The 53,225-nt window shown below is 66.0% G+C and carries 41 protein-coding genes and 1 tRNA gene; 16 read left to right on the top strand and 26 right to left on the bottom strand.

Annotated elements, in window-relative coordinates; translation table 11 throughout:
* A partial coding sequence (locus tag JHC36_RS03045) for a DUF808 domain-containing protein (protein ID WP_287915679.1) occupies positions 1-712 on the bottom strand: 712 nt, incomplete at its 3' end.
* Positions 713-727: 15 nt separating this feature from the next.
* Positions 728-4,735: a phosphoribosylformylglycinamidine synthase gene (gene purL, locus JHC36_RS03050; protein WP_287915681.1), complete on the bottom strand. Its 4,008-nt coding sequence runs from the start codon at positions 4,733-4,735 to the stop codon at positions 728-730.
* A 158-nt stretch (positions 4,736-4,893) separates the two neighbouring features.
* On the opposite strand from purL, the gene map reads away from it, so the two are divergent.
* Entirely contained in the window at positions 4,894-5,715 is an 822-nt protein-coding gene (gene map / locus JHC36_RS03055; protein WP_287915684.1) for a type I methionyl aminopeptidase, read from the top strand.
* Between the two features lie 26 nt (positions 5,716-5,741).
* The gene (locus tag JHC36_RS03060) at positions 5,742-8,408 is read left to right on the top strand and encodes a [protein-PII] uridylyltransferase (RefSeq protein WP_287915686.1); all 2,667 of its coding nucleotides are present in this window, start codon (positions 5,742-5,744) and stop codon (positions 8,406-8,408) included.
* A 35-nt stretch (positions 8,409-8,443) separates the two neighbouring features.
* Here JHC36_RS03060 and JHC36_RS03065 read toward each other — a convergent pair whose 3' ends face one another.
* The 5 genes from JHC36_RS03065 to smc all read right to left on the bottom strand — a co-directional run bounded on the left by JHC36_RS03065 (position 8,444) and on the right by smc (position 17,115).
* A complete protein-coding gene (locus JHC36_RS03065; protein WP_287915689.1) occupies positions 8,444-9,769 on the bottom strand; it encodes an MFS transporter in 1,326 nt (441 codons plus the stop codon).
* Complete coding sequence (gene def, locus JHC36_RS03070) at positions 9,769-10,308, bottom strand: peptide deformylase (protein WP_287915692.1); 540 nt, start codon at positions 10,306-10,308, stop codon at positions 9,769-9,771. The genes JHC36_RS03065 and def overlap by 1 nt, the downstream gene beginning before the upstream one ends.
* A complete protein-coding gene (ligA, locus tag JHC36_RS03075; protein WP_287915694.1) occupies positions 10,295-12,370 on the bottom strand; it encodes an NAD-dependent DNA ligase LigA in 2,076 nt (691 codons plus the stop codon). The genes def and ligA overlap by 14 nt, the downstream gene beginning before the upstream one ends.
* Positions 12,367-13,410, bottom strand: a complete 1,044-nt coding sequence (locus JHC36_RS03080) for a cell division protein ZipA C-terminal FtsZ-binding domain-containing protein (protein WP_287915696.1) — start codon at positions 13,408-13,410, stop codon at positions 12,367-12,369. The genes ligA and JHC36_RS03080 overlap by 4 nt, the downstream gene beginning before the upstream one ends.
* Positions 13,411-13,599: 189 nt before the next feature.
* A complete protein-coding gene (gene smc / locus JHC36_RS03085; protein ID WP_287915699.1) occupies positions 13,600-17,115 on the bottom strand; it encodes a chromosome segregation protein SMC in 3,516 nt (1,171 codons plus the stop codon).
* A 217-nt stretch (positions 17,116-17,332) separates the two neighbouring features.
* Here smc and dapC point away from each other — a divergent pair, with 217 nt between their 5' ends.
* The 8 genes from dapC (at position 17,333) to JHC36_RS03125 (ending at position 26,144) form a co-directional block, all read left to right on the top strand.
* Positions 17,333-18,568 (top strand): succinyldiaminopimelate transaminase, encoded by a 1,236-nt coding sequence (dapC, locus tag JHC36_RS03090; protein ID WP_287915702.1) that lies wholly within the window; start codon positions 17,333-17,335, stop codon positions 18,566-18,568.
* A 47-nt stretch (positions 18,569-18,615) separates the two neighbouring features.
* Positions 18,616-19,440 (top strand): 2,3,4,5-tetrahydropyridine-2,6-dicarboxylate N-succinyltransferase, encoded by an 825-nt coding sequence (gene dapD / locus JHC36_RS03095; RefSeq protein WP_287915705.1) that lies wholly within the window; start codon positions 18,616-18,618, stop codon positions 19,438-19,440.
* A 77-nt stretch (positions 19,441-19,517) separates the two neighbouring features.
* Positions 19,518-20,681, top strand: coding sequence for a PilT/PilU family type 4a pilus ATPase (locus tag JHC36_RS03100; protein WP_287915792.1), 1,164 nt, complete (start codon positions 19,518-19,520; stop codon positions 20,679-20,681).
* 12 nt (positions 20,682-20,693) lie between these two features.
* A complete protein-coding gene (gene dapE, locus JHC36_RS03105) occupies positions 20,694-21,899 on the top strand; it encodes a succinyl-diaminopimelate desuccinylase (RefSeq protein WP_287915707.1) in 1,206 nt (401 codons plus the stop codon).
* Positions 21,896-22,834, top strand: coding sequence for a 50S ribosomal protein L3 N(5)-glutamine methyltransferase (gene prmB / locus JHC36_RS03110; protein WP_287915710.1), 939 nt, complete (start codon positions 21,896-21,898; stop codon positions 22,832-22,834). Before dapE ends, prmB begins: the two co-directional genes overlap by 4 nt.
* The gene (locus JHC36_RS03115; protein WP_287915713.1) at positions 22,831-24,906 is read left to right on the top strand and encodes an ABC-F family ATP-binding cassette domain-containing protein; all 2,076 of its coding nucleotides are present in this window, start codon (positions 22,831-22,833) and stop codon (positions 24,904-24,906) included. The genes prmB and JHC36_RS03115 overlap by 4 nt, the downstream gene beginning before the upstream one ends.
* A gap of 6 nt (positions 24,907-24,912) precedes the next feature.
* Positions 24,913-25,455, top strand: a complete 543-nt coding sequence (locus JHC36_RS03120; RefSeq protein WP_287915716.1) for a hypothetical protein — start codon at positions 24,913-24,915, stop codon at positions 25,453-25,455.
* Positions 25,456-25,478: 23 nt separating this feature from the next.
* Positions 25,479-26,144 carry an SOS response-associated peptidase gene (locus tag JHC36_RS03125; protein ID WP_287915718.1) on the top strand — a complete coding sequence of 222 codons (666 nt, stop codon included), beginning with the start codon at positions 25,479-25,481 and terminating at the stop codon, positions 26,142-26,144.
* A 45-nt stretch (positions 26,145-26,189) separates the two neighbouring features.
* On the opposite strand, the gene JHC36_RS03130 is transcribed toward JHC36_RS03125, so the two are convergent.
* From JHC36_RS03130 to tolB, 6 genes are all read right to left on the bottom strand, one after another.
* Positions 26,190-26,265 (bottom strand) — tRNA-Lys (locus JHC36_RS03130).
* Positions 26,266-26,330: 65 nt separating this feature from the next.
* Positions 26,331-27,116 (bottom strand): tRNA threonylcarbamoyladenosine dehydratase, encoded by a 786-nt coding sequence (locus JHC36_RS03135; RefSeq protein WP_287915722.1) that lies wholly within the window; start codon positions 27,114-27,116, stop codon positions 26,331-26,333.
* A gap of 16 nt (positions 27,117-27,132) precedes the next feature.
* Positions 27,133-28,251 (bottom strand): YeeE/YedE family protein, encoded by a 1,119-nt coding sequence (locus tag JHC36_RS03140; RefSeq protein ID WP_287915725.1) that lies wholly within the window; start codon positions 28,249-28,251, stop codon positions 27,133-27,135.
* Between the two features lie 66 nt (positions 28,252-28,317).
* Positions 28,318-29,094, bottom strand: a complete 777-nt coding sequence (ybgF, locus tag JHC36_RS03145; protein WP_287915794.1) for a tol-pal system protein YbgF — start codon at positions 29,092-29,094, stop codon at positions 28,318-28,320.
* Positions 29,095-29,096: 2 nt separating this feature from the next.
* Complete coding sequence (pal, locus tag JHC36_RS03150; protein ID WP_287915728.1) at positions 29,097-29,636, bottom strand: peptidoglycan-associated lipoprotein Pal; 540 nt, start codon at positions 29,634-29,636, stop codon at positions 29,097-29,099.
* Between the two features lie 136 nt (positions 29,637-29,772).
* Positions 29,773-31,083 carry a Tol-Pal system beta propeller repeat protein TolB gene (tolB, locus tag JHC36_RS03155; protein WP_503006803.1) on the bottom strand — a complete coding sequence of 437 codons (1,311 nt, stop codon included), beginning with the start codon at positions 31,081-31,083 and terminating at the stop codon, positions 29,773-29,775.
* Between the two features lie 266 nt (positions 31,084-31,349).
* On the opposite strand from tolB, the gene msbA reads away from it, so the two are divergent.
* Positions 31,350-33,140 (top strand): lipid A export permease/ATP-binding protein MsbA, encoded by a 1,791-nt coding sequence (gene msbA / locus JHC36_RS03160; protein WP_287915731.1) that lies wholly within the window; start codon positions 31,350-31,352, stop codon positions 33,138-33,140.
* A 40-nt stretch (positions 33,141-33,180) separates the two neighbouring features.
* On the opposite strand, the gene rng is transcribed toward msbA, so the two are convergent.
* The 8 genes from rng to JHC36_RS03200 are packed head-to-tail and all read right to left on the bottom strand — an operon-like array spanning position 33,181 to position 40,064.
* Entirely contained in the window at positions 33,181-34,668 is a 1,488-nt protein-coding gene (gene rng, locus JHC36_RS03165; protein ID WP_287915734.1) for a ribonuclease G, read from the bottom strand.
* 28 nt (positions 34,669-34,696) lie between these two features.
* On the bottom strand, positions 34,697-35,299 hold the full coding sequence (locus tag JHC36_RS03170) for a Maf family protein (RefSeq protein WP_287915735.1): 603 nt from the start codon (positions 35,297-35,299) through the stop codon (positions 34,697-34,699).
* Between the two features lie 29 nt (positions 35,300-35,328).
* Positions 35,329-35,799 carry a 23S rRNA (pseudouridine(1915)-N(3))-methyltransferase RlmH gene (gene rlmH / locus JHC36_RS03175; protein ID WP_287915738.1) on the bottom strand — a complete coding sequence of 157 codons (471 nt, stop codon included), beginning with the start codon at positions 35,797-35,799 and terminating at the stop codon, positions 35,329-35,331.
* 12 nt (positions 35,800-35,811) lie between these two features.
* Positions 35,812-36,504: a ribosome silencing factor gene (rsfS, locus tag JHC36_RS03180; protein ID WP_287915740.1), complete on the bottom strand. Its 693-nt coding sequence runs from the start codon at positions 36,502-36,504 to the stop codon at positions 35,812-35,814.
* Positions 36,501-37,136 (bottom strand): nicotinate (nicotinamide) nucleotide adenylyltransferase, encoded by a 636-nt coding sequence (gene nadD, locus JHC36_RS03185; RefSeq protein ID WP_287915766.1) that lies wholly within the window; start codon positions 37,134-37,136, stop codon positions 36,501-36,503. Before nadD ends, rsfS begins: the two co-directional genes overlap by 4 nt.
* Complete coding sequence (gene hemF, locus JHC36_RS03190; protein ID WP_287915769.1) at positions 37,136-38,065, bottom strand: oxygen-dependent coproporphyrinogen oxidase; 930 nt, start codon at positions 38,063-38,065, stop codon at positions 37,136-37,138. Before hemF ends, nadD begins: the two co-directional genes overlap by 1 nt.
* A complete protein-coding gene (gene purD / locus JHC36_RS03195) occupies positions 38,062-39,342 on the bottom strand; it encodes a phosphoribosylamine--glycine ligase (protein ID WP_287915772.1) in 1,281 nt (426 codons plus the stop codon). The genes hemF and purD overlap by 4 nt, the downstream gene beginning before the upstream one ends.
* Entirely contained in the window at positions 39,339-40,064 is a 726-nt protein-coding gene (locus JHC36_RS03200; protein WP_124221518.1) for a YebC/PmpR family DNA-binding transcriptional regulator, read from the bottom strand. Before JHC36_RS03200 ends, purD begins: the two co-directional genes overlap by 4 nt.
* A gap of 109 nt (positions 40,065-40,173) precedes the next feature.
* Here JHC36_RS03200 and JHC36_RS03205 point away from each other — a divergent pair, with 109 nt between their 5' ends.
* Together JHC36_RS03205 and upp are read left to right on the top strand one after the other, a co-directional pair.
* A complete protein-coding gene (locus tag JHC36_RS03205; protein WP_287915774.1) occupies positions 40,174-41,718 on the top strand; it encodes a helicase HerA-like domain-containing protein in 1,545 nt (514 codons plus the stop codon).
* A gap of 53 nt (positions 41,719-41,771) precedes the next feature.
* Positions 41,772-42,401: a uracil phosphoribosyltransferase gene (gene upp / locus JHC36_RS03210; protein WP_124221514.1), complete on the top strand. Its 630-nt coding sequence runs from the start codon at positions 41,772-41,774 to the stop codon at positions 42,399-42,401.
* 162 nt (positions 42,402-42,563) lie between these two features.
* Here upp and sbcB read toward each other — a convergent pair whose 3' ends face one another.
* Positions 42,564-44,060 carry an exodeoxyribonuclease I gene (gene sbcB / locus JHC36_RS03215; RefSeq protein WP_287915777.1) on the bottom strand — a complete coding sequence of 499 codons (1,497 nt, stop codon included), beginning with the start codon at positions 44,058-44,060 and terminating at the stop codon, positions 42,564-42,566.
* 423 nt (positions 44,061-44,483) lie between these two features.
* Here sbcB and JHC36_RS03220 point away from each other — a divergent pair, with 423 nt between their 5' ends.
* A complete protein-coding gene (locus JHC36_RS03220) occupies positions 44,484-47,108 on the top strand; it encodes a sensor domain-containing protein (protein ID WP_287915779.1) in 2,625 nt (874 codons plus the stop codon).
* A gap of 42 nt (positions 47,109-47,150) precedes the next feature.
* Here JHC36_RS03220 and clpA read toward each other — a convergent pair whose 3' ends face one another.
* The 3 genes from clpA to icd all read right to left on the bottom strand — a co-directional run bounded on the left by clpA (position 47,151) and on the right by icd (position 51,480).
* Positions 47,151-49,493 (bottom strand): ATP-dependent Clp protease ATP-binding subunit ClpA, encoded by a 2,343-nt coding sequence (gene clpA, locus JHC36_RS03225; protein WP_287915781.1) that lies wholly within the window; start codon positions 49,491-49,493, stop codon positions 47,151-47,153.
* Between the two features lie 97 nt (positions 49,494-49,590).
* Positions 49,591-49,950 carry an ATP-dependent Clp protease adapter ClpS gene (gene clpS, locus JHC36_RS03230; RefSeq protein WP_124221506.1) on the bottom strand — a complete coding sequence of 120 codons (360 nt, stop codon included), beginning with the start codon at positions 49,948-49,950 and terminating at the stop codon, positions 49,591-49,593.
* Between the two features lie 276 nt (positions 49,951-50,226).
* Entirely contained in the window at positions 50,227-51,480 is a 1,254-nt protein-coding gene (icd, locus tag JHC36_RS03235) for an NADP-dependent isocitrate dehydrogenase (protein WP_124221504.1), read from the bottom strand.
* A 281-nt stretch (positions 51,481-51,761) separates the two neighbouring features.
* Here icd and JHC36_RS03240 point away from each other — a divergent pair, with 281 nt between their 5' ends.
* Together JHC36_RS03240 and JHC36_RS03245 are read left to right on the top strand one after the other, a co-directional pair.
* Complete coding sequence (locus JHC36_RS03240; protein ID WP_287915784.1) at positions 51,762-52,043, top strand: hypothetical protein; 282 nt, start codon at positions 51,762-51,764, stop codon at positions 52,041-52,043.
* Positions 52,044-52,071: 28 nt separating this feature from the next.
* Positions 52,072-52,536, top strand: a complete 465-nt coding sequence (locus tag JHC36_RS03245; RefSeq protein WP_287915787.1) for a DUF192 domain-containing protein — start codon at positions 52,072-52,074, stop codon at positions 52,534-52,536.
* Positions 52,537-52,732: 196 nt separating this feature from the next.
* Here the strand turns inward: JHC36_RS03245 and JHC36_RS03250 are convergent.
* On the bottom strand, positions 52,733-53,225 hold a 493-nt coding region (locus JHC36_RS03250), incomplete at its 5' end, for a Fe-Mn family superoxide dismutase (RefSeq protein ID WP_287915790.1).

The raw sequence follows: 53,225 nt of genomic DNA on the forward strand, positions 1-53,225 counted from the left end.
CCGTGAACATCGCCGCCGTGCCCAGCACCGAAAGCGTGCGCATGAATCGAGGCGCGGCCCGCAAGATGCCCCGGCCGATCGCACGGGACAGCGCCCGGGGCCGCGCGCTGAGCCAAAGACCAAAGTCGTCGGCCTTGACGATCGCTGCCACCAGGCCGTAGACCCCAACGGTCATCAGCACGGCGATGCCCACGAGCACCGCGACGCGTTGCCCGAGCGGCGCCTCGGCCACCGTGCTGAGCGCAATGACGATGATTTCGGCCGACAACACGAAGTCGGTGCGCACGGCACCGGCGATTTTGTCCGCCTCGAGTGGCGTGGGGTCTGTGGAGGCGGGCGCCGGGCGAGCGGCAGGCACCTCGCTGGATGCCTCATGCGGCAACCAGCGAGAGAGCAGTTTCTCCGCGCCCTCGAAGCACAAATACGTGCCGCCCAGCATGAGCAGCGGTGTCACCGCCCAAGGCGCGAAGGCGCTGATGCCAAGCGCAGCCGGGACCAGGATGGCCTTGTTCTTCAAGGAGCCCTTGGCGACGGCCCAGACGACGGGAAGCTCGCGATCCGGGTCGACGCCGTGCACCTGCTGCGCATTGAGCGCCAGGTCATCACCGAGGACGCCCGAGGTCTTGGCCGCCGCCGTCTTGGTCATGACCGAGACATCGTCGAGCAGCGTCGCGATGTCGTCGAGAAGCGCGAGCAGGCTGGCAGCGGCCACGGTTGACTCGATCGCTTACCCGACCCAGCGCCGGGCGTTGCGCCAGATGCGCATCCAGGGACTGGCCGCGGCGGGGTCGAGCGGGGTCCAGCTCATCTGGATGTTGCGGAACACCCGCTCCGGGTGCGGCATCATGGCCGTGAAGCGACCATCGGCCGTGGTGACGGCGGTGAGACCGCCGGGGCTGCCGTTGGGGTTGTACGGATACACCTCGGTGGGCTGGCCGTGGGGGTCGACGAAGCGCATCGCGCCGATCACGCGGCCCGCGTCACCGCGGTGGCGGAAGTTGGCGTAGCCCTCGCCGTGCGCGACCGCGATCGGCAGGCGGCTGCCGGCCATGCCGGCGAAGAACAGGCTGGGCGAGTCGAGCACTTCGACGAGGGAAAAGCGGGCTTCGAAGCGTTCGCTTTGGTTGGTCGTGAAGCGCGGCCAGTGTTCGGCGCCGGGGATGATGTCGGCGAGTTCGGCGAACATCTGGCAGCCGTTGCACACGCCGAGCCCAAAGGTATCCGGTCGGGCGAAAAACTGCTGAAATTGCTCCGACAGCCCGCGGTTGAAGGTGATCGAGCGCGCCCAGCCGATGCCCGCGCCCAGCGTGTCGCCGTAGGAAAACCCACCGCAGGCGACGATGCCCTGGTAGTCGGCAAGCCGCGCGCGCCCAGCCAGCAGGTCGGTCATGTGCACGTCGTCGGCATCGAAACCGGCCTCGGTGAAGGCATAGGCCATCTCCACATGCGAGTTCACCCCCTGCTCGCGCAGGATGGCCACGCGCGGCCGCGCGAGGTTCAGGTAGGGTGCGGCCACGTCCTCCGCGGGGTCAAAGCTCAGAGCGACGTGCAGGCCGGGATCGTCCGCACGGCCGGCCGCCGCGTGTTCGGCATCGGCACACTCGGGGTTGTCGCGCTCGCGGCAGATCTTCCAACTCACCTCGTCCCAGCGTTGCTGCAGCTCGGCCAGCGGCGCGCTGAAAATTTCGCGCGCGTCGCGCCACACCGACAGCGAACCCTTGCCGAACGCGATCGGCGAGGCTTCGGGCCGGGTCTTGCCGATGGGGTGGCTGCAGGCACCCAGGCCGTGCGCGCGCAGCGTCTGCAACACGGCGTCCCGCTGCGCGGTGCGCACCTGCAACACCACCCCGAGTTCCTCGTTGAAGAGGGCCTTGAGGGTTTGCTCTTCCCGCCGCGCGCTGACCTGGGCCGCCCAATTCTTGGCGTCACCCACATCGGCGCGGCTGTCGCTGATCCCGTCGCCCTCGGTGACGAGCAGGTCCACGTTGAGCGCCACGCCCACATGGCCGGCGAAGGCCATTTCGGCAACGGCCGCGAACAGCCCCCCGTCGCTGCGGTCGTGGTAGGCGAGGATGGCGCCACGGGCGCGCAATTCGTTGACCGCGTCGACCAGCCGCCGCAGATCGGCCGCTTCGTCGAGGTCGGGCACGGGGCCGCCGGCCTGGTCCAGCACCTGGGCGAGAATGCTGCCACCCATGCGCATGCGGCCACGGCCCAGGTCGACCAGGATGAGCGTGCTGTCCTCGCACGCTGCGTCGAGCTGCGGGGTGAGCGTGCCGCGTACGTCGTCGAGCGTGGCAAACGCGCTCACGATCAGGCTCACCGGCGAGACGACCTTGCGGGCCTCGCCCTCGTGCGTCCATTGCGTGCGCATCGACAAACTGTCTTTGCCGACCGGGATCGACACCCCGAGCGCCGGGCACAGCTCGAGGCCGACCGCCTTGACCGTGTCGTAGAGCGCCGCGTCCTCGCCGGGCTCACCGCACGCGGCCATCCAGTTGGCCGAGAGCTTGACGCGATTGAGCTCGATCGGCGCAGCCAGCAGGTTGGTGATGGCCTCGGCCACCGCCATGCGGCCAGAAGCCGGCGCATCGGTCGCGGCCAGCGGCGTGCGCTCGCCCATGCTCATCGCCTCGCCCGCAAAGCCCGCGTAATCGGCCAGCGTCACCGCGCAGTCGGCCACCGGCACTTGCCAAGGGCCGACCATCTGGTCGCGGTGCGTGAGTCCACCCACGGTGCGGTCGCCGATGGTGATGAGAAAGCGTTTGGACGCCACCGTCGGGTGCCCGAGCACCTCGTGCACGGCCTGCGACAGCGTGACGCCGGTGAGGTCGAGCACGCCGGCCTCGCGCGACACGCGCTGCACGTCGCGCGTCATGCGCGGGGGTTTGCCGAGCAACACATCCATCGGCATGTCGACCACCGCCGTCGCGCCGTCTTCGACGACGAGCGTGCGCGCCTCGGTGGCACGGCCGACGACGGCAAACGGGCAACGCTCCCGCGCACAGATGGCCGCAAAAGCGTCGAGCGACTCGGGGGCGATGGCCAGCACATAGCGCTCCTGGCTTTCGTTGCACCAGATCTCGCGCGGCGACAGCCCCGACTCTTCGAGCGGTATGGCGCGTAGGTCGAAGCGCGCACCGCGACCGGCATCGTTCGTCAGTTCGGGGAAAGCGTTGGAGAGCCCACCCGCACCCACGTCGTGAATGGCCAGAATCGGGTTGGCCTCACCCTGGGCCCAACAGGCGTTGATGACTTCCTGCGCGCGGCGCTCGATCTCGGGGTTGCCGCGCTGCACCGAGTCGAAGTCCAGTTCGGCGGCGTTCGCGCCGGTGGCCATCGAGCTCGCCGCCCCGCCGCCCATGCCGATGCGCATGCCCGGCCCACCCAGTTGCACCAGCAGCGTGCCGGCCGGGAACGCCACCTTGTGGGTGAGCCGCGCGTCGATCTGGCCCAGGCCGCCCGCAATCATGATGGGTTTGTGGTAGCCGCGCTGCACACCGGCCACCTGCTGCTCGTATTCGCGGAAGTAGCCCGCGAGATTGGGCCGACCAAACTCGTTGTTGAATGCCGCCCCGCCGAGCGGCCCTTCGATCATGATCTGCAAGGGGCTGGCGATGTGCGCGGGCTTGCCCCCCGGCGCATCGGCAAGCCCACCCCAGAGCTTGCCCACGGTGAAGCCCGTCAAACCCGCTTTTGGCTCGGAACCGCGACCCGTGGCGCCCTCGTCGCGGATTTCCCCACCCGCGCCGGTGGCCGCACCAGGAAAAGGCGAGATCGCCGTGGGGTGGTTGTGTGTCTCCACCTTCATCAGCACATGCTGCAGCAGAGTCTCTTTTTGATAGCAAGGAACGACCGAATCACGCTGGGATTCTTGGGTTTTTGCCACAAAAACCTCGGTCGGACGGCCTTCGATGACCGAAGCGTTGTCGGAATACGCCACGACCGTGTGCTGCGGCGCCATGCGGTGCGTGTGGCGGATCATCGCGAATAGGCTCTGTTCCTGCGGCGTGCCGTCGATGATGAACTGGGCGTTGAAAATCTTGTGCCGGCAATGTTCGCTGTTGGCCTGCGCGAACATCATCAGTTCGACATCCGTCGGGTTGCGACCCAGCCGCGTGAACGCGTCGACCAGGTAGTCGATCTCGTCCTCGGCCAGCGCCAGGCCCCAGGCTTGGTTGGCCCGCACCAAGGCATCGCGGCCACCGCCGAGCACATCGACATGCTCGAGCGGTGCTGGCGGCAGCTCGGCAAAGAGGGCGCGGACGGCCTCCCGGTCGGGCAAGACCGATTCGGTCATGCGGTCATGCAGCACGGCCGCCAGCCGCTCGCGCGTGCCCGCATCGACGCTCGCCCGGCCCAGCAGCGGCGACTTGAGCGTCAGATGGAACTCCGTCACGCGCTCGATGCGGTGCACGGCCAGCCCACAGTTGCGGGCAATGTCGGTCGCTTTCGAGGCCCAGGGGGAAATCGTTCCGACGCGCGGCGCCACGATGAGCCGCAGCGCATCGCCGGCGGTCTGGCCCTCGAACGGTTCCCCGTACCGCAGCAAGGCGGCCAGCCGATCCTGCAGCGCCGCATCGGGCGGGGCATCGGTCGCGACCACATGCACGAAGCGGGCCGCCAAGCCCTGCACCCGCGGGTCGATGGCCTGCAGCCGCGGCAACAGTTGGCGGATACGGAAAGGACTGAGCGCATTCGCGCCATCGAATAGGGTCAGATTGGGAGCTGTCACGCGCGGGGCCCGGGTTGGAGCGGGGAAAAGGGGGTGGCGGAGTGGACTTCGGGCGCTTGCGCCTGGCGACGCGGTTACAGGCCCGAAAAGCGCCTGATTTTAAAGGGGGCTGAACGATGCCCAAGCCGCCCCAAGGGGGTGAATGGGATAATTGGGCCATGAGCATTCACCTACACACCGAGGAAGAAATCCAAGGCATGCGCGTGGTCGGGCAACTCACCGGCCGCCTGCTCGACTACCTCACCCCCTTCGTCCAGCCGGGCATCACCACCAACGAGCTCGACCGCCTGGCCGAAACCTACACCACTGAGGTGCTCGGAGCGATCTCCGCGCCGCTGAACTATCAGCCGCCGGGCCACGCGCCCTACCCCAAGTCGATCTGCACCTCGATCAACCACCAGGTCTGCCACGGCATTCCCAATGACAAGCCGCTCAAAAAAGGCGACATCCTCAACATCGACGTCACCCTCATCAAGGACGGCTGGCACGGCGATTCGAGCCGCATGTTCATCGTCGGCGACGCATCGATCGCGGCCAAACGCCTCTGCGCGCTGACCTATGAAGCCCTGTGGCTGGGCATCGAGCAGGTGCGGCCCGGGGCGCATCTGGGCGACATCGGTCACGCCATCCAGAGCTTCGCCGAGCGCCACGGCCTGAGCGTGGTGCGTGAGTTCTGCGGCCACGGCATCGGTCGCAAATTCCATGACGAGCCGCAGGTGCTGCATTACGGCCGGCCCGGCACGCTCGAGCGGCTCGAGGCCGGCATGATCTTCACCATCGAGCCCATGCTCAACGCCGGCCGGCGCGACATCAAGGAACTGGGCGATGGCTGGACCATCGTCACCAAGGACCGGTCGCTGTCGGCGCAATGGGAGCACACGATTTTGGTCACGCCCACCGGCTACGAGGTGCTCACGCAGTCCGAGGGCGCGCCGCCGCCACCCGCGTTCGTGCGGGGCTTCGCCGCCTCGACTGCGTAAGAGGCTGAACGCTCAAGCCGCGGCCCATGTCGAGCGAGCCCTGCCCCGCCCCCCTCGAAGCAGCCCCCTTGAGCCGGCGCGAGTGCTTCCTGCGCGACAAGGCGGCCCTCTTCGCCCCGCATGAGCGCGGCCGTTCGACCCGGGGCTTGCGGCAAACGCTGCGTCGCGCGGCGGCTCTCGTCGACGATCTGCTACGCGCCCTCTGGACCGACGCCGCCATCCCGACCGGTGCCGCGCTCGCGGCCGTCGGCGGCTATGGCCGCGGGGAGCTCTACCCCCACTCGGACGTCGACGTCCTGATCCTGCTGCCAGAGGTCGACGCGCCCGATCCCCAGGCCGAGGCCGTCCTCAAAACAGCGATCGAACGCTTCATCGGCCTGTGCTGGGACAGCGGCCTGGAAATTGGCGCCTCGGTCCGCAGCATCGACGAATGCGTGAGTGAGGCGGCGCGGGACATCACCATCCAAACCGCGATGCTCGAAGCGCGGCTCATCTTGGGTGACCCCGCACTGTACGCCCGCTTTCAGGCGCGCTTTGCCTCCGCGCTCGACCCCCAGGCGTTTTTCGTCGCCAAGACGCTCGAGATGCGTCAGCGGCACCAGAAGTTTGAGAACACCCCCTACGCGCTCGAGCCCAACTGCAAAGAATCACCGGGCGGGCTGCGTGACCTGCAAGTGATCCTCTGGGTGGCGAAGGCGGCGGGGCTCGGACAGAGCTGGAGCGACCTGGAACGCCGAGGGCTCGCCACCGCCCTCGAGGTTCGTCAGCTCAAACGCAACGAGGCGCTGCTCGCCTTGATCCGCGTGCGGCTCCACCTGGCCGCGCGTCGCCGGGAAGACCGGCTCATTTTCGACCTGCAAACCGCGCTTGCCGAGTCCTTCGGCGAGGTCGATCGGTATGCCAAGAACGGCCGCCTGCAGCAGCGCGCCAGCGAGGCGCTGATGCGCCGGTACTACTGGGCCGCGAAAGCCGTCACCCAGCTCAACCAAATCCTCATACTCAACATCGAGGAGCGGCTGAGCACCGCCGCGGCTGGCACCCCGCAGGCTTTGCGCCGGATCAACGACCGCTTTTGGGACAAGGCTGGGATGATCGAAGTCGCCGACGACGATCTCTATCGACGCGAGCCCCACGCCATCCTGGAAACCTTCCTCATCTACCAAACCACGGTCGGTGTCAAAGGGCTCTCCGCGCGCACCCTGCGCGCGCTCTACAACGCGCGGCGGCTGATGGACGCGCGATTCCGTCGAGATCCGGCCAACCGCGCAACCTTCCGCCAAATCCTGCAGCAGCCGCAGGGTATCACCCACGCAATGCGCCTGATGAACCAGACCTCGGTGCTCGGGCGCTACCTATGGGCCTTCCGTCGCACCGTGGGTCAAATGCAGCACGACCTGTTCCATGTGTACACGGTCGACCAGCATATCCTCATGGTTTTGCGCAACGTCCGCCGCTTCTTCATCGCGGAGCACGCGCACGAGTACCCCCATTGCTCGCAGCTCGCAGCCAGTTGGGAACAGCCCTGGATCCTCTATCTGGCCGCGCTGTTTCACGACATCGGCAAAGGCCGCGGCGGCGACCACTCCGAGATCGGCGCGCGTGAGGTCCGCCGGTTTTGCCGCGCGCACCAAATCGAAGGCGAGGCGGCCGATCTGGCGGAATTTCTCGTGCGCGAGCATCTGCTGATGAGCCACGTCGCCCAGAAGCAGGACCTCGGCGACCCGGCCGTCATCGAAGCCTTTGTGCGCCGCGTGGGAACCGAGCGGCGACTGACCGGCCTCTATCTGCTGACGGTTGCCGACATCCGCGGCACCAGCCCCAAGGTCTGGAACGCCTGGAAGGGCAAGCTGCTCGAAGACCTCTACCGCGCCAGCCTACGTGCGCTCGGCGGCGCACGCACCGATGCGGCAGCCGCCGTCGCCGAACGCAAACGCGAGGCCCAGGTGCTGCTGGCCCTGCACGCCCAACCGCACTCGGCCCATCAAGCCTTGTGGGACACGCTCGACCTCGGCTACTTCATGCGGCATGACGCCAATGAACTCGCTTGGCATGCGCGCCAGATCAGCCGCCACCGGGCCCTGCACGCACAAAAGCAGCCCGATGCCCCCTTGCCGCCGCTGGTGCGCGCCCGTCATTCACCACTGGGTGAAGGTCTGCAGGTGCTCGTCTATTGCCGCGATCAAGCCGACCTGTTCGCGCGCCTCTGCGCCTATTTCGATCGCGCCAACTTCAACGTGCTCGACGCCAAAGTCCACACCACCAGCGACGGCTACGCGCTCGACACCTTCCAGGTCGTCACCGACCTGCAGCCGGAACACTATCGCGAGTGGATCACGATGATCGAAAAAGGCCTCAGCGATGCGATCGGTACCGACGATCCCCTTCCTCCGCCGCGCCGCGGCCGCCCCTCGCGCCGCGTGCGCAGCTTCCCGGTCACACCACGCATCGACCTGCGCCCGGATGAGAAAGGGCAACGCTGGCTGCTCTTCGTCTCCACCAGCGACCGGCCCGGCCTGCTCTATGCGATCGCGCGCGTCCTCGCCCAGCACCGGGTAAGCATCCAGCTCGCAAAGATCAGCACCCTGGGTGAGCGTGTCGAAGACACCTTCGTGGTCGAGGGGGACGAGCTGCAACACGCCCGCCGCCAACTCGAAATCGAAACCGAATTGCTGCAAGCCATCGCGCCGCAGTGAGCGTCCCGCGCGATGGGTTCAGCCCTGCCACGGGCTCAGGTCGTCGCGTCGTCGAGCACCTCGAACGGCACATGCGCCGCGGGCTTGGGCAGCCGCCGAATCTGCAGCAACCCACCGAAAACCGCGGCACCGACCGACAAGGCCAGGGCTGCCGCGCCGGCAAAGGCCAACGACGCCCGCAGCCCGACATGCTCGCCGATCCACCCGCCGAGCAAAGCCCCGGGCCCGGCAGGCAGCAGGATGAGCCAGCGCATCGTGCTCGTCATGCGCCCCAACAAAGGCTCGGGCGTCACCGCTTGCCGCATCCCAATGAAGTTAATGAAGATCAGCACCGCCCCGAGGCCGAACAAGGCCAGGTTGAGCGCAAACGCGGCGACGCCCCACCGCCCGACGGGCGCGAGCGCGAGCAAGCCCCAGCCCATGCCCGTGAGCGCAAAGCCCCCGAGCAGCGACGGACCGGGCCCGAAACGGCGGCTCAAACGGTCGCCCAACAGACTCGCGGTCACAGTGCCGACACCCAGCGCCACGTAGCTCGTGCCGACCGCACTCTCGCTCATGCCGAGCTGTCGCGTCGCGATCAGAATCTGGACCACCATGGCCGACTGGTGGGCAATCTGCCACAGCCCAACGGCCAAGGCGAGGCTGCGCAGCAGCGGCTCGCGGGCGACGAAGCGCAAGCCTTCGCGCAAGTCCTGCCAGAACCCGCCCGGCTTGCAGGCCGCGGGCGTCTCCTGCACCGGGGTTGAGCGCAAGACGAGCGCCGAGAGCAGCAGCATCGCCGCATCGGCCAACAAGGCCAGCGGGGCCCCAAGCAGCCGGATCAGGACGCCTGCAACGCCAGGCCCGGCCACCTCTGCGCTCGAACTGGCCAAGGAATTGCGCGCATGGGCCTCGACCAGCCGCTCGCGAGGCACCACCTGCGTGAGCACGATTTGCGCTGCCGAGCCCGCGACCGTGTGCACCATGCCGCCGACGAAGCCAACGGCATACAGCCAACCCATGCTCAAGGCGCCCATGGCCCAAGCCAGGGGCACCGACCCCACCGCCAGCGCGAGCAATGCCTCGCCAGCGATGTAGAGCGGCAGCTTGCGGACCCGATCGAGCCAAACGCCCACCGGCAAAGAAAACAACACGAACGGCAGCAACTCGACCGTGGTGAGCCACCCCATCTGCGTCGGCGTGGCATGCAGCAGCACGGCCGCGGTCAGCGGAATGGCGAGCATCGTCACCTGCGCGCCAAACGAGCTGATCAAAACCGACAACCACAGCCGCCGGTAAACGGCATCGCGCAAGAGGTCACCCGTGGGCAACAAGCGCCACGGCCAGCGCTCTCTCACGGCGGACCCGACCAAGGGCGACATCAGTCATCCTCGCCGGGATCGAGATTGGGAAACAGCACTTCGGTGTAGCCAAAGCGCCTGAAATCACGCACCCGCATCGGGTAGAGCACCCCGTCGAGGTGGTCGCATTCATGCTGAACGACGCGGGCGTGAAAGCCCTCGGCAACCCGCTCGATGACGCGGCCCAGCGGGTCGTATCCGCGGTAGCGGATGCGCCGCCAGCGCGGCACCACGCCGCGCAAGCCGGGGACGGAGAGGCAGCCTTCCCAACCCTCTTCCTCCTCGGGTCCCAAGGGCTCGATGGTGGGGTTGCACAAAATGGTCTTGGGAACCACGGGAGCGTCCGGGTAGCGCGGATTCGGCGCGTCCGAACCAAAGATCACCACCCGTTGGTCGACCCCGATCTGCGGCGCGGCCAAGCCGGCTCCATGCGCGGCCACCATGGTGTCGTGCAGGTCGCGGATCAGCGCATGCAGCTCCGGCGTATCGAAGGCTTCGACGCGCTGCGCGACCCGTAGCAGCCGCGGGTCGCCCATTTTCAAAATCTCACGCACTGGCATGGGGATCGCGTCCTTCCAGCAAGGCGAAGAAGCCCGCCTCGTCCAGCACCGGCACGCCCAATTCGCGCGCCTTTTCGAGCTTACTGCCCGCCTCTGCACCCGCAATCACATAGTCGGTTTTGCGGCTCACCGAGGAGCTGACCTTGGCACCGGCCGCCTCAAGGCGCTCTTTCGCATCCTCGCGCGTCAGCGTCGGCAGGGTGCCCGTGAGGACGACCGTCTTGCCGGCCAAGGGCAACTTCTGCGCACTCGGCGCAGCAGGCCCTTCGGGCCAATGCACGCCGAGCGCGCGCAAATCCGCGATGACCTCCTGGTTGTGCGGCTGGTCGAAAAAGAGGCGGATGCTGCGCGCCACCACCGGGCCGACATCCGGAACCGCGGCCAATTCGGCCTCGGTCGCATGCATCAAGACATCGAGCGACCCGAAATGCCGCGTCAGCGCCTTGGCGGTAGCCTCCCCCACATGGCGAATGCCCAGGCCAAAGATGAAGCGGGGCAAAGTCGTTGCCTTGGACCGAGCAATGGCCTCGAGCAGATTGCGCGCGGACTTCTCACCCATGCGCTCCAGGGCCGCCAAAGTCGGCAGGTCGAGGCGATAGAGATCGGCAACGGTACGCACCAAGCCCTGATCGACGAGCTGGTCGACGATTTTTTCGCCCAAACCCTCGATGTCGAGCGCCCGCCGCTGCGCGAAATGCAAAATCGCCTGCTTGCGCTGCGCCGGGCAGAACAGCCCCCCGGTGCAGCGGTAATCAGCCTCGCCTTCTTCGCGCACGACGGCGCTGCCGCAAACGGGGCATTGCTTGGGCATCGAAAACGGCGGCGGGTTGCCTTTGCGACGCTCGAATACGACCGCAACCACCTCGGGAATCACATCGCCCGCCCGGCGCACCACCACCGTATCCCCGACGCGTACATCCTTGCGCCGCACCTCGTCCTCGTTGTGCAGGGTGGCGTTCGTGACGGTCACCCCGCCCACAAAGACGGGCTCCAGTCTGGCCACCGGCGTGAGCTTGCCGGTGCGTCCCACCTGCACCTCGATGGCCAGCACGGTCGTGAGCTCTTCTTGCGGCGGGTACTTGTGCGCGACGGCCCAACGCGGCTCGCGGGCGACGAAGCCGAGCTGTTGCTGCAACGCGAACGAATCGACTTTATAGACCACGCCGTCGATGTCGTAGGGCAGGTCCGGGCGCAGGCGAGCCATCTCATCGTGATAGGCAATCAGCGCCTCGGCCCCGCGACAGGGCCGCACATGCTCGCTGACCGGGAAGCCCCAGGCCTTGAGCGCTTGCAGCAATTCCCACTGACTGCGGATCTCGGGCCCGCCTTCCTCGGGCGAACTGAGCTCCCCCAAGGCGTAGGCAAAAAAACTCAAAGGCCGCTGCGCCGTAACCTTGGGGTCGAGCTGACGCAAGGACCCGGCTGCCGCATTGCGCGGATTCATGAAGACTTTCTCGCCGCGCTCGCGCTGTCGCCGGTTGAGTTCCTCGAATGCGTCGCGGCGCATATAGACCTCACCGCGGACCTCACACACCGGCGCGGTCACGCCTTGGAGCCGCAGCGGAATCTGGCGTATGGTGCGTACGTTGGCCGTGACGTCTTCGCCGGTTTCGCCATCACCGCGCGTCGCCCCAAGAACGAGGATGCCGCGCTCGTACCGCAAGCTGACCGCCAGTCCGTCGAACTTCGGCTCGCCCACATAGTCGAGCGGCGGATCGTCAGGGCCAAGGCCGAGTTCTTTGCGCACCCGGGCATCAAAGGCGCGCGCGCCCGCCGCCGTGGCGTCGGTTTCGGTCCGAATACTCAGCATCGGCACCCGGTGCCGAACCGGCGCAAAACCGCTCGCAATCGGCCCGCCAACCCGCTGGGTCGGCGAATCGGGCGTGCGCAGCTCGGGATACTTCGCCTCGATCGCCTCGAGCTCTTGAAACAGCCGGTCGTACTCCGCGTCCGAAATGACCGGGTCGTCCAGCGTGTAGTAGCGCCAGTTGTGATCGTTGATCTGCGCGCGCAGTTCCTGCGCGCGCGCGGCCGCCTCGGCCAACGGCGATGCCTGCATCATGTGAACAGCCGCCGAGCCTGAGGGGAGCCGGCACCGAGGTCGCGCGCCTCGAGCGCGTCGTACAACTGCTCGAGATCTTGTGCGATCGCGTCGAGCGCCTGCTGCGGAATCGGGTCGCCGTTGTCGTCGGTGAGCACCGCGTCGAAGACCTCGGTCAAGGCCACCGCGATCTCCCGCATCCGGGCATAGGGTTGCAGCGCGCGATCCACCTGTGGTACGTCGAGACTCAGAACCACCTGGCGCACCGCACTCAGATGGGGGTCATCCGACAAGGCCGCCTGCGGATCAAAGGCCAGCGTCAAGGTGGGCGGTAGACCAGGCTGGGGCGCAGGCAGGACCAGGCGGCCAGGAACGGCTCCGGCGACGAAGCCAAAACGCGCAGCATGCTGCTGAATGAAGCCCGGACTCCAAGCCGCGCTGCGCGCGCGCAGCGTAAACCCGAGCTGAGCGTCGTGCGCACTCGCAAAGCGATCCAGTTCCCGGGCGCGACCGACCTCCTCGAGCATCTCAGGCAAGCTCAGGGCACCGCCCACGGCATCGGCGAACTGTTGCGCCTTGGCCGCAAATTCCGAGAACTCGATTTCGTTGAGCGCCCCCGCCCGGTTGGCCAACTGCACCCCCGCCTGAAACGCGCTGTATCGGCGCTCGGGTCGGGGGAGTTCCCAGAGACCCGCCTCGACATCGAGCCCCTCGATCGCGAACGGCTTGCTCCCAGCCCGCCGCGTGCTGGGCAAGGCCGCGATGGCCGCCGCGCCGCTGACCGGCGCATCGAGCTCGATGGTCGCGATCGAGTCGATCAAAGGGTCGAGCTGGACGCGGCGCACGCTCTCGCCTGTGGGCGTCGGCGCGACCGCGCTCAAATCGTCGAGCGTGGGCTCGACCCGGGCATCCGGCACCACCCCGTCCTCGGGCGCGGCCGGTGTCTGATCCATCATGGGCTGGCGCGGCGTGCGCCGCCGTGCCTGCCAAGCGCCGTGCGCCACGATCCCCGCGAGGACCAGCGCCCCGGCGATGGCCAACCCCAGCTGAAGCGAACTCATGACTCTTCCATTCTTTCCAAGATGGGCTCAGAGGCTGAGAGGGAATTGGGCGTGCCCGAAGGGGCACCCCAAAACGCGCCCGAGTAGGCGCAAAGCACAGCCGTAGCTCGGGCTACGGCGCGCATTTGCAACGCCCTCTGGCGTGTTTTGGGGCGTCAAAGCGGGCATGACCAATTCTCTCTCAGCCTCTCAGGCAGCGGCCAAAGTCGCTGCCTCCGACATATCGACCGCCACGATGCGCGAAACCCCCTGCTCCTGCATGGTGACCCCGATCAGCTGCTCGGCCATCTCCATCGCGATCTTGTTGTGGCTGATGAACAGGAACTGGGTGTCCCGGCTCATGCGGCGCACCAGCTTTGCATAGCGCTCCGTGTTGGCGTCATCCAGCGGCGCATCCACCTCGTCCAGCAGACAGAAAGGCGCCGGATTGAGCTGGAAGATCGCAAACACGAGCGCGATGGCGGTCAGCGCCTTTTCCCCGCCCGACAGCAGGTGGATGGTCTGATTCTTCTTGCCCGGTGGCTGCGCCATCACCTGCACGCCCGCATCGAGGATTTCCTCGCCTGTCATCACCAAACGGGCCTGCCCGCCGCCAAACAGCTCGGGGAACATGCGGCCAAAATGTTCGTTCACGGCTTCGAAGGTCTGTGCCAACAACGCGCGGGTTTCGGTGTCGATTTTGCGGATCGCATCTTCGAGCGTTTGCATCGCATCACCCAGGTCGGCCGATTGACTGTCGAGGAAGGCTTTGCGCTCGCGCGCCGCCCCCAACTCGTCCAGAGCCGCGAGGTTGACCGCGCCCAAAGCCGCGATTTCCCGCCCCAGCCGGTCGATCTCGCCCTGCAGCCCGGCCAGACGCACCGACTCGTTTTGGATCGACTGCGCCAGGGCTTCCAAATCGGCGCCGGCTTCCGTGAGGTATTGCTCATACTGCGCCTCACCGAGCTGCGCCGCCTGTTCCTTGAGCTGCAGCTCCGTGATGCGAGTGCGCAGGGGTTCGAGCGCATGCTCGAGCTTGAGCCTGCGCTCATCGGCCGCGCGCAGCCGCTGCGTGAGGTCGTCATAGGCACTGCGCGCGGCCGCCAGCGCCGCCTCCCGTTCGAGCTTGAGGTCGAGCGCCTGCTGCAGCGAGCGCTCGGCCGCTTCCCCGTGAAACTGCACACGCTCAGCCTCCAGACGCGCGGCCTCTTCGGCAAGCGCCTGGATCTGCATCTGCGCCGTCTCGATGATCCGGCTGAGCTCGGCTTGGCGAGCGGCCACGCTGCGTTGGGCAAAGACCGCCTCCTGAACCTGCCGCTCGATCCCCCGCAGCTGCTCGCGGGCTGCCTGAAGCGCACGCTCGGCCTCGGTCCCCCGGTCTTGCAGCAGGATCAGCCGCTCCTGCGCCTCGCCGAGCTGCATGTCGAGGCTCTCGAAGCGAGCTTCTGCTGCGGCTTGCCGTTCGAGAATTTCTTCGATGGCGGCATCGACCTCAGCGAGATCGTCCTCGAGCGAGCGGGCCTTCGCGCGGCTCTGCTCGAGCTGCTGCGTCAGCTGCATCCACCGAAGCTCAGCAGCATGGGCCGCATCACGCGCGGCTCGGGCGTCCTGCCGGGCCCGATCGAGCTCCTGCTGTGCGCCGCGCCAGGCGGCGTCGGCCCGCCCGTAGGCAGAGCGCGCCTCCTCGGCGAGCAAGCCCTGCGCCCGAACCGCCCGCTCCAGGTTCTCGATTTCATGCGCCCGGGCCAACAGGCCCGCTTGCTCATGATCCGGCGCGTAAAAAATCACGCCGGCCGAATCGACGCCGTGCCCATCGCGCGTGTACACACAGCCGCCGGGCGGCAGCTGCGCGCGCAAGTCCAGCGCTTCGCGCAGCGTGTCGGCGCGCCAGCAGCCCCGCAGCCAGCGATGCATGACCGAGCGCAGCGCCGCGTCCGGCAGGCGCAGCGCGTCGATGAGCGCCCTGCCCGCGCCAGCGGCGGACTCGACCTCGGCCCCCATCTGCGCGCTGTAGAAAGCCAGCCGCACCGGTGGCGGATCGTTCTCGAAGGCGCGAACCCGCTCGAGCTCAGACACCTCGAGCGCACCCATGCGCTCACGCAGCGCCGACTCGACCGCAGTCTCCCAACCCGGCTCGACATTGAGGCGCGTCCACAACGCTGGCAAACTCTGGAGCCCTTGCTTCTCGAGCCAAGGCTGAAGCTGACCGTCGACCTTGAGCTTGTCCTGGAGCGACTTGAGGGCCTGCAGTCGCGCCGCGGATTCGGTTTGGCGCTCGGCCTCGAGCTGGGCATTCTTCTGCGCGAGGGCGCGCTGCTCGTCGAGTTCAGGTAATTGCGCTTGCAGGGCAGCAAGGCGCTGCTCTGCCTCGGTCGAGCAGGCGCGGGCGCGAGCGACCTCCAGTTCGAGTTGCTGCACGGCCTGGGGGTCGGGGTTGCCCATCGAGCGCCGTTCGCTCTCGAGACGTTCGCGCCGCGACTGCAACTGGCGCAGTTGCTCCCCCAGGCTGCGTTGCTCGGCCGCAAGCACCTGAATCTGTTGCTGGATCAGAGCCACCGCAGCCCGCTGTTCCTCGACTCGACCCAGTGCCTGACGCCACGCGTCTTCGAGTTCGGGCAGGGACCGTTCGGACTCCTGGACCTGCTCCTGCAAAACCGCTGCTCGGTCCTCGGCGATGGCGGATTGTTCGGCCAGGCCCTCGAGCTCGGCGCTCGCATCTTCGGCCCGCTGGGCCCATTGTCGGCGTTGCTCCTCGATTTGCTGCAAACGCTCGGCCGCGCGCTGACGCGACTGCGTGACGAAGCGGATTTCGGCTTCGAGCCGCCCCACCTCGGCCGTCACTTCATACAGCCGCCCTTGCGCTTGATTCACCTGGTCGCCGGCGGCGTAGTGCGCCTGCCGGATCTGCTCCAGATCGGCCTCGACCCGCCGCAACTCGCTCACTTGGCCTTCGAGTTCGAGCGTGAAACGCCCCACATCCGCGGCCAGCCGGGCCCGCTCGGCGGCGCTCTCCTGCCGCTTGAGGTACCAGAGCTGCTGCTGGCGCTTAGTGACCTCCGACTGTAGGGCGTGATAGCGCTGCGCCACCTCGGCTTGCCGCTCGAGCCGCTCGAGATTGGCGTTGAGCTCGCGCAAAATGTCCTGCACCCGGGTGAGGTTCTCCCGCGTGTCGGCGAGCCGGTTTTCGGTTTCCCGGCGTCGTTCCTTGTATTTCGACACGCCTGCCGCTTCTTCGAGGAACAGGCGCAGCTCCTCAGGCTTGGACTCGAGGATGCGGTTGATGGTCCCCTGACCGATGATGGCGTAGGCCCTGGGCCCGAGACCGGTGCCAAGAAACACATCCTGCACGTCCCGACGGCGGACGCTTTGGCCATTGATGAAATAGCTGCTGGTTCCGTCCCGGGTCAGTACCCGCTTGACGGAAATTTCGCTGTACGCATTCCACTGGCCACCCGCGCGCCGATCGCTGTTGTCGAACACGAGTTCGACGCTGGCACGCCCAGCGGGTTTGCGCGATGTCGACCCGTTGAAAATGACGTCCTGCATCGACTCGCCCCGCAGTTCGGACGCCCGGGACTCGCCCAGCACCCATCGCACCGCGTCGATGATGTTGGACTTTCCGCAACCGTTGGGGCCAACGACGCCCACGAGCTGACCCGGCAGCTCGAACTGCGTGGGCTCCGCGAAGGATTTGAAGCCTGAAAGTCGGATGGTCGTGAGTCGCACGGGTATCGGGAAGGCGGCCCGATCTCAACGCAGACCGGGCCCTGATGGACGATAAAGCAGTGGATCCCTGTGGCAACGCTGGATCAGCTGCCATCATGGCGCGCGAGCGGCTGCGGGATGGCATGCGCCGCGCGAGGCACTGGTTCAGCGTGACCCTAGGGAAAGGCGGATGATAGCGTGGGGCGGTTGCGGCTTTGCAACCGATAATCAGCCCTCCATGGACACCCCGCTCAACCCCCGTCTCACCCGCCTGCAACCCTACCCCTTCGAGCGGCTGCGCCGCCTGTTTGCCGACGTGACGCCGCCCGCGGACCTGCGCCCGATCAGCCTGGGCATCGGCGAGCCGCAGCATGCCACGCCCGCCTTCATTCAGGACGCGCTCGTGGCGGCCACGCGCGCACAGCCCAGCGGCCTGGCCGCCTACCCGGCGACGGCAGGCACGCCCGCGTTGCGCGCGGCGTTCACCGCCTGGCTACAGCGCCGTTATGGCCTGACGCTCGACCCCGCCACACAAGTGCTGCCGGTCAACGGCTCGCGCGAAGCGCTGTTCGCGTTCGCGCAAACCGTGATCGACCCGAACGACCGTGACGCCGTCGTCGTCTGCCCCAATCCCTTCTATCAAATCTACGAAGGCGCAGCGCTGCTGGCCGGTGCCACGCCGCATTACGCGCCGAGCGACCCAGCACGCAACTTCGCCGTGGCCTGGGACTCCGTGCCCGAGGCCGTTTGGGAACGCACGCGGCTGCTCTACGTGTGTTCGCCCGGCAACCCGACCGGTGCGGTGATGCCGATGGACGAATGGGCGCGGCTGTTCGAGCTCTCGGATCGGCACGGCTTCGTCATCGCCTCCGACGAGTGCTACAGCGAAATCTATTTCCGCGACGAGCCGCCGCTCGGCGGTCTGGAGGCGGCGCTGCGCCTGGGCCGCAGCGATTTCCGCCGCCTCGTGGCCTTCACCAGCCTGTCCAAGCGCAGCAACGTGCCGGGCCTGCGCAGCGGCTTCGTCGCCGGAGACGCGCGACTGATCGCGCCGTTCACCCTCTACCGCACGTACCACGGCAGCGCCATGAGCCCGGTGGTGCAGGCTGCGAGCATCGCGGCCTGGGGCGACGAAGCCCACGTGGTCGAGAACCGGCGCCTGTACCGCGAGAAATTTGCGGCCGTGACGCCCTTGCTAGAAGGCCTGCTCGACGTGCGGCTGCCCGACGCCGGCTTTTACCTGTGGGCGGGGGTCGGCGGGCTGTTTGGCGGCAGCGACACCGCCTTCGCCCGAGAACTGCTGGCTCAATACAATGTGACCGTGCTGCCGGGCAGCTACCTCGCACGCGAGGTGGACGGCCACAACCCCGGTGCGGGGCGTGTGCGCATGGCCCTCGTCGCCGACACCGCCGAATGCATCGAGGCGGCCGAGCGCATCGCCGCCTCCGTGCGGACCCATACGCCTAAGGCCTGAGCGCCCAGGTTTTCTTCCCTGTTCAAATCCCACCCGACGACTGACACATGAGCCAACAACTGCAATCCATCATCGACAACGCCTGGGAACAACGCGCGGAGCTCTCGCCGGCTTCGGCCCCAAAGGAGGTGGTCGACGCCGTCCATCACGTCATCGACGAGCTCAACACCGGCAAGCTGCGGGTGGCCACGCGCGAGGGCGTGGGCCGCTGGACGACGCACCAGTGGATCAAGAAGGCGGTGCTGCTGTCGTTCCGCCTCAACGACAACACGGTGATGAAGAGCGGCGACCTCACCTTCTACGACAAGGTGCCGACCAAGTTTGCGGGCATGAGCGAAGCCGAATTGAAAGCCACCGGCGTGCGTGTGGTGCCGCCGGCCGTGGCACGGCGCGGCAGCTACATCGCCCGCGGCGCCATCCTGATGCCGAGCTACGTGAACATCGGCGCCTACGTCGATGAAGGCACCATGGTCGACACCTGGGCCACCGTGGGTTCGTGCGCGCAGATCGGCAAGAACGTGCACCTCTCGGGCGGCGTGGGCATCGGCGGCGTGCTCGAGCCCCTGCAGGCGGGCCCCACCATCATCGAGGACAACTGTTTCATCGGCGCGCGCTCCGAAATCGTCGAAGGTGTCGTCGTCGAGGAAAACTCGGTGATCTCCATGGGCGTCTACATCGGCCAGAGTACCAAGATTTATGACCGCACCACGGGCGAGGTGCACTACGGCCGCGTGCCCGCGGGCTCGGTGGTGGTCTCGGGCAATCTGCCCAGCGCCGACGGCAAATACAGCCTTTATTGCGCTGTGATCGTGAAGCGAGTGGACGCGCAAACCCGCGCCAAGACCAGCCTCAACGACCTGCTGCGCGACTGAAACGCCGCGCTGCCCCCGCCAGCCCACGTCCCCAGACCGAGCCCTTTGGAGCCACCATGAGCCAACCCGCTGCTCAGATCAGCATGATGGAGCGCATCCTGCGTTTGATGGCCGAGCGTAAGGCCTCGGATGTGTACCTCTCGGCCAACGCGCCGGCCATGATCCGCATCGACGGGCAGTGCATCGCGATGAATGCGCAAAAGCTGCCGCCGGAGGCACCTCTGAACCTGCTGTCGGAAATCGTCGCTCCGAACCGGATCGAGGAACTGAAGGAAACGGGGGAGCTCAACCTTGCGATCACGATCGAAGGCGTTGGAAACTTCCGCATCAGCGCGCTGCGGCAGCGCGGCCATTACGCCGCGACGATCCGCTACCTCACGGCGGAAATTCCGCGTCTCGAAACGCTGAACCTGCCGCCGATCCTGGGCGAACTGGTGATGGAGCGCCGCGGGTTGATTTTGATCGTCGGGGCCACGGGCGCCGGGAAAAGCACGACGCTTGCCAGCATGCTCGACCAGCGCAACGAGCGGGAGCCCGGCCACATTCTCACCATCGAGGACCCGATCGAGTTCGTCTTCACGAACAAGCGATCCATCGTCAACCAACGCGAAGTCGGAAGCGATACCGCCTCGCTCGCCGTCGGTCTGAAGAACGCACTGCGGCAGATGCCCGACGTCATCATGATCGGCGAAATTCGCGACCGGGAGACAATGTCTGCGGCCTTGGCGTATGCGCAGTCGGGCCACCTCTGCCTGTCGACGCTGCATGCGAGCAACAGCTACCAGGCGCTCAACCGCATTCTGAGCTTCTATCCGGCCGAGGTTCGGCCAGCCATGTTGGGGGACCTGGCGACCGCACTCAAGGCCATCGTCTCGCAACGATTGCTACGCACGGTCCACAACACCCGCATTCCGGCGGTCGAAGTGCTGCTCAACGCGCGGCTGATCTCGGAGCACATCGAAAAGGGGGACTTCGCTGGCGTCAAGGAAGCCATGACGAATTCGCTCGCCGAAGGCTCCCAGACCTTCGAAGACGATATCGCCCGGCTCATCCGCTCGGGTCTGGTCGATCGCAAGGAAGGTCTGCTGCATGCCGACTCCGTCACCAACCTGATGTGGCGGCTGCAGAACGACTTCACCAAGAAGGGTCCGGCGCTCGCGGCCGATCCGGCGCCGGATGACCGCCCGGTCTTTACCGAAATCGTGCTCGACGCCCCCGCCCCGGCCCGCGGGCGCAGCTGAACCCCTCTCACCATGCTCTCGACACCCTCCTCCCCGCCGCCGAGCGCGGCTTGCGCCTCGCCCACGCTGCGTTTGGCCGAACAGCTGATTTCCCGAGCTTCGGTCACGCCGAGGGATGAAGGTTGCCTGGATCTGATCGCCGAGCGCCTTCGCGCCGTCGGCTTCGAATGCGAGCGGCTTGACCGCGGTCCGGAGCAGGCGCGCGTCGCCAACCTGTGGGCGAAGCGACCGGGCGCAGCTGGTGCTGGCGCCGGCCCTAGCTTGGTCTTCGCAGGACACACGGACGTGGTCCCGACCGGGCCGGTCGAGCAGTGGGACAGCCCGCCATTCGTGCCCACGATCCGCGATGGACGGCTGTACGGGCGGGGGGCGAGCGACATGAAGACCTCGCTTGCGGCGATGGTGGTTGCCGTCGAATCCTTCCTGCACGCCCATCCGCAAACGTCTTTGTCGATCGCCTTCCTGCTGACGAGTGACGAGGAGGGCCCGGCCGTCGATGGCACGGTGGCCGTCTGCGAGGTGCTGCGCGCGCGCGGCGAACGGCTCGACTGGTGCATCGTCGGGGAGCCGACCTCGGTCGAACGAACCGGCGACATGATCAAGAACGGGCGACGGGGCTCGTTGTCGGGGCGCTTGACCGTCAAGGGCATCCAAGGACACATTGCCTATCCGCAATTGGCGCGCAACCCGATTCACGAGTTGGCACCAGCGCTTGCCGAGCTCGCCGCGACACGATGGGACGAGGGCAATGCCTATTTCCCACCGACGAGTTGGCAGGTCAGCAACATCCACGGTGGCACCGGCGCCAGCAATGTGATTCCGGGCAGCGTGGTGGTCGACTTCAACTTTCGCTTTTCCACCGCGTCGACGCCGGATGCCTTGCGCAACCGATTCGAGGCCATCCTCGCGCGCCACAAGCTCGATTACGAAATTCAGTGGACGCTCGGCGGTCTGCCGTTTCTCACGCAGCCAGGCGCTTTGCTCGACGTCGTGCGCCAAGCGGTGCACGAGACCTGCGGCATCGAGCCCGAGTGCTCGACCACGGGGGGGACGAGTGACGGACGTTTCATTGCACAGATTTGCCCCGAAGTGATCGAACTGGGGCCGCCCAATGCGACCATACACCAAATCAATGAGTCGGTCGCGCTGCGCGATGTCGAGCCACTCGAGGCCATTTACCGTCGCGTGCTCGAACTTTTGAGTGAGCGTGCCGCATGAAGCCCGCGCTCGATGCAACGACCGTGTTGGAGCTGATCGAACAGGCCGAGCAGGCACTGATCGAGGCCGAGGTTTCCTTCGGCCACGGAACGACCAATGCCTTCGACGAAGCCGCGTGGCTGGTGCTCTGGCGACTGGGCTACGCGCTGGACCGGCCGCTCGAAGGCCCCGAGGGCATCGGTGCCGATCCGGTCGATGCGGCAGCGCGCGAGGCGGTCCTAGCCTTGCTGCGCGAGCGCATCGAGCGACGCGTTCCGGCGGCGTACTTGACCCGAGAGGCTTGGCTGCAAGGCGTACCGTTCTATGTCGATGAGCGCTCGATCGTCCCGCGCAGCTTGATCGCCGAGCTCATCAGTGGTGGCGCGCTCGAGCCTTGGCTGCGGGAGGACACGCGCTCCGTCCTCGATCTCTGCACCGGCAACGGCAGTCTGGCGGTCCTCGCCGCCCTCGCCTACCCCGAGGTTCAGGTGGTCGCCGCAGACATTTCGAGCGAAGCGCTCGAGGTCGCGCGGATCAACGTGGCCCGGCATCGGCTGCATGAGCGCATCCAGGTCGTGGCGTCGGACGGCTTTTCGGCGGTCCCGGGCATTTTCGACCTGATCGTATGCAACCCGCCTTACGTCAATGAGCAAAGCATGGCCCAGCTTCCCGCCGAATACCGAGCCGAGCCGACGCTCGCGCTCGCCGGCGGGCCCGATGGGATGCGCTTTGTGCGTCAGCTGCTGCGTGAGGCGCCGCTGCACCTCGCCGAGTACGGGGTCCTGGTGCTCGAGGTCGGACACGAACGCGCGAACTTCGAGGCGGCCTTCCCGGGGCTGGAAGTGGTTTGGCTCGAAACCAGTGCCGGCGACGACCAGGTGCTGCTGACGACGCGCGAAGCGATCGAGCACGCCGTCCTCAACGGCCTGAACCTCAGCGCTGCGCCTACGCCATGATCCAGCTGCGGGACATCGTGCTGCGGCGCGGCGGCAAGACCGTCCTCGACCGCGCGAGCATGACGATCCACCCCGGCGAGCGGGTGGGCCTGGTCGGGCGCAATGGCGCGGGGAAGTCGTCGCTGTTTCGGCTCCTGGACGGCACCCTGCACGAAGACGCCGGCGACTGGAGCATGCCTGCGGGCTGGCAAGTCGCCCAAGTCGCTCAGGAAATGCCAGAAACCGACGAGACGGCGACCGCCTTCGTGCTTGGCGGCGACACGCGGCTGGCTGCGCTGCAGCGCGAACTCGAGGAGGCACAACGTGCGCTCGACGTTGCCGCCGACGACGAGTCATTGGCACTCGAGGTCGGACGGCTTCATGGCGCCCTTGCGGACGCGGGCGCGCACGACGCCACCGCGCGTGCGCAGACGCTGATCCTCGGCCTAGGCTTTGCGCCCGACGCGCTCGAGCGCCCGGTCCGCTCGTTTTCCGGCGGCTGGCGGATGCGCCTGCAACTGGCTCGGGCTTTGATGTGCCCGAGCGACCTGTTGCTGCTCGACGAGCCGACCAACCACCTCGACCTCGACGCACTGGTCTGGCTCGAGTCCTGGCTGCAACGCTACGGCGGCACGCTGATCGTCATCAGCCATGACCGCGCGTTTTTGGACGCGGTCACTTCGGTGACAGTCCATTTGAGCCAGGGCAAACTCACGCGCTATGGCGGCAACTACAGCGCTTTTGAAGAGCTCCGGGCCCAACAGCTGCGACTGGCGCAAGGCGCTTATGAGAAGCAACAGGCGCGCATTGCCCACCTGCAAAAATTCATCGACCGCTTCAAGGCCAAGGCGACCAAGGCCAAGCAAGCGCAGAGCCGGGTCAAAGCGCTCGAGCGCATGGAGCGCGTTGCACCGGTGCTGTCCGAGGCCGAATTCGAGTTCGAATTCCGCGACCCGCCGAGCCTGCCCAATCCGATGATCGTCCTCGAAGACGTGGAATGTGGCTACCCACGCGAAGGGCAAGCTCCGCTGCCGATCGTGCGCCGCATTCGCCGCTCCCTGCTGCCGGGGCAACGCATCGGCGTGCTTGGCGCGAACGGCCAAGGCAAGTCGACCTTCATCAAAACCCTGGCGGGGGCGCTCGAACCGCTGTCGGGCCAGTTGCGGCTCGGCAAAGGGCTACGAATCGGCTACTTTGCCCAGCAGGAGCTCGACGTGCTGCGGCCTGAGGAGACGCCGCTGCAACACATGGTGCGCCTGAGCGCTCTCAACGCCCCGCCGGGAGCGCCGAGCGCCCGCGAGCAGGAACTGCGCAACTTCCTCGGCAGCTTTCACTTTTCGGGCGACATGGTCGCCCAGCCCGTGGGTTCGATGAGCGGCGGGGAAAAGGCGCGCCTCGTGCTCGCCATGCTCGTCTGGCAGCGGCCCAACCTGCTGCTGCTCGACGAGCCCACCAACCATCTCGACCTCGCGACACGCGAGGCTTTGGCCATGGCCCTCAACACCTTCGAGGGCAGCGTGCTGCTCGTCAGCCATGACCGCGCCCTGCTCGACTCGGTCTGCGACGACTACTGGCTCGTGGCCGACGGCGAGCTGCGCCCTTTCGACGGCGACCTCGAGGACTACCAGCGGTTTTTGCTCGAACAGGCCCGACGTCGTCGCGCCGCAGCGCGCATCGAAGCTGAGGCCAACCGCGTCCCGTCGAGCAACCCAAACGCTCCTAAAATAATAGCTACTGACGACCGATTCACGCTGGCATCCGACCAAAATTCCTCCAAAACGCTATCGAACCCGCCGCCTCAGCAGCGGCAACAGCGGCGTGAGTCGGCACAGGCACGCCTAGCCCTGGCCGAGCGCCTGCGCCCCTTGCGCCGACAGCTCGAAGCCTGCGAGCGCCGAATGGCTGAGCTCGAAGCCGAAAAAACGTCGTTGGAGCAGTCCCTCATGGCGCCGGCCGCGGTCGAAGTTCTGGTGGCCGCCGGTAAGCGCCTCAAAATCGTCCAGCAAGAACTCGAGGCGCTCGAAGAACAATGGCTCGAACTCTCCGAGACGATCGAGCGCATCAGCATGAGCCAGCCGCAGCCCCAGATGTGACCGACCATGAGCCCCAGGCGATCCCCCAAAACCCGAGACCCCGGCATCGAGCAAGCCGCGCGCCGGGCGCGTCGCTTGCTGCACCGCCGCGCGCTGCTCGCCGGCGCAGCGAGCGCGTTGCCCATCCCTGGTCTGGATTGGATGGTCGACGTCGCGCTGCTGCAGCGGCTCATACCCCGCCTGAGCGCGGAATTTGGGCTGCTGCCGAACCAAATCGAGCGGCTCGACCCCGCGCAACAAGAACGGGTACGCAAGGCCGCAGCCATCGTTGGTAGCACCCTGATCGGCAAGGTCGTCACTCAGGAACTGGTTTTATCGGTGTTTCGGCGGTTGGGCTTGCATTTGAGCAGCAAACAAGCCGCCCGTTTCGTGCCGCTGGCCGGTCAGGCTGCGGCCGGCGTGATCGGCTACGCGACCCTGCGGGTCATCGGGGAACGGCACATCCGCGACTGCATCGAAGTTGCCCAACGCGCGCGACTCGCGTTGCCGATCGACCCTGCGGACCCCACTGACGGGGACCATCGGCGGCCCGCAGACGCCACGGGTTGATCGCCCGCTGCCGAGCGCGCACCATGTGCAGCCACTACCAAACCGTCAAAGATGCCGAGCGGCATCAACGCTATTTCGGCTGCCCTTTGCCCGAGACGATACGGCAGCAACTGCCCAAGGACGTTTGGCCCGGCTACCCATCGAATATCGTCGTGCGGCACATCGACGCGACCGATACGGGGCTGACCACACGCCAGAGCCGGCTCGCACGCTTTGGGCTCATTCCGCACTGGGCCTCGGACCCCGACATCAGCCGCCACACCTTCAACGCCCGAGCCGAAACCGTCAGCACCAAGCCCAGCTTTCGCTATGCCTGGCAGCACGCCCAGCGCTGCATCGTCCCGGCCGAAGCCTTCTATGAGCCTGACTGGCGCACCGGCCACTCGGTCGCCACACGCATCGCGCGGCGCGACGGCGCTCCCATGGGCCTTGCCGGGCTCTGGGCCACTTGGCGTGCGCCGCAGGGCGAGTTGGTCCAGAGTTTTACCTTGCTGACCATCAACGCCGACGAACATCCGTTGATGCGACGGTTTCACCGCCCCGGCGTGGAAAAGCGGATGGTCGTGGTCCTGCCCGATGAGGACTACGAAACTTGGCTGCGTGCGCCCAACCATGCCGCCGCTGCGCTGCTGCAGCCCTACCCCGCAGACCGTCTCGATGCCAGCCCGGCAGAACCCCCAAAGCGCTGAACCGAAAGACAAACGCCCGCGCAAGGCGGGCGTTCCAAAAAACTTTGGTGGGTCGTGCAGGATTCGAACCTGCGACCAACGGATTAAAAGTCCGCTGCTCTACCAACTGAGCTAACGACCCGCCATTTTGTTGCTCGTCATTTCTGTCGAAGCAACAGCGAAAATTATAGCATCGTTCGCTGGCCCTCAGGCCGGCTTCGCACGCGTGAGTTGATCCAGAACCCAGCCAGCAGCGCACAAGCCAAAGGTGCCGGTCACCGCGACGGCGGACCCGTAACCGTGGCAGTTGAGACTGCCCTCCGCGCCCAGAGCACAGCCCGGGTCTGGAGCGGCCACCGGCTCGCGGCTGAACACGCTCATCACGCCCAGCGGCGCACCGCCGCTCGGAGCGCCATACACCCGGCGAAGGCGGTTGCGCAGCGATGCGAGCAAGGGGTCATGCGTGACCTTCGACAAGTCGTCGATCTCCACCCGGTGCGCCTGGCGCTTGCCGCCGGCCGCACCGGCACAAATGAAAACCACTGCCGGGTGATGACGCGCCCAGGCCGCCATCACGGCTTTGGCGGGAATCTGGTCACAGGCATCGATGACGGCATCGGGCACCGAGGGCAACAAGGCGGGCCAATTGTCGGGCTCGACGAAGGCATCGACCGTGTCGACCGTCGTCGTCGGGTCGATCGTGGCAATGCGCTCGCGCATCGCAGCGACTTTGGCCTGACCCAAAGTCTGCTCAGTGGCGAGAATCTGGCGATTGATGTTCGACTCGGCGACATGATCGAAGTCGATCAGCGTCAGCCGCCCCACCCCGCTGCGCGCGAGCGCTTCCGCCGCCCACGAACCGACACCGCCGAGTCCGACGACAGCGACGTGGGCTTGGGCAATGCGCGCAGCCCCCTCGACTCCATAGAGGCGCGCCACGCCGCCAAACCGGCGCGTACGGTCGACGTGCGGCGCCGCATCTGCGAAGGTCATGCAATCACCCTCACCGTCACGCCATACGCTCCAGGCGCCAGGTCTGATAGCGCAAGCCTGCGATGGCTCCCGCAAAAATACCGATCAAGGCGAGCACACTGTTCACACTCAGGGTCGAAAGCCCGCTCAAACCCTGCCCGATCGTGCAGCCCAGCGCCGTGACCCCGCCCACGCCCATGAGTAGCCCGCCGACGAGATGATTCGCCAAATCCTCGGTCGTCCGAAAGCCCTCCCAGCGAAAACTCCGCGTGACGAGCGCGTGCACCCAAGCGCCGACCACGACACCCCATACGGAAACCACACCCACCGTCAACAGCTTGCCCCGGTCGCTGAAGTAAATCAACCAATCGAGCGCATAGGCCATCGGCCCCGTGAAGGTCATGGCCTCGATGCGCCCTGTGTTCGTTGCCAAATAGACCTCTTCGAGCGTCTGCGGATGCTCGAGAACATGGCCGACATGCCCAGTCACGAACCACATGCCGACGATGGACAAACCCACGGCCAAGGAAGTGAACACATGGAGCGGCGTGCGAAAGGCTCGATCCACCAAGGCCCAGGCGATCAGCCCGCCCCCGAGCAGGAACGAGAGCAGCAGCCGCGCGTACGCAGCGGGCCAGCCGACCGCTTGCGCCAACCCGTCCGACAGTGCCGTCCCCGAAGCGACCGACAACACCACGCGGTCGACCGTGGCAACCCGGACGACGGCCGTGATGCCCTTGATCGTCGCGAACGCTGCCAGCGCCATCACCAGGAATACGACCAGCGCCTTGAGACTGCCCGAGCCGATGCGCAGCAGGGTTCGGCTGCCGCAACCGGAGGCCAGCACCATGCCGAAGCCAAACAGAACACCGCCGAGGAGGGTCGACGCCAGGTACAGACGATCACTGGCGTAAACCGTATCCGCTGGATCGACCCAGCCGCCCTGAACCAGACCCGCAAAGCCCAAAATCGCCACGCCCGCCGCAAACGCCCACTGGCGCAAACGGGTCCAATCCCCGATGCCATAGGCGTCGCTGATGGCGCCCATCGTACAAAAGCGCCCTCCGCGAGCCGCCGCTCCGAACAGCGCCGAGACGAGAAACGCTCCCCACAAGACCAGGGCGGTGCGGGTCGAAAGTTCCAGTGTGTCAAACATCCTGAGCGATCAATCGCGCGGGGCAGTTGCTGCGCCGCGCATGCGAGAGCAGAGTGAACGGGGTATTCAACGCAAGCGCGCGAGGCGATCACGCGCCGTGCTGGCGGCCTCTGACTTGGGGTAGGTCTTCACCAACTCCTCGAGCGTCGCCCGAGCCGCACGCATGTCTTTCAGCTCCACCTGGCAATTGGCGATGGCGAGCAAGGCATCCGGCGCCCGTGGATGGTCCGGGGCCGCCTTGATCATGGCGCGCAAGTTTGAAATCGCTTCCTTGTAGGCGCGGTTGGCGTATTGCGCATTGCCCAGCCAAAAGAGCGCCGAGGGCCCATAGCCAGACTCTGGGTACCGCTTGATGAACTCCGCAAAGGCGGCCCCGGCAGCGGGGAAGTCGCCGTTACGGAATTGCGCCAGCGCTGCTTCGAACGCCTTGCGCTCCTCGGCGGTGGCCAGAAACTCACGGCCATCGACAACGACCTTTTGTGGCTCGAACGCGCGCAGCCGCGCGTCGGTTTTCTCGGCCAGGCTCAGCTGGGCCCGCTGCAGTTCGGAGAGCGTTCGGGCCAGTTCCTCGTTTTGGCCCCTCAAGCGAGCCTGCTCGGCACGCAGGCTCTCGATTTGGCTTTGCAGGTCGAGGAGACTGCGGCGGATTTGGTCGAGTTCCTCGGCGCGCCGCCGCTCCGCCCCATCAGTGGCCTGCCGCAGGGCTTCGACGCGTTGACGCAAGTCCAGGATGGCCTGGCGCGCTTCATCGTCGCTGAACAGCGCCGCCTGTGCCCAGGCGGAAGCACCCAGCAGCAGCACGACGAGCAGCCGCTGGAGGCTGCGGTGAGCGGAGACGGACATCATCAGCGGTACTTGATTTCGACGCGGCGGTTCTTCGCCCAAGCGGCTTCATCATGCCCATCGACGGCGGGCTTTTCTTTGCCAAAGCTCACGGCCTCGACCTGTGCCGAACCGACGCCGAGCAGGCTGAGGGCCCGAGCGACCGCCTCGGCACGCTTTTGGCCGAGTGCGAGGTTGTATTCGCGGCCACCGCGCTCATCGGTATGGCCTTCCAGCACGGCGTGGCGCTTCGGATCGGCTCGCAGGTACCGCGCATGGGCCTCGACCACCGACTGGAACTCGGGCTTCACCACGTAGCTGTCGAAATCGAAGTAGATGACATGCGCCGTCGCAGCCGGTCCGCGCTCATCCCCAGGCGCGCGCTCGGCCTCGACGGCGGCCACGGCACTGCCACCCGCGGCTCCGGTTGCAGCGCCGGCTGCGCCTGCGCCCGTGACCGCCGCACCCGTTTTGTCCTCGACCGGGACGTTGTCGAGTTTCACATTGGAGCCGCAGCCCGCCAGAGCCAACGCCAGCAAGAACACCCAACCCAGCTTCTTCATATTCACTCCTAAAACGTCGATGATTCACACGCACAACCGTCGCAGCGAGGCGCCATGGGCGTCTACGCTTCTTCGCCCGCCCGAGGCCTGACCGCGTGGGCAGCCAGCAACCCCATGTCCGATGGCCACGAGGCACTCAAGCCGAAGTCAAGAAGGGGCCCCAGTCCGGCTCCCGAATCTCGCCTCCCTTGCCCGCCAGACGCGCCTTGATTTTGCCATCCAGCGTCGTCGTCATCAGGGCATCGCGCCCGCCTTGACGACTGGCATACACGATGAGTCGGCCGTTGGGCGCAAAACTCGGGCTTTCATCTTGCCCTCCGTCACTGAGCGCCGTTACCGCACCGGAACCCAGATCCATGAGTTGGAGCCGGAATGCTCCGCCGGTGCGGGTAATGAAGGCCATCGATCGCCCATCGGGGCTGAGCGCGGGAGAAATGTTGTAGTCGCCGGCAAAGGTCACGCGTTCGGCTGCGCCGCCGCTGACCGGCATGCGGTAGATCTGAGGTGTGCCCCCGCGATCGCTGACGAAATAGATCTGGCGGCCATCGGGGGAAAAACAGGCTTCGGTGTCGATGGCCGAAGACTGCGTGAGCCGACGCGGCTCTCCCCCACGCGCGTCGATCAGGTAGATTTGCGAATTGCCATCCCGAGTCAGCGTGAGCGCGAGCGTGCGCCCATCGGGCGCCCAGGCCGGCGCACTGTTTGAGCCCCGAAAGTTGGCCAACAGCCTGCGGCGGCCGCTGGAGAGTTCATGCACGTACACGACGGGCTTGCGCGACTCGAACGAGACGTAGGCGAGTGAGCGCCCATCGGGTGCCCACGCCGGTGAGATGATCGGTTCGGGACTGGCGAGCGCGCTCTGGGCGTTCTCGCCGTCGGCATCGGCCACCCACAGATTGAACTGGCGCCCGGTCTGCCCGACATAGGCGATGCGGGTGGAAAACACGCCGCGCTCGCCGGTGAGTTTTTCGTAGATGTAATCGGCCGCCTTGTGCGCAGCCAGCCGCAAGTCCGAGGCGGGTACGACATACGCCTGGCCACCCTGGTCCTGTCCAGCCACCGAGTCCCACAGCCGAAAACGAACGTCGTAACGCCCATCGGCCAGGCGCGTGACACTGCCAGTCACCAACGCATCAGCCCCACGGCTGCGCCACTGCGCAAAGTCGATCCGGCTCGTCTCGTCGAGGGCAGACGCCGCGGCGTCGATCGACTTGAAGCGCCCGCTGCGCTCCAGATCCGCCATCAAGACCGCGGCCAAGGCCACGGGCGTCTGGGCTTGGCCGCGAAAAGGCGCGACTGCGATGGGCAATTGATTCAAACCGACGCCGGTGACCTCGACGCGAAACTGCGCCAGGGCGTTCAATGCAGGCAGCCCCAGCGCGGCCGCGATCAGCGAGCGGCGTGTCAACGCGGGGCCCTGACCCGCCTGGCGCTCGGGACCAGTCAAAGACCGAGTGGAAAAAACCGTCATATCGAAAATGCACCCACAAGGTTGGAGAACTGTCGGATTCGGACGACGCGCAATCCTTTGCCGCCATGGCGCGCGCCCCGCCGATCGCTGCAGCAAGCACCCAGACCGCCCGCCAACAAAGGCGCCTATCGTACACACGAGCGGAGTCACATCGGCTCCGAAGCACCAGCGCCAAGGTCACAAAGCGTAGCGGCATGAGCGGATCCGAGAGCAACGCGCGGCACAGATAGAATCCCCGACCCATGAGCGCCGCTGACGTTGCCCCATCGAAAACGGAGACGCTCGCCCGGCGCTTGGCGCGCCTCGCGCCCTATTTTGGGCGGCAAAAAGCCCTCTGGGGTCTGGCCTTGCTCGCCACTTTGGTGGGCGCGGGCACCGAGCCTTTGATTCCGGCGCTGCTCAAGCCGCTGCTCGACCAAGGTTTTTCCGCAGGAACGCTGCCGCTCTGGGCGGTTCCACTCGCGGTGGTGGGCTTGTTCGCCCTGCGCGGAAGCGCCCAGTTCGTCGCCTCCTACGCGCTCGCGCGCATCGCCAACGACGGCATGCGCGCCTTGCGGGAACGGCTCTTCCGCCGCTTGCTCGAGGCGGAGCTGACCCTCTTTTCCCGGCAGTCGGCAAGCGCCCTGTCCAATACCGTCGTCTATGAAGTGCAAACCGGCGCGACGCTGCTGGTGCAGGCGCTGTTGGGGCTCTCGAGAGACGGCTTCACCCTGCTGGCGCTGCTGGGCTATCTGTTCTATTTGAATTGGCGGCTCACCCTGATCGTCGCGGTACTCGTGCCCTCGGTCGCTTGGATCATGAAGACGCTCTCGCGCCGGCTATACCGACTGACGAAGGAAAGCCAGCAAGCGACCGATGACCTCGCCTACGTGGTGGAGGAAAACGTGCTGGCACACCGCATGATCCGTCTCCACGGCGCCGAGGAGGCCCAGGCACGGCGATTCGAAGCGCTCAGTCAGCGCCTGCAACGGCTGGCGGTCCGCTCGACGATCGCCTCGGCTGCGATGACGCCTCTGACCCAACTCACGGCGGCGGTGGCGCTGTCCACGGTGATTACGATCGCCCTGTGGCAAAGCCGCTCGGGCGCGGGCTCGGTCACGGTGGGCGGCTTCGTCGCGTTCATCACGGCCATGCTGATGCTGGTGGCCCCGATCCGGCGGCTCTCAGACGTCGCGAATCCGATCACGCGAGGCATCGCGGCGCTCGAACGCGGCCTCGATTTGATCGATCGCTACCCGGCGGAGGCGAGCGGCGACCGTGTGCCGTCCCTGGACCGCGGCGCCATCGAATGGCGCAACGTCTCTGTGCGTTACCCTGGAGACGGCCCCGCGGCGCTCGACCGGGTGAGTCTGCGGGTGGAGCCTGGCGAAACGCTGGCGCTGGTCGGACCCTCGGGGTCTGGCAAGACGACCCTGGTGCATCTGCTGCCGCGTTTCGTCACCGCCACCGAGGGCGAGGTCTGCATCGGCGGTGTCGATGTCCGGCACTGGTCGCTGCCGGCGCTGCGGCGGCAAATCGCGCTGGTCAGTCAGGACGTCGTCATGCTCAACGACACCCTCGCGGCGAATGTGGCCCTCGGCGCCACACCCGACCGTGAGCGGGTGCTGGCCTGCTTGGAGGCGGCCAACCTGGGCGAGCTCGTTTCAGCGCTGCCGCGCGGCATCGACACGGTCGTGGGGCACAACGCGGCGCAGCTCTCCGGCGGACAGCGGCAGCGGCTCGCCATCGCTCGAGCGCTCTACAAGGACGCACCGATCCTCATTCTCGACGAAGCCACCTCAGCGCTCGACACCGAGTCCGAGCGGCTCGTTCAGCAAGCACTGCAAAGGCTGATGGCCGGGCGAACGACTCTGATCGTGGCGCACCGCCTTTCCACGATCGAGCACGCTGACCGGGTGGTGGTCATGGAACAAGGCCACATCGTCGAACAGGGCACGCATGCGGCACTGCTGGCGGCAGGCGGCCTGTTCGCGCGCTTGCATGGCTCGGCAGGCGGCGCAGCCGCCCCGGCGGGTCAAGGCAACGCTGAATGAGTGCCCGTGATGGCGCGCGAGGGACTTGTTCAGCCTCGCCTCAAAGCAAGACGATGTCGTAGTCTTCAGGGCCGATGGCAGTTTCGGCCTGCAGCGAGATCGGCTTACCAATGAAATCCGACAAGCCCGCAAGGTGCGTGCTCTCTTCGTCGAGCAGCAGCTCGACGACTCGGGGTGACGCGACGACCCGGAACTCACGCGGATCGAACTGCCGCGCTTCGCGCAGGATCTCCCGCAAGATGTCGTAAGCAACGGTCCGTGCGGTTTTCACGATACCCCGTCCCTGGCACGCCGCGCAGGGTTCGGTGAGCATCTGGGCCAGCGACTCGCGCGTGCGCTTGCGCGTCATCTCGACGAGGCCGAGGGCGGAAAATCCCCCGACCATGGTCTTGACCCGATCGCGGGCGATTTGCTTTTTGAACTCGGCCAGCACCGCTTCGCGATGGTCCTCGCGGGTCATGTCGATGAAGTCGACGACGATGATTCCGCCAAGGTTGCGCAGCCGCAGTTGCCGCGCGATGATCTGAGCCGCCTCGAGATTGGTCTTGAATATCGTGTCGTCGAAGTTGCGGGCACCGACGAAACCGCCCGTGTTGACGTCGATGGTGGTCAGCGCTTCGGTCTGGTCGATCACCAGATAGCCGCCCGACTTGAGGTCGACCCTGCGACCCAAGGCACGGGCGATCTCCTCGTCGATCGAAAACAGGTCGAAGATCGGCCGCTCGCCCTTGTAGTGCTGCAGCTTCGCGGCCGCCTTGGGCATGAACTCGCGCCCGAAGGCCATGAGCTTGCCGAATTGCTCATGCGAGTCGATGCGGATCACCTGCGTTTGTTCGCCCACCAGGTCCCGCAGCACGCGCTGCAACAGATTCAGATCCTGGTGCAACAGCGAGCGCGGCGGCTGGGACTGCGCCGCCTCGCGGATCCGCGACCAGGTCCGGCGCAGATAGGCGATGTCTTCGGCCAACTCCTCATCGGTCGCATCCTCGGCATTGGTGCGCAGGATAAAGCCGCCACCGCCCTCGCCTGCCAAGGCCGTCAACCGCTGCCGCAGGCTTTCGCGGAGCGACGAAGGAATTTTTTGGGACACGCCAATGTGCTCGTCCTGCGGCAGAAACACCAGCAAGCGGCCGGCAATGCTGATCTGGGTCGAGAGGCGCGCGCCTTTGGTGCCGATCGGGTCCTTGATGACCTGTACGAGCAGCGATTGGCCTTCGAAAACCTGCTTTTCGATCGGCGTCGGCCCCGGCGATTTACCGTTGGCAGCGTCCCCGGCATCGGCCGCGCGCGAACCGCCCAGCGGCGTTTGCAGGTCGGCCACGTGCAGGAACGCCGCGCGCTCGAGCCCGATGTCGATGAAGGCCGACTGCATGCCGGGCAAGACCCGCGCCACGCGGCCCAGGTAGACGTTGCCCACCAAGCCCCGCTCGAGGGTGCGCTCGACATGGATCTCCTGCACCGCTCCGTTTTCGACGACGGCCACCCGGGTTTCCTGCGGCGACCAGTTGATCAGAATTTCCTGTTGCATGAACCCTCCGCCGGTGCTCGCCAGCGACTCAGAGCGCCCAGCCGCAGCGACGCAGCAGCTCGGCGGTTTCAAACAGCGGCAGGCCGACGATGCCGGAATGACTTCCGCTGATGTGCTCGACGAACGCGGCGGCCCGCCCTTGGATCGCATAGGCCCCCGCCTTGCCCAAAGGCTCGCCGCTGGCGATATACGCGTCGATCTGGGCCTCGCTGAGCGGCGCGAAGCGCACCCGCGAGACGCTCAAGGCCTCGAGCCGCCGCGAGCCCTGCGCAAGGGCGACCGCGGTCAGCACCCGATGGGCGCGGCCGCTGAGGCGCTGCAGCATCGAGCGGGCTTCTACCGCGTCGGCGGGCTTGCCCAGAATGGAGCGCCCCAGCGCCACCGTCGTGTCGGCGCACAGTATCGGCCCTTCGGACAGCGCGAGCCGCCGATGTCGGGCCACGGCCGCTTCGAGCTTGAGCGCGGTGACGCGCCGTACATAGCTCAGGGCGCTTTCGCGCGCCAAGACGGCTTCGAGCGCCTCGGCGTCCTCGTCGGGCCCGGGGGCGAGGACCACGTGCCGGACCCCAATCTGATCCAGAAGCTGGCTGCGCCGCGGGCTCTGCGAGGCAAGGTAAAGGAGGCGATTCATGCGATCAACCATACGCGAGGCCGCAGGCTTCATTCCCGATGGTAAGGGTGGCCGGCGTTGAGCGACCAGGCCCGATAGAGCTGCTCGGCCAGCAATACGCGCACCATGGCGTGCGGCAGTGTCAGGTCCGAGAGGCGGATGCGCTCGTGCGCGGCCGAGCGCAAGGCTGGGTCCAGGCCATCGGGGCCGCCTATGAGCAAAGCGACGTCGTCGGCCGTCTGCCGCCAGGTATCGAGCCGTTGGGCCAACCCCGCCGACGTGAGCGCCGTACCGCGCTCGTCGAGCGCCACGATGCGGCTGCCGCGGGGGATGGCACCCTGGATACGCTCGGCCTCGGCGGCCATCAGCGCTGCGGCTGACCGACCGCCGGTGCGGGGCTCCGCTTTGACCGCCTTGAGCTCCAGCCGCAGGTCGGGCGGAAACCGCCGCGCGTACTCTTCCCAGCCCGCCTGCGCCCAAGCGGGCATGCGCTGCCCAACCGCAACGACCCAGAGCCTCATCGGGCCGGCCGCTCAGGACCGCGGGGTTGTGGTTCTCTTGGCCGGGGCACGGGCGCCAGTAGCGGCGTTGGAGGCCCCGCGGGTCGACCGCTCGGCCGCAACACTCCGCTTGGGGGCGGCTGCTGGCTTCTCGGCCGAAGCCTCAATTGCTTTCTTTTTAGGAGCAGACGCAGACCGTTTCTTGCCGGATATAGCGGCTTTTTCTTCCAATTTTTGAACTTTGGGCGCTGCTCCCTCCGAAGCCGAAGCCGCCCGGCGGCGCGCGCTCGCCTTCGCGGCTGCGACAGACTTCCCGGCCGCCGGAGCCGTCGCGGCCTTGGTCGGTGTGACAGGCTTGGCCGCGCCGAACTTCATGCGAACCGGCGTTTGGCCCCAAATTTCTTCGAGGTTGTAGTAACTGCGGATGTTGGGCTGCATCACATGAACGACCGCCGTGCCGCAGTCGACGATGATCCACTCGCCGTTGTCTTCGCCTTCGAGCCGCGGTTTCGGGAAACCGGCTTCCCGAACCTTGTCGCGAACGCTCGCGGCCAAAGCTTTGGTTTGGCGGTTGGAGGTGCCTGCAGCGATGATGACGCGCTCGAACAAGGGGGAGAGCTGGCTGGTGTCGAATACCCGAATGTCTTGGGCTTTGACATCCTCGAGACCATCGACGATGGCCCGCTGGAGCCGTTGAATGTTGCGCTTGGCGGTGGTTTCGCTCATGAGTTTCCGTAGAGATGATGGCGTTCAATGTAACCCGCGACGGCGGGCGGCACAAGTTCAAGAATCGGCTCGCCCTGGCGGATGCGGCGACGCACCTCGGTCGAACTCCAGGGCATGTCGGGCAAGCGCAGGATGTGGATGCGCTGGGCCAGCCCTTCTGCCGGCAGTCCGGCCGCCTCGGCCAAGCGCTGCGCCAGCGCCTGGCTCGAAGACGCTCCGCGTTGGGCGACGGCGAGCGTGCAGCGGTCGAGCAACTCCCGCCAGCGGTGCCAGGTGGGCAGTTGTTCCAACTGGTCGCTTCCGATGATGAGAAAAATCCGCCCGCCCGGGTGGCGCCGCTGCAAAGCTTCCAGCGTATCGATGGTGTAACTCGGCCCCGAGCGTTGCAGTTCCTCGGCGTCGACCTGGGTCCGCGGGAGCCCCCCGAACGCCGCCTCGGCCATGCGCCAGCGATGCTCGGCCGGCGCCAACACCCGGGCCTTGTGCCATGCGTGGCCGGTTGGGAAGACATAGAGCCGGTCGAGATCGAGCTGCTCGAGCGCCGCACGCGCGAGCGCGACATGCGCCCAGTGCGGCGGATCAAAGGCACCGCCAAAGACCCCGATGCGCTCGGCAGCGCCAGGCTCGCCCATCAAACCCAGTCTCGCGGCGTCAGAAAGTCGCGGTACAGCGCGGCCTCGGGCGTTCCCGGCGCTTCTCGACGTTCGTAAGACCAGGCCGCCAAGGGAGGCATCGACAGCAAGATGGACTCGGTGCGACCGCCCGACTGTAGGCCAAAGTGCGTGCCCCGGTCCCACACCAGGTTGAACTCGACATAGCGGCCACGCCGGTAAAGCTGGAATTCGCGCTCGCGCTCTCCGTAGGGCAGCGCGCGGCGGCGCTCCACGATGGGCAGATAGGCCTGCAAAAACGCGTCACCCACCGCGCGCAGCAGCGCAAAGCCGTTGGCGACCCCGCCCTCGGCGAAGTCGTCGAAGAAGATGCCGCCAATGCCGCGCGGCTCGTTGCGGTGCTTCAGGAAGAAATACTCGTCGCACCAGCGCTTGAAGCGCGGGTATTTGTCGGGCCCAAACGGCTCGAGCGCATCGCGGCAAACGGTGTGGAAGTGCACCGCGTCTTCCGCGTAGCCATAGTACGGCGTGAGATCCATGCCGCCGCCGAACCAAGCCATCGGCGCCTCGCCCGGATGCGCGGCGCTCAGCATGCGCACGTTCATGTGCACGGTCGGAACATAGGGATTGCGCGGGTGAAAGACCAGCGAAACCCCCATCGCTTCAAACGGCGCGCCAGCCAGCTCCGGACGGTGTTGCGTGGCCGAAGGCGGCAGCTTCGGCCCGCGGACGTGCGAAAACCCACAACCCGCCCGCTCGAACACCGGCCCGCCTTCCAGAATGCGGGTGATGCCGTCGCCTTGCAGCGGCTCCCCGGGGGCTTTGTGCCAGACATCCTCATGGAAAGGCGTGCCGTCGATCGCCGTGATGGCATCGGTGATGCGCTGCTGCAGCCCCAGCAACCACGCCCGCACGTCGGTCGTGGCCGGCGTCGTGAGAACCTCACTCATGACTTCACCGCCCGATGCCCGATGTCATGCCGGTACTGCATGCCATCGAAATGGATGCCGCGTATGACGTCGTAAACCCGGGTTTGCGCCTGCTTGACCGAATCCGCGAGCGCGGTCACGCACAGCACACGGCCACCCGCGGTGACGATCTGGCCGTCTTTCTCGGCGGTCGCCGCGTGAAACACCATGACGTCGGGCTCGTCCTTGGGCAAGCCGAAGATCGGGTCGCCTTTGCGCGGGGTCAGCGGATAGCCTGCAGCCGCAAGCACGACGCCCAGTGCGGTCCGCCGATCCCACTCCAGCTCGACTTGGTCCAGACGCCCTTCGGTGGCGGCGAGCAACACCTCATAGAGGTCAGACTTCAGCCGCATCATGATGGGCTGGGTTTCAGGGTCGCCCATGCGGCAATTGAACTCCAGCGTCTTGGGCCGCCCCGCGGCGTCGATCATCAGCCCGGCGTAGAGGAAACCCGTGTAAGGCATGCCGTCTTGCTCCATGCCGCGCAGCGTCGGCAAGATGATTTCGCGCATCACGCGGGCGTGGACATCGGCCGTGACCACGGGCGCCGGCGAATAAGCGCCCATGCCGCCCGTGTTCGGGCCTAGGTCGCCGTCGAGCAGCCGCTTGTGGTCCTGGCTGGTCGCCAGCGCCAGCGCATTCCTGCCGTCGCACAGGACGATGAAACTCGCTTCCTCGCCCTGGAGAAACTCCTCGATGACGACCCGCGCGCCGCCTTCGTTGTGGCTGACGCCCAGCCGGTTGTCGAGCAGCATGAAATCGATCGCTTCATGCGCCTCGGCCGGCGTCATCGCGACAACCACGCCTTTGCCCGCAGCCAGCCCGTCGGCCTTCACCACGATGGGCGCGCCCTGGGCGTCCACATAGGCATGCGCAGCGGCAGCGTCGCTGAAGGTCTCGTAGGCTGCGGTCGGAATGCCGTGGCGCTGCATGAACGCCTTGGAAAAGGCCTTCGAGCTCTCGAGCTGCGCGGCCGCGCGCGTGGGTCCGAAGATGCGCAGCCCGTGCGCGCGGAATTCATCGACCACACCGGCCGCCAAAGGCTGCTCCGGCCCTACGACGGTGAGGGCGATGCCCTCTTGCTGCGCCCAACGGCGCAGTTCCGCAAGATCGGTAATCGGTACATTGCGCAGCCGGGCGTCGCGCGCTGTGCCGGCATTGCCGGGTGCGACGTACACGCGCTCCACGCGCTGCCCCCCAGCGAGCTTCCACGCCAAGGCATGTTCGCGGCCGCCGCCGCCGATGACGAGGACCTTCATTCCTCGAGCTCAGCGTTGTGATAGACGGCCTGGACGTCGTCGAGGTCTTCGAGCACGTCGAGCAGCTTTTGCATGCGCGCGGCGTCCTCACCCGCCAGGGCGACCGTGTTCTCGGGTCGCATCGTGACTTCGGCCACCTCGGGCTTGAGCCCGGCGGCCTCGAGGGCATTCTTCACCGCTTCAAAGTCACCCGGCGCGGTAATGACCTCGATGGCGCCCTCTTCGTCGGTGATGACGTCTTCCGCGCCCGCCTCCAGGGCGACTTCCATGACTTTGTCCTCGCTGGTGCCAGGGGCAAAAATCAGTTGCCCGCAGTGCTTGAACTGGAAGGCCACCGAGCCTTCGGTGCCGAGGTTGCCGCCGTACTTGCTGAAGGCGTGGCGCACTTCAGCCACCGTGCGCACGCGGTTGTCGGTCATGGTGTCGAGGATGATGGCTGCGCCGCCGATGCCATAGCCCTCGTAGCGGATTTCCTCATAGTTCACGCCTTCGAGGTTGCCCGTGGCCTTGTCGATGTTGCGCTTGATCGTGTCGGCCGGCATGTTGGCGGCCTTGGCTTTTTCGATCGCCATGCGCAGGCGCGGGTTGGCGCTCGGGTCGCCGCCACCGGTACGGGCCGCCACCATGATCTCGCGGACCACGCGGGTCCAGATCCGCTGGCGTTTTTCGTCCTGCCTGCTCTTGCGGTGTTGAATATTCGCCCATTTGCTGTGGCCGGCCATCGGAAATCCTCTTTTGTTGAATTAACCTTGGGGCCGAGATTTTAGGCGACGGGCTCGCGCAGTCCCCCCGTCACCGCAGGAATGAACCCCCCACCACACGAAACCCGCCATGGCTGAACCTCTGCTCATTGCCCGCAACGCCCACACCGAGTGCTACCTGCTGCCCGAGATGGCGAACCGCCACGGCCTCATCACCGGGGCCACCGGCACCGGAAAGACGGTCACGCTGCAGACCATCGCCGAGAAGTTCTCGAGCATTGGGGTACCCGTCTTCCTTTCCGACGTCAAAGGCGACCTCTCGGGCATCAGTCAGCCCGGCCAAATCAGCCCCAAGCTCGCCGCCGTGCTCCAAGAGCGCGGTATCCCGACGCCCGAGCCTCGGGCTTGCCCCGTCACCTTTTGGGATGTTTTTGGCGAGCAAGGGCATCCGGTTCGCGCCACGGTGGCCGACATGGGGCCGTTGCTGCTCGCGCGCATGCTCGACCTCAACGAAACGCAGGCGGGGGTGTTGCAAATCGTCTTTCGCATCGCGGACGACAACGGGCTTTTGTTGCTCGACCTCAAAGACCTGAGGGCCATGCTGCAATTCGTGGGCGACCATGCTTCGCAGTTCACCACGCAGTACGGCAACGTCAGCGCCGCGAGCATCGGCGCCATCCAGCGCGGCCTGTTGCAGATCGAAGCGCAGGGCGGCGACCGCTTCTTCGGCGAGCCCATGCTCAACATCGCCGACTTCTTGCAAACGGTCGATGGGCAAGGCATGGTCAACATCCTGGCCGCCGACCGCCTCATGCAAGCGCCGCGGCTGTATGCGACTTTCCTGCTCTGGCTGCTTGCCGAACTCTTTGAGCAGTTACCCGAAATCGGCGACCCCGAAAAACCCAAGCTCGTCTTCTTTTTCGACGAAGCGCATCTGCTGTTTTCCGATGCCCCCAAGGCGCTGCTCGAGAAAATCGAGCTGGTGGTCCGCCTCGTGCGGTCCAAGGGCGTGGGCGTGTATTTCGTGACGCAAAACCCGCTGGACATTCCCGACTCCGTGCTGGCCCAACTCGGCAATCGCGTGCAACACGCTTTGCGCGCCTTCACGCCGCGCGACCAAAAAGCCGTCAAGGCCGCTGCCGAGACGATGCGTCCGAACCCTGGGCTGGACCTCAGCCGTGCCATCACCGAACTTGCCGTGGGCGAGGCACTGGTAAGCCTGCTCGACGCCAAAGGCCGGCCGGGCGTGACCGAACGCGCCTTCGTGATCCCGCCCGGCAGCCTCATCGGCCCCATCAGCGCCGAGCAGCGACGCGCGCTCATGGCTCGCTCGCTGGTCGCGGGCGTCTATGAGAAAACCGTCGACCGCGAGTCGGCCTACGAGCGCCTCGTCGCCCGCGCCACCGGTGGCGGGGCGGTCAACGCCGGGAACGCCAACGGAAGTGGAACGCCCGCAGCCGCTGCCCCATCCTCGGCGGCAGACACCAGCGGCGGCGTGCTCGATGGCCTGCGGGACGTGCTGTTTGGCAGCACCGGGCCGCGCGGCGGCCGCTACGACGGGATCGCGCAGACGCTGGCCAAATCGGCCGCGCGCACCATCGGCTCGACCGTGGGCCGTGAAATCATCCGCGGCGTGCTCGGCAGCTTGCTCGGGGGCGGCAGCAAACGTCGCTGAATCCCTGCCGGCCCAGCCGCCTACCATCCCTCCAACCACAACTCAAAGAAACCATGAATCAGGTTCATCACATCCGCCACCCGCTCGTGCAGCACAAGCTCACGCTGATGCGCAAGAAGGAAGCCAGCACCAACACCTTTCGCCGGCTGCTCAATGAACTGGCGACCTTGATGGCTTATGAAGTCACGCGCGACATGCCCACACAAGACGTGGCGATCGAGACACCGCTCGAGCCGATGATGAGCCCGGTCATCGACGGCAAGAAGCTGGTGTTCGTGCCCATTCTGCGCGCGGGTCTCGGCATACTGGACGGCATGCTCAGCGTGGTGCCCGGTGCGCGCGTGGGCCACATCGGCCTCTACCGCGACCCGGCCACGCTGCAGGCGGTGGAGTACTACTTCAAGATGCCGTCAGACATGCCCGAGCGCGACGTGATCCTGCTCGATCCCATGCTCGCCACCGGCAATTCCGCCGTGGCCGCCATCGACAAGGTCAAGGCGCTCAAGCCGCGCTCGGTGAAGTTCGTCTGCCTGCTGACCTGCCCCGAGGGCATCGCCACCGTCCACAAGGCCCACCCCGACGTGCCCATCTACACCGCCGCCATCGACCGCGGCCTCAATGACCACGGCTACATCCTCCCGGGCCTGGGTGACGCGGGCGACCGGATTTTCGGGACGACCTGAGTCCGCGTCACGCACCCGACACGGCCTTGCTCGGCAAGAGCATCAGCGCGACGGGCAGACCGTTGCCAATAATCCTTTTTTGATAGCAAAGATCGACCGATTCACGCCGGCACTCGGCATGTTTGGCTCAAAATAGCGAACCCAAGGCGCGCCCCGCCGGCCTCAGCCCAAATCTGCAGTCACGTAGTCCGCCCATTCGGCCAGGGCATTCAGTATGGCCTCGGCGCGTTCGTCTTCGCGCTCCATGGCTTCATCGACAAGGAGATCGAGGCGCTCTTGCAGCTGCGCCAGGGTGCGCGCCCCGCCCTGCCCGTCGATCAAACGCGCGTGGCGCAGCGCCTGCCAACGCGCGCGGCCTTCGTCGTCGAGCGTCTCGGGCCAGTTGCGCGCACGCCAGCGGAACACGAGTTCATCGAGCCGCGGGTCGTCGAAGCCCATCCGGGCGTTGGCCAAGCCCGCGGGCGCGAGGGCGCGCAGCTGCTCGAGTCGCCGCCGGTCGGCGTTGCTCAGAAAACCGCCGTAGAGGTCGAGCTCCACGTCCACCGGTTCGGTGGGTTCTGGGCGGCTGAAGACTTCGGCCCAGATGGCGCTGAGGTCGGGCAGGTGGCGTGCCATCACCGCATGGGCCAGCTGCTGCTCCAGATCGATGCCCCAGCGCTCGCGCACCGCCGGGGTCAGCACCTTGAGGTTGCCGATGACCACGGGCGATTTGTTCAGGTGCACCGACTTGATCGGCAACCGCGCCACCCCTTCGGGCAACGCTTCGGCGCGGGTGAAGAGACGGGCGCGGATCGCCTCGGCATCGAGACTCGCCAGCTCGCTGGGGTCGTAGGCCAGGTCCCAAGCAATGAGCTCGTTGCGGTTGTTCGGGTGCGTGGCCAGGGGCCACATGATGGCCAAGCAACCACGCTCGGGGGCGAACATGCCGGAAATATGGATGAACGGCCGCGCCTCGCGCGGGGTGCAGGGCAAGCCGATTTCGGCCGCCACGCGCTCTTTGCGGTGAAGCGCAAAACAAAAATCGAACAGCCGCGGCTGACGCGCGCGCAGCAGCCGAGCCAGCGCGATCGTTGCCCGCACATCGGAGAGCGCGTCGTGGGCCGCCTCGTGCACCAGGCCATTCGCGGCGCTGAGGTGTTCCAGACGAAAGCTGGGCCGGCCGTCCCCGTTGTGCGGCCACTCGATGCCCTCAGGCCGCAGAGACCAGGTCGCGCGCACGACGTCGAGCAAGTCCCACCGCCCGCACTCGTTCTGCCACTCGCGCGCGTAGGGATCGATCAGGTTGCGCCACAACAAAAAGCGTGTGACTTCATCATCGAAGCGGATACTGTTGTACCCCACCCCTATGGTGCCGGGTTGGGCGAACGCACCGTGGATGCGCTCGGCAAACCGTGCCTCGGGTAGGCCGTTCGCCCAACATTGCTGAGGCGTGATGCCCGTGACCAGACAGGCATCCGGATCGGGCAAGTAGTCCGGGGCGGGCTGGCAATACAGCATCAGCGGCTCGCCCAACTCCTGCAGGGCAGCGTCGGTCCGAATCGCCGCAAACTGCGCCGGACGGTCGCGGCGCACGTCGGTACCGAAGGTTTCGTAGTCGTGCCAGAGGAATGTGTGCGTGCCGAGACTCCGCGGCGCGGCCGGGTTGATGTGCGTCGTCATGGGCCGATTCTTGCAGACACGCCGCAAGCTTCCGGTGGCTTGTGTGGAAAAACCCGAAGCACCGGCCCACGAGGCGCGTCGATATACTGAGCCTAAATTCGGCAGTTGACCGCTTCTCGCGAAAAGGAAGGTGTTGATGTTTCAGCAATTTTCAGTGGGGAGGCCGTTCACCGTTTGGGTGTGCGCTGCGCACCCGTTCGAGTCGCCCTCGGGCGCGGGGGCGGCGTTGCAAATCCTCGCCATGGCAAGCGCCATGGCTGCGGTTTGCGCCTTGCCCGCGCGCCCGATGACGACCTGCCCGGGCGCACCCAACTGCCGGATTTACGCTGCGCCAGCCTCCTTTGCCGCCCGTTCCATGCCGATCCGTTCGCCCCTTTCTCTTTCCGCGCGCTCTCGGCGTCCAGACTCCTCGGGGAAGCGCTCATGCCAGGACTGACCTGGGCGGGCTGGATCGCCGCCGCGATCTTGGTCGGGTGGGCGCTGTGGGAACGTCGCCGCGCGCGCTGGGCCGAGCAATTGCTTGCCGAGGAGAAGAACCGGGTTTCGGAATTGTTCGACCGGCTGTCGATCGCCCACTGGCGGCGAGATCTCGACACCGGTGAACTGTGGTGGTCACCCACGTTTCGTCGGCTCCACGGGATTGCTGACGACGTCCCGGCAGAGCGTGAGCGGATCGCCGCCATGCTGCACCCCGAGGACCGCCCTCACCTCGCACGCGACCTGGAAGCCGCGTACGCTGCGGACGGCGGGGAAATTCATTACCGCCTCTACCGCAGCGACGGGGAACTGCGCTACTTTCTGCTGCGCACCGTGGTCGTGACCGACACGGTCCAAGGCCACCGCCAGGTCTATGGCATCAACATCGACATCACGGACCACGTGCGGCTCGAGCGGACGCTACGCGAACGCACCGCCTACCTCGAAGCCATCGTCCAGCAGCTCCCGCTCGGCCTCAGCGTCTTCGACGCCAGCCTCAAGCTTCGTCTCTGGAATGAGCGCTTCGGGCAGATCCTCGACCTGCCAGCCGAAGCCTTGCGCGAGGGCGTCGATTTCGGTGACCTCACCCGTTACCCGGCCGAGCGCGGCGAATACGGGCCGGTTCCCGTCGAGCGGGCCATCCAGGAGCGGCGCGCCTTGGCGCTGAAGTTCGAGCCGCACCGCTTCGAGCGCGAGCGGCCCGACGGGCGCACCCATCTCGTGATCGGCACGCCCATCCGTGACGAAACGGGGCAGGTGCTGGGATTTGCGAGCACCTACACCGACATCACCGTGCAAAAGCAAGAGCGCGCCCAGCTCCGCCAAGCCCTCGACCTGCTGCGCACCCTGGTGCAGAACATCCCGGCGGGCATCTCGATGGTCGACGGTGACCTGCGGATCCTCTACTGGAACGACCGGCTGCTCGAAATGCTGGATCTGCCGCGCGAATTGTTCGAGCGCCCCGGCGCATCGTTGATCGATGTCTATCGCTACAACGCCGAGCGGGGCGACTATGGCCCCACGGCCGATCCCGAGGCCATGGTGGCCGCCATGGCGGCCCGCGCGCGCCGTTTCGAGCCCCATGAGTTCGAGCGCACCCGACCCAACGGCCAAGTGCTACACATCCGCGGTCAGCCGCTGGCCAGCGGCGGCTACGTCACTGTGTACACCGACATCACCGAGCGCAAGGCCGCTGCAGCCGAAATCGAGCGGCTGGCCCGAACAGACCCCTTGACCGGGCTGTACAACCGGCAGGCCTTTCTCGATGTGCTCGAGCATGAAATTTCAGCCAGCGCCCGCGACGGACGCATGCTCGCCGTCCTCTTCATCGACCTCGACCGCTTCAAGAGCGTCAACGACCGGTTTGGGCATGAGGCCGGTGACGCCGTGCTGCGGGAAACCGCCCACCGTTTGCGCGAACGCCTGCGCAGCAGCGACTGGATTGGCCGGCTGGGCGGCGATGAATTCGTCGCCGCCTTGCCCGGTCTGGATCACGCCGAGGCTGCGGCACAGACGGCGCAGAGCCTTCTGGAAGCCCTGGCAGCGCCGTACGCCACCGGAACCGAGGGCGCAGCAGCCGAAGTGGAAATCAGCCCGTCGATCGGCATTGCGCTCTATCCCCAAGACGGCACCCGCGCCTCGGACTTGCTGCGTCATGCCGATCTCGCGATGTATCAGGCCAAGAAGACCGGGGGCGCCCGCTGGCACTTCTACACGGACGCCATGGATGCCGCGGTGCAGCGGCAGCTCGCGCTCGAGCAAGGTCTGCGCGCAGCCATTCGCGACGAGCAGTTGATTCTTTACGCGCAGCCCATCCACGGGCTCACACCGAGCTTGCCGCTGCTCGGCTTTGAGCTCCTGGTGCGCTGGCCGCAACCCGACGGCAGCATCCTTGCTGCCGGAGCCTTCATCGATGTCATCGAGAGCCGCAGTGAGCTCGCCGAGGCGATGGGTATCTGGGTTGCCCGGCAGGCCAAAGCGATGGTGGAGACCTGGATGCAGACCTGGCCGGATCGCCAGCTTCGGGCCAGCATCAACCTGTCCGCACGGCAATTCGACCGGCCAGACCTCGCCCAGCGGCTGTGCTGCGCGCTCGGCTGCGACGGCGACAGCAGCGAGCCGCAGCGGCTCCTCGAGCGGATCGAACTCGAGGTCACGGAAAGCGCGATCATGGGCGATCCACGGGCCGCGAAAGGCGAACTCGATCGGCTGCGCGGGCTGGGAGCCCGCTGCGCGATCGACGACTTCGGCACCGGCTACTCGTCGCTCGCCTACCTCAAACAACTGCCGATCGACCGCCTCAAGATCGACCGTGCTTTCATCCGCGATCTCGAGCACGATCCGGATGACGCTGCCATCGTGGCGGCGGCGATCGACCTTGCCCATCAGCTCTCACGCGACACGGTCGCCGAGGGGGTTGAAACCCTCCAACAGCTCCAGATGCTTCGCGCCCTGGGCTGCGATGCGGTGCAAGGCTACTTGCTGAGCGCGCCCATGCCGCCGGACGAAATCGTGCGCTACGTCGAGCGCGTCGACCGGTCCGAACACCTTCCGCTCGGCTGGAGCGGTTGAAGGCTTGGATCGAGCCGAGGGCAGGCCCATCGTGGCTGCGGATCAGCCCGCTGCCGCCTGCTCGGGCTCGGAGGGCTCTGTGGGCTCGGCGCGCGACCCTCGTCCCTCTTTCTTCGGTAGCGCTTGGATGTCGAGGCTCACCTCGCCCGCATCGTCGACATCGACCGTCAGACGCCCGCCCTCGGTCAAGCGACCAAACAGCAGCTCGTCTGCGAGCGAGCGGCGTATCGTGTCCTGGATGAGCCTCTGCATCGGCCGCGCGCCCATGAGCGGGTCGAAGCCCTTCTTCGCCAGATGCTTGCGCAGCTTGTCCGTGAACGTGACCTCGACCTTCTTCTCGGCCAGCTGGGTCTCGAGCTGCAGCAGGAACTTGTCGACCACGCGCAGAATGACCTGCTCATCGAGCGGCTTGAAGTTCACGATGGCATCGAGCCGGTTGCGGAACTCGGGCGTGAACAAGCGTTTGATATCCGCCATTTCGTCGCCCGCCTGGCGCGGGTTGTTGAAGCCGATCGTGGGCTTGTTCATGGTCTCGGCACCCGCGTTCGTCGTCATGATGATGATGACGTTGCGGAAATCAGCCTTGCGCCCGTTGTTGTCCGTCAGCGTGCCGTGGTCCATCACCTGCAACAACACGTTGAAGATATCCGGATGCGCCTTCTCGATTTCATCGAGCAGCAGCACCGCGTGCGGCTTCTTCGTCACGGCCTCCGTCAGCAGGCCACCCTGATCGAAGCCCACATAGCCCGGCGGCGCGCCGATGAGGCGGCTGACGGCGTGGCGCTCCATGTACTCGGACATGTCGAACCGAATCAGTTCGATGCCCAGGATGTACGCCAACTGCCGTGCTGCCTCGGTCTTGCCGACGCCGGTGGGGCCGCTGAACAGGAATGAACCGATCGGCTTATCCGAGCGCCCCAGGCCCGAACGCGCCATCTTGACGGCGCTGGCTAGGGTCTCGAGCGCCTGGTCCTGCCCAAAAACCACGCTCTTGAGGTCGCGTTCGATGTTCTGCAATTTGCTGCGGTCGTCATTCGAGACGTTCGCGGGCGGAATCCGCGCAATCTTCGCGACGATTTCCTCGATTTCGGTCTTGCCGATGGTTTTCTTCCGTTTGGACGGCACGAGGATGCGCTGGGCGGCACCCGCCTCATCGATCACATCGATGGCCTTGTCCGGCAGGTGCCGATCGGTGATGTACTTGGCCGACAACTCGGCCGCCGCTTGCAGGGCCGCGTTGGCGTATTTGACGCTGTGGTGCTCCTCGAAGCGCGACTTCAACCCTTTGAGAATTTCCACGGTTTCCGCGACGCTCGGCTCGACCACGTCGACCTTCTGGAAGCGACGGGACAAGGCCGCGTCCTTTTCGAAAATGCCACGAAACTCCGTGAAGGTCGTCGCGCCTATGCACTTGAGCTGACCGCTCGACAGTGCGGGCTTGAGCAGGTTCGAAGCGTCGAGCGTGCCGCCTGACGCTGCCCCTGCCCCGATCAGCGTGTGGATCTCGTCGATGAACAAAATGGCATGCGGCCGGTCTTTCAGGGCCTTCAGTACGGCCTTGAGTCGCTGCTCGAAATCACCGCGGTACTTCGTGCCCGCCAGCAGCGCGCCCATGTCGAGCGAATAGACCTGAGCATCCGCCAGGATCTCCGGGACATCTTTCTGGACGATGCGCCAAGCCAAGCCCTCCGCAATCGCGGTCTTGCCGACGCCCGCCTCGCCGACCAGCAGCGGATTGTTCTTGCGGCGGCGGCACAGAATCTGGATGACCCGCTCGACCTCGTACTCACGGCCAATCAACGGATCGATCTTGCCTTCCTTGGCCAGCTGGTTGAGGTTCTGCGTGTACTGCTCGAGCGGCGAAGCCTTCTCGCTGCGCTCGTTGCCGCCCGTCGCTTCCTCGGCATCGCTCGGGCGCTCCTCGCTGCCTTGCGGCGGCTGCGGATCGGTCTTCCGGATGCCGTGGGCAATGTAGTTGACCACGTCCAGCCGCGTCACCCCCTGCTGATGCAGGTAATAGACCGCGTGGGAATCCTTCTCGCCGAAGATCGCCACGAGCACATTCGCCCCGGTCACTTCCTTTTTGCCGTTGCCCGTGGACTGCACATGCATGATCGCGCGCTGGATGACGCGCTGAAATCCAAGCGTCGGCTGGGTGTCGACCTCTTCGGTCCCGCCAACCTGCGGCGTGTTGTCTTTGATGAAATTGGTGAGGGACTTGCGCAGGTCATCGAGATTGGCCGCGCAAGCCTTGAGCACCTCCGACGCACTGGGGTTATCCAACAGCGCCAGCAAGAGATGCTCGACCGTAATGAATTCATGGCGCTGCTGCCGGGCCTCGACGAAGGCCATATGCAGGCTTACTTCCAACTCTTGCGCAATCATGGTGCTTCCTTTTTGCTAACCGCCTAACCGCCTAAACCCGTCCTTTGCTGGCAGATGTTCCTGTTGATCCCCATAGATCGGGCAGGTTCCCCGCTCTTCAATCCGCCGGTTCCGCCACACACTGCAACGGATGCCCCGCCTGCTGCGCCGCATCCATCACCTGCTGCACCTTCGTTTCGGCCACGTCCCGACTGTAGACGCCACAAATGCCTTTACCCTCCAAGTGGATTTTGAGCATGATTTGGGTCGCTGTCTCGCGGTCTTTGCCAAAAAAATGCTGCAGGACTTCGACCACGAACTCCATCGGCGTGTAGTCGTCGTTGAGCATCAGCACACGGTACAGGCGCGGCGGCTGGACCCGCTGCCGCTGCCGCTCAACGACCAGTGAAGCCCCCTGCCCGTCATCGTGCAGAGGACCTGATGGCAGCATAGGACCAGAGGGCGAGTTCATAGGCATGGATTCATTCTATCGACTGATCCAAGCCCTGCGCACCTGGGCTGATATTCCCCAGGCACGGCAAAAAAATAGCCCGGGAACTCCGGGCTGACGGACTGCTTGCCCCACGGGGTCAGGACCGGGGGGCTTTCGATGAGACGGCACTGCAAGAGAAGCCCGAACGCCTGCGCCGACAGCGATGTGCGGACGCGATGCGGCGCGCTCGCCGAGCCTTACGGCAACGCTGGGCAAGCCCCACGCGCGTCGCGCATCGCGGGAACTGCTTCAGCGTTACCTTTACATGTGGTCGATCATCACCTGCCCGAAGCCCGAGCAGCTGACCTGGGTCGCCCCCTCCATGAGGCGAGCGAAGTCGTAGGTCACCTTTTTGCTCAAAATGGCCTTTTGCATCGAGCTGATGATGAGATCGGCCGCTTCGGTCCAGCCCATGTGGCGCAACATCATCTCGGCCGACAGAATCTCCGAGCCCGGGTTCACGTAGTCCTTGCCCGCGTATTTGGGCGCCGTGCCGTGTGTGGCCTCGAAACAAGCGACCGAATCGGACAAATTGGCGCCGGGCGCGATGCCGATGCCCCCGACCTGCGCCGCCAGAGCATCGGAAATGTAGTCGCCGTTGAGGTTGAGCGTAGCAATCACCGAGTACTCGGCCGGACGCAGCAAGATCTGCTGCAGGAAAGCATCGGCAATCACGTCCTTGATGATGATTTCGCGCCCCGTTTTCGGGTTTTTGAACTGGCACCATGGACCGCCGTCGATCGGCTGGGCGCCGAACTCACGCCGAGCCAGCGCGTAGCCCCAGTCGCGGAAGCCCCCTTCCGTGAACTTCATGATGTTGCCTTTGTGCACCAGGGTGACGCTGGGCTTGTCGTTGTCGATGGCGTATTGGATCGCCTTGCGAACCAGCCGCTCGGTGCCCTCAATCGAAACCGGCTTGACGCCGATCGCCGAGGTTTCGGGGAAGCGGATTTTGGTGACGCCAAACTCTTCTTGTAGGATTTTGATGAGCTTTTGCGCCTTGGCCGACTTCGCCTCGAACTCGATCCCGGCGTAAATGTCCTCGGCGTTCTCGCGGAAGATCACCATATTGGTCTTCTCCGGCTCCTTGACCGGCGAAGGCACGCCTTTGAAATACTGAACCGGCCGCAGGCAGACGTAGAGGTCGAGTTCCTGACGCAGCGCAACGTTGAGCGAGCGGATCCCGCCCCCCACGGGCGTGGTCAGCGGGCCCTTGATGGACACGACGTACTCGCGCAGCGCATGCAGCGTTTCTTCAGGCAGCCAAACATCGGGCCCGTAGACGCGGGTCGACTTCTCGCCGGCGTAGACCTCCATCCAGTGGATCTTGCGCTTGCCGCCATAGGACTTGGCAACCGCCGCGTCCACGACCCGGATCATCACCGGCGTAATGTCCACGCCCGTTCCGTCGCCCTCGATGTAGGGGATGATGGGCTCGTCCGGGACGTTGAGCGAGAAGTCCGGGTTGACGGTGATTTTTGTTCCGGCGGCGGGGATTTGGATGTGTTGGTACATGACGGTCTCCAAGGGTTGAGCTGTTCGCATGAAGCGACGAATCAGCTTGGGGTCGACGACACTTTTTGAGTGCCTTCTCTATTCTATCCACCCCCACCTGACGGGGGGCGGACGCACGGCTCAACCGCCGATCCGTTATAAATGGAGGGTGCCGACTCCGACGCGCTGAAGCTGACCGCGGACCCAGGTCCCGTGCAGCACACGGCAGCAGTTCCCTGCTGTCCACCAGCATGATCGCGCGGTGCGTTCTTCCACTTCTTCCACCCATACGAGACAAACCGATGAAAACCAAGCTCACCTCCGCCCTGCTTGCAACCCTGTTCGCCGCTGGCGCATTCGCTCAAGCGGCCGCTCCGGCCACGCCTGCAACGCCAGCGGTTCCTGCCACCCCTGCAGCGCCTGCGGTGACTCCTGGCCCGGCGGCCGGCATGCCGATGACCGCAGCCACCGAACACCGCGCACACAAGGCAACGAAAGCTCACAAGGCTCGCAAGGCCCATAAGGCGAGCAAGAGCCACAAGGCCAAGAAGGCGCACAAGGCCAAACGTGCAGCCACCTACTGAACGGACGATGACGCGCCGCGGGCCAAGGATGCGACTCGTTGGCCTCGCGGCGCTCGCCGTCGCCCTGCTTGCGCCCTTTTCGATCCGCGCGCAAAGCTCGACGTCAGCCGAAGGCCCGCAGCGGGATCTTCCGCGGGTGCGTCTGACGGCGGGCATCCACGTCATCGATGCGCAGGTCGCCCTAACCGAGGAGCAGCGGCGCATTGGGCTGATGAATCGCCGCGATTTGGCACCGTCGGAGGGAATGCTGTTCGTGTTCGAGCAGCCGGGGGTTCAATGCTTTTGGATGAAAAACACGCCTCTGCCCTTGACGGCCGCGTTCGTTGCCGATGATGGAACCATCGTGAACCTGGCCGACATGCAGCCGATGTCGACGCAAACCCACTGCTCGGCTCGGCCGGTTCGCTTTGTGCTCGAAATGCATCGGGGCTGGTTTGCGAAGCACGGCATCTCTGCCGGTCAACGCCTGCGGGGCGTGCCCTTCGAGCAATGAGGAGAGGGCCGCTGACCGCTCGCTCGCCGGGGCGAGCGCTGGTGAGCAGGGCCGTTTGAGCCGAGGAAACGCTGCCCGTATTGGGCAGAACCGCCGCCTAGGGAACCCCATCATCCGATCCGGGCGAGAAAAAAGCCGGCCCCAAAAGGCCGGCTTCCATAGAAGCGACAGGGGCTCGCCCCCGTAAAACCGCCCTTTACGCCGCGGCGTTGAAGTTCGCCTCGGCGAACGACCAATTCACCAAGTGGTCGAAGAAGGTCTCGACGAACTTCTGCCGCAGGTGGCGGTAGTCGATGTAATACGCGTGCTCCCACACGTCGACGGTCAACAAGGGCTTGTCCGGCGTGGTCAGGGGCGTGCCCGCTGGCCCCATGTTCACGATGTCCACGGTGCCGTCGGGCTTTTTCACCAGCCACGTCCAACCCGAACCGAAATTGGCGACGGCAGACTTGACGAACGCCTCCTTGAAGGCCGCATAGCTGCCCCACTTGGCGCGGATCGCCTCGGCCAGCGCGCCTTGCGGCTCGCCACCGCCATTGGGCTTCATGCAGTTCCAGAAGAACGTGTGGTTCCAAACCTGAGCGGCATTGTTGTAGATGCCTCCCGGCGGCGCGGTCTTGACGATTTCCTCCAGCGATTTGTTCTCGAATTCCGTACCCTTTTGCAGGTTGTTCAGATTCACCACGTAG

The organism is Tibeticola sp. (assembly GCF_022759015.1).
Taxonomy (GTDB): domain Bacteria; phylum Pseudomonadota; class Gammaproteobacteria; order Burkholderiales; family Burkholderiaceae_C; genus Tibeticola; species Tibeticola sediminis.

What these genes read in the sequence shown, in the direction of transcription:
- map (WP_287915684.1), top strand. Translation starts at nt 4,894, where the DNA reads ATGAGCATTCACCTACACACCGAGGAAGAAATCCAAGGCATGCGCGTG.
- JHC36_RS03060 (WP_287915686.1), top strand. Translation starts at nt 5,742, where the DNA reads ATGTCGAGCGAGCCCTGCCCCGCCCCCCTCGAAGCAGCCCCCTTGAGC.
- JHC36_RS03065 (WP_287915689.1), bottom strand. Translation starts at nt 9,769, where the DNA reads ATGTCGCCCTTGGTCGGGTCCGCCGTGAGAGAGCGCTGGCCGTGGCGC.
- def (WP_287915692.1), bottom strand. Translation starts at nt 10,308, where the DNA reads ATGCCAGTGCGTGAGATTTTGAAAATGGGCGACCCGCGGCTGCTACGG.
- ligA (WP_287915694.1), bottom strand. Translation starts at nt 12,370, where the DNA reads ATGATGCAGGCATCGCCGTTGGCCGAGGCGGCCGCGCGCGCGCAGGAA.
- JHC36_RS03080 (WP_287915696.1), bottom strand. Translation starts at nt 13,410, where the DNA reads ATGAGTTCGCTTCAGCTGGGGTTGGCCATCGCCGGGGCGCTGGTCCTC.
- dapC (WP_287915702.1), top strand. Translation starts at nt 17,333, where the DNA reads ATGGACACCCCGCTCAACCCCCGTCTCACCCGCCTGCAACCCTACCCC.
- dapD (WP_287915705.1), top strand. Translation starts at nt 18,616, where the DNA reads ATGAGCCAACAACTGCAATCCATCATCGACAACGCCTGGGAACAACGC.
- dapE (WP_287915707.1), top strand. Translation starts at nt 20,694, where the DNA reads ATGCTCTCGACACCCTCCTCCCCGCCGCCGAGCGCGGCTTGCGCCTCG.
- prmB (WP_287915710.1), top strand. Translation starts at nt 21,896, where the DNA reads ATGAAGCCCGCGCTCGATGCAACGACCGTGTTGGAGCTGATCGAACAG.
- JHC36_RS03115 (WP_287915713.1), top strand. Translation starts at nt 22,831, where the DNA reads ATGATCCAGCTGCGGGACATCGTGCTGCGGCGCGGCGGCAAGACCGTC.
- JHC36_RS03120 (WP_287915716.1), top strand. Translation starts at nt 24,913, where the DNA reads ATGAGCCCCAGGCGATCCCCCAAAACCCGAGACCCCGGCATCGAGCAA.
- JHC36_RS03125 (WP_287915718.1), top strand. Translation starts at nt 25,479, where the DNA reads ATGTGCAGCCACTACCAAACCGTCAAAGATGCCGAGCGGCATCAACGC.
- JHC36_RS03135 (WP_287915722.1), bottom strand. Translation starts at nt 27,116, where the DNA reads ATGACCTTCGCAGATGCGGCGCCGCACGTCGACCGTACGCGCCGGTTT.
- JHC36_RS03140 (WP_287915725.1), bottom strand. Translation starts at nt 28,251, where the DNA reads ATGTTTGACACACTGGAACTTTCGACCCGCACCGCCCTGGTCTTGTGG.
- ybgF (WP_287915794.1), bottom strand. Translation starts at nt 29,094, where the DNA reads ATGTCCGTCTCCGCTCACCGCAGCCTCCAGCGGCTGCTCGTCGTGCTG.
- pal (WP_287915728.1), bottom strand. Translation starts at nt 29,636, where the DNA reads ATGAAGAAGCTGGGTTGGGTGTTCTTGCTGGCGTTGGCTCTGGCGGGC.
- msbA (WP_287915731.1), top strand. Translation starts at nt 31,350, where the DNA reads ATGAGCGCCGCTGACGTTGCCCCATCGAAAACGGAGACGCTCGCCCGG.
- rng (WP_287915734.1), bottom strand. Translation starts at nt 34,668, where the DNA reads ATGCAACAGGAAATTCTGATCAACTGGTCGCCGCAGGAAACCCGGGTG.
- JHC36_RS03170 (WP_287915735.1), bottom strand. Translation starts at nt 35,299, where the DNA reads ATGAATCGCCTCCTTTACCTTGCCTCGCAGAGCCCGCGGCGCAGCCAG.
- rlmH (WP_287915738.1), bottom strand. Translation starts at nt 35,799, where the DNA reads ATGAGGCTCTGGGTCGTTGCGGTTGGGCAGCGCATGCCCGCTTGGGCG.
- rsfS (WP_287915740.1), bottom strand. Translation starts at nt 36,504, where the DNA reads ATGAGCGAAACCACCGCCAAGCGCAACATTCAACGGCTCCAGCGGGCC.
- nadD (WP_287915766.1), bottom strand. Translation starts at nt 37,136, where the DNA reads ATGGGCGAGCCTGGCGCTGCCGAGCGCATCGGGGTCTTTGGCGGTGCC.
- hemF (WP_287915769.1), bottom strand. Translation starts at nt 38,065, where the DNA reads ATGAGTGAGGTTCTCACGACGCCGGCCACGACCGACGTGCGGGCGTGG.
- purD (WP_287915772.1), bottom strand. Translation starts at nt 39,342, where the DNA reads ATGAAGGTCCTCGTCATCGGCGGCGGCGGCCGCGAACATGCCTTGGCG.
- JHC36_RS03200 (WP_124221518.1), bottom strand. Translation starts at nt 40,064, where the DNA reads ATGGCCGGCCACAGCAAATGGGCGAATATTCAACACCGCAAGAGCAGG.
- JHC36_RS03205 (WP_287915774.1), top strand. Translation starts at nt 40,174, where the DNA reads ATGGCTGAACCTCTGCTCATTGCCCGCAACGCCCACACCGAGTGCTAC.
- upp (WP_124221514.1), top strand. Translation starts at nt 41,772, where the DNA reads ATGAATCAGGTTCATCACATCCGCCACCCGCTCGTGCAGCACAAGCTC.
- sbcB (WP_287915777.1), bottom strand. Translation starts at nt 44,060, where the DNA reads ATGACGACGCACATCAACCCGGCCGCGCCGCGGAGTCTCGGCACGCAC.
- JHC36_RS03220 (WP_287915779.1), top strand. Translation starts at nt 44,484, where the DNA reads ATGCCAGGACTGACCTGGGCGGGCTGGATCGCCGCCGCGATCTTGGTC.
- clpA (WP_287915781.1), bottom strand. Translation starts at nt 49,493, where the DNA reads ATGATTGCGCAAGAGTTGGAAGTAAGCCTGCATATGGCCTTCGTCGAG.
- clpS (WP_124221506.1), bottom strand. Translation starts at nt 49,950, where the DNA reads ATGCCTATGAACTCGCCCTCTGGTCCTATGCTGCCATCAGGTCCTCTG.
- icd (WP_124221504.1), bottom strand. Translation starts at nt 51,480, where the DNA reads ATGTACCAACACATCCAAATCCCCGCCGCCGGAACAAAAATCACCGTC.
- JHC36_RS03240 (WP_287915784.1), top strand. Translation starts at nt 51,762, where the DNA reads ATGAAAACCAAGCTCACCTCCGCCCTGCTTGCAACCCTGTTCGCCGCT.
- JHC36_RS03245 (WP_287915787.1), top strand. Translation starts at nt 52,072, where the DNA reads ATGCGACTCGTTGGCCTCGCGGCGCTCGCCGTCGCCCTGCTTGCGCCC.